The organism is Devosia sp. 67-54, assembly GCF_001899075.1.
Lineage (GTDB): Bacteria > Pseudomonadota > Alphaproteobacteria > Rhizobiales > Devosiaceae > Devosia_A.
The window spans coordinates 286,515-343,080 of the sequence record NZ_MKVA01000006.1 but is presented as its reverse complement, the minus strand read 5'-3'; the positions used below and the strand labels follow the sequence as shown (position 1 = coordinate 343,080).

General features: G+C 66.7%; 53 protein-coding genes and 1 other RNA gene (2 of these 54 only partly in view). 16 read left to right on the top strand and 38 right to left on the bottom strand.

Features of this window, described 5'->3' with window-relative positions; all coding sequences use genetic code 11:
• From BGO82_RS12930 to BGO82_RS12870, 13 genes are all read right to left on the bottom strand, one after another.
• Positions 1–3,724: the 5' portion of a hypothetical protein gene (locus BGO82_RS12930; protein ID WP_291306011.1), read on the bottom strand. The gene continues 485 nt to the left of window position 1, outside the view; 3,724 of the gene's 4,209 nt are visible here — the first part of the coding sequence; its start codon is at positions 3,722–3,724; its stop codon lies beyond the left edge, outside the window.
• Positions 3,721–6,063 (bottom strand): hypothetical protein, encoded by a 2,343-nt coding sequence (locus BGO82_RS12925; RefSeq protein ID WP_291306010.1) that lies wholly within the window; start codon positions 6,061–6,063, stop codon positions 3,721–3,723. Before BGO82_RS12925 ends, BGO82_RS12930 begins: the two co-directional genes overlap by 4 nt.
• Positions 6,063–6,404, bottom strand: a complete 342-nt coding sequence (locus BGO82_RS12920) for a hypothetical protein (protein ID WP_291306009.1) — start codon at positions 6,402–6,404, stop codon at positions 6,063–6,065. Before BGO82_RS12920 ends, BGO82_RS12925 begins: the two co-directional genes overlap by 1 nt.
• Positions 6,401–7,171: a hypothetical protein gene (locus tag BGO82_RS12915; RefSeq protein WP_291306008.1), complete on the bottom strand. Its 771-nt coding sequence runs from the start codon at positions 7,169–7,171 to the stop codon at positions 6,401–6,403. The genes BGO82_RS12920 and BGO82_RS12915 overlap by 4 nt, the downstream gene beginning before the upstream one ends.
• On the bottom strand, positions 7,171–7,374 hold the full coding sequence (locus tag BGO82_RS12910) for an AlpA family phage regulatory protein (protein WP_291306007.1): 204 nt from the start codon (positions 7,372–7,374) through the stop codon (positions 7,171–7,173). The genes BGO82_RS12915 and BGO82_RS12910 overlap by 1 nt, the downstream gene beginning before the upstream one ends.
• A gap of 96 nt (positions 7,375–7,470) precedes the next feature.
• Positions 7,471–8,673 (bottom strand): site-specific integrase, encoded by a 1,203-nt coding sequence (locus BGO82_RS12905; protein ID WP_291306006.1) that lies wholly within the window; start codon positions 8,671–8,673, stop codon positions 7,471–7,473.
• Between the two features lie 247 nt (positions 8,674–8,920).
• A complete protein-coding gene (locus BGO82_RS12900; RefSeq protein WP_291306005.1) occupies positions 8,921–9,622 on the bottom strand; it encodes a hypothetical protein in 702 nt (233 codons plus the stop codon).
• Entirely contained in the window at positions 9,619–10,611 is a 993-nt protein-coding gene (gene ugpC / locus BGO82_RS12895; protein ID WP_291306004.1) for a sn-glycerol-3-phosphate ABC transporter ATP-binding protein UgpC, read from the bottom strand. The genes BGO82_RS12900 and ugpC overlap by 4 nt, the downstream gene beginning before the upstream one ends.
• Before the next feature lie 2 nt (positions 10,612–10,613).
• Entirely contained in the window at positions 10,614–11,459 is an 846-nt protein-coding gene (locus BGO82_RS12890) for a carbohydrate ABC transporter permease (protein ID WP_291306003.1), read from the bottom strand.
• Positions 11,449–12,321, bottom strand: coding sequence for a sugar ABC transporter permease (locus BGO82_RS12885; protein WP_366246951.1), 873 nt, complete (start codon positions 12,319–12,321; stop codon positions 11,449–11,451). The genes BGO82_RS12890 and BGO82_RS12885 overlap by 11 nt, the downstream gene beginning before the upstream one ends.
• Before the next feature lie 64 nt (positions 12,322–12,385).
• Positions 12,386–13,588, bottom strand: coding sequence for a sugar ABC transporter substrate-binding protein (locus BGO82_RS12880; RefSeq protein WP_291306052.1), 1,203 nt, complete (start codon positions 13,586–13,588; stop codon positions 12,386–12,388).
• Between the two features lie 91 nt (positions 13,589–13,679).
• Positions 13,680–15,290, bottom strand: coding sequence for an FAD-dependent oxidoreductase (locus tag BGO82_RS12875; protein WP_291306001.1), 1,611 nt, complete (start codon positions 15,288–15,290; stop codon positions 13,680–13,682).
• Positions 15,287–16,330, bottom strand: a complete 1,044-nt coding sequence (locus BGO82_RS12870) for a LacI family DNA-binding transcriptional regulator (RefSeq protein WP_291306000.1) — start codon at positions 16,328–16,330, stop codon at positions 15,287–15,289. The genes BGO82_RS12875 and BGO82_RS12870 overlap by 4 nt, the downstream gene beginning before the upstream one ends.
• A 76-nt stretch (positions 16,331–16,406) precedes the next feature.
• On the opposite strand from BGO82_RS12870, the gene BGO82_RS12865 reads away from it, so the two are divergent.
• The 3 genes from BGO82_RS12865 (at position 16,407) to BGO82_RS12855 (ending at position 19,629) form a co-directional block, all read left to right on the top strand.
• Positions 16,407–17,078, top strand: a complete 672-nt coding sequence (locus tag BGO82_RS12865; RefSeq protein WP_291305999.1) for a GDSL-type esterase/lipase family protein — start codon at positions 16,407–16,409, stop codon at positions 17,076–17,078.
• 543 nt (positions 17,079–17,621) lie between these two features.
• Complete coding sequence (locus tag BGO82_RS12860; protein WP_291305998.1) at positions 17,622–18,017, top strand: SH3 domain-containing protein; 396 nt, start codon at positions 17,622–17,624, stop codon at positions 18,015–18,017.
• Between the two features lie 193 nt (positions 18,018–18,210).
• Entirely contained in the window at positions 18,211–19,629 is a 1,419-nt protein-coding gene (locus BGO82_RS12855; RefSeq protein ID WP_291305997.1) for an MATE family efflux transporter, read from the top strand.
• On the opposite strand, the gene miaA is transcribed toward BGO82_RS12855, so the two are convergent.
• Complete coding sequence (gene miaA / locus BGO82_RS12850; protein WP_291305996.1) at positions 19,626–20,495, bottom strand: tRNA (adenosine(37)-N6)-dimethylallyltransferase MiaA; 870 nt, start codon at positions 20,493–20,495, stop codon at positions 19,626–19,628. The genes BGO82_RS12855 and miaA overlap by 4 nt on opposite strands.
• Positions 20,496–20,567: 72 nt before the next feature.
• On the opposite strand from miaA, the gene serB reads away from it, so the two are divergent.
• Complete coding sequence (serB, locus tag BGO82_RS12845; protein WP_291306051.1) at positions 20,568–21,383, top strand: phosphoserine phosphatase SerB; 816 nt, start codon at positions 20,568–20,570, stop codon at positions 21,381–21,383.
• 14 nt (positions 21,384–21,397) lie between these two features.
• Here the strand turns inward: serB and BGO82_RS12840 are convergent, their stop codons facing one another.
• From BGO82_RS12840 to BGO82_RS12795, 10 genes are all read right to left on the bottom strand, one after another.
• Positions 21,398–22,867, bottom strand: a complete 1,470-nt coding sequence (locus tag BGO82_RS12840) for a Do family serine endopeptidase (protein ID WP_291305995.1) — start codon at positions 22,865–22,867, stop codon at positions 21,398–21,400.
• Between the two features lie 156 nt (positions 22,868–23,023).
• Positions 23,024–24,178, bottom strand: coding sequence for a protease modulator HflC (locus BGO82_RS12835; protein WP_366246949.1), 1,155 nt, complete (start codon positions 24,176–24,178; stop codon positions 23,024–23,026).
• Positions 24,179–24,181: 3 nt separating this feature from the next.
• Positions 24,182–25,303 (bottom strand): FtsH protease activity modulator HflK, encoded by a 1,122-nt coding sequence (hflK, locus tag BGO82_RS12830; protein ID WP_291305994.1) that lies wholly within the window; start codon positions 25,301–25,303, stop codon positions 24,182–24,184.
• 59 nt (positions 25,304–25,362) lie between these two features.
• On the bottom strand, positions 25,363–25,887 hold the full coding sequence (locus tag BGO82_RS12825) for a dihydrofolate reductase (RefSeq protein WP_291305993.1): 525 nt from the start codon (positions 25,885–25,887) through the stop codon (positions 25,363–25,365).
• Entirely contained in the window at positions 25,884–26,363 is a 480-nt protein-coding gene (locus BGO82_RS12820) for a GNAT family N-acetyltransferase (RefSeq protein WP_291305992.1), read from the bottom strand. The genes BGO82_RS12825 and BGO82_RS12820 overlap by 4 nt, the downstream gene beginning before the upstream one ends.
• On the bottom strand, positions 26,360–26,680 hold the full coding sequence (locus BGO82_RS12815) for a phosphoribosyl-ATP pyrophosphohydrolase (RefSeq protein ID WP_291305991.1): 321 nt from the start codon (positions 26,678–26,680) through the stop codon (positions 26,360–26,362). The genes BGO82_RS12820 and BGO82_RS12815 overlap by 4 nt, the downstream gene beginning before the upstream one ends.
• A gap of 5 nt (positions 26,681–26,685) precedes the next feature.
• Positions 26,686–27,702, bottom strand: a complete 1,017-nt coding sequence (locus tag BGO82_RS12810) for a DUF4424 domain-containing protein (protein WP_291305990.1) — start codon at positions 27,700–27,702, stop codon at positions 26,686–26,688.
• Entirely contained in the window at positions 27,699–28,526 is an 828-nt protein-coding gene (locus BGO82_RS12805; protein ID WP_291306050.1) for a thymidylate synthase, read from the bottom strand. Before BGO82_RS12805 ends, BGO82_RS12810 begins: the two co-directional genes overlap by 4 nt.
• Before the next feature lie 111 nt (positions 28,527–28,637).
• Positions 28,638–29,036, bottom strand: a complete 399-nt coding sequence (locus tag BGO82_RS12800; protein WP_291305989.1) for a type II toxin-antitoxin system VapC family toxin — start codon at positions 29,034–29,036, stop codon at positions 28,638–28,640.
• Positions 29,037–29,288 (bottom strand): AbrB/MazE/SpoVT family DNA-binding domain-containing protein, encoded by a 252-nt coding sequence (locus BGO82_RS12795; RefSeq protein ID WP_291305988.1) that lies wholly within the window; start codon positions 29,286–29,288, stop codon positions 29,037–29,039. It abuts the gene before it with no gap.
• 39 nt (positions 29,289–29,327) lie between these two features.
• Between BGO82_RS12795 and ssrA the strand changes: the two genes are divergently transcribed.
• From ssrA to BGO82_RS12780, 3 genes are all read left to right on the top strand, one after another.
• Positions 29,328–29,683: a transfer-messenger RNA gene (gene ssrA / locus BGO82_RS12790) on the top strand.
• 84 nt (positions 29,684–29,767) lie between these two features.
• Positions 29,768–30,265, top strand: a complete 498-nt coding sequence (locus BGO82_RS12785) for an SspB family protein (protein ID WP_291305987.1) — start codon at positions 29,768–29,770, stop codon at positions 30,263–30,265.
• Between the two features lie 5 nt (positions 30,266–30,270).
• Entirely contained in the window at positions 30,271–30,486 is a 216-nt protein-coding gene (locus tag BGO82_RS12780) for a ribbon-helix-helix domain-containing protein (protein ID WP_291305986.1), read from the top strand.
• Here the strand turns inward: BGO82_RS12780 and BGO82_RS12775 are convergent.
• Positions 30,469–34,032 (bottom strand): AsmA family protein, encoded by a 3,564-nt coding sequence (locus BGO82_RS12775; protein ID WP_291305985.1) that lies wholly within the window; start codon positions 34,030–34,032, stop codon positions 30,469–30,471. The two genes, BGO82_RS12780 and BGO82_RS12775, sit on opposite strands and share 18 nt — an antisense overlap.
• A gap of 190 nt (positions 34,033–34,222) precedes the next feature.
• Here BGO82_RS12775 and BGO82_RS12770 point away from each other — a divergent pair, with 190 nt between their 5' ends.
• Together BGO82_RS12770 and BGO82_RS12765 are read left to right on the top strand one after the other, a co-directional pair.
• Complete coding sequence (locus BGO82_RS12770; RefSeq protein ID WP_291305984.1) at positions 34,223–36,541, top strand: UvrD-helicase domain-containing protein; 2,319 nt, start codon at positions 34,223–34,225, stop codon at positions 36,539–36,541.
• A 6-nt stretch (positions 36,542–36,547) separates the two neighbouring features.
• Positions 36,548–36,976 (top strand): hypothetical protein, encoded by a 429-nt coding sequence (locus BGO82_RS12765; protein WP_291305983.1) that lies wholly within the window; start codon positions 36,548–36,550, stop codon positions 36,974–36,976.
• A 15-nt stretch (positions 36,977–36,991) separates the two neighbouring features.
• Here BGO82_RS12765 and BGO82_RS12760 read toward each other — a convergent pair whose 3' ends face one another.
• The 4 genes from BGO82_RS12760 to BGO82_RS12745 all read right to left on the bottom strand — a co-directional run bounded on the left by BGO82_RS12760 (position 36,992) and on the right by BGO82_RS12745 (position 40,280).
• On the bottom strand, positions 36,992–37,933 hold the full coding sequence (locus BGO82_RS12760) for a DMT family transporter (protein WP_291305982.1): 942 nt from the start codon (positions 37,931–37,933) through the stop codon (positions 36,992–36,994).
• A gap of 69 nt (positions 37,934–38,002) precedes the next feature.
• Positions 38,003–38,158, bottom strand: a complete 156-nt coding sequence (locus tag BGO82_RS12755) for a hypothetical protein (protein WP_291305981.1) — start codon at positions 38,156–38,158, stop codon at positions 38,003–38,005.
• Entirely contained in the window at positions 38,155–39,348 is a 1,194-nt protein-coding gene (locus tag BGO82_RS12750) for a mannosyltransferase family protein (protein WP_291305980.1), read from the bottom strand. Before BGO82_RS12750 ends, BGO82_RS12755 begins: the two co-directional genes overlap by 4 nt.
• Positions 39,345–40,280 (bottom strand): glycosyltransferase family 2 protein, encoded by a 936-nt coding sequence (locus BGO82_RS12745; RefSeq protein ID WP_291305979.1) that lies wholly within the window; start codon positions 40,278–40,280, stop codon positions 39,345–39,347. Before BGO82_RS12745 ends, BGO82_RS12750 begins: the two co-directional genes overlap by 4 nt.
• A gap of 295 nt (positions 40,281–40,575) precedes the next feature.
• On the opposite strand from BGO82_RS12745, the gene BGO82_RS12740 reads away from it, so the two are divergent.
• The gene (locus tag BGO82_RS12740) at positions 40,576–41,244 is read left to right on the top strand and encodes a L,D-transpeptidase (RefSeq protein WP_291305978.1); all 669 of its coding nucleotides are present in this window, start codon (positions 40,576–40,578) and stop codon (positions 41,242–41,244) included.
• 1 nt (position 41,245) lies between these two features.
• Here BGO82_RS12740 and BGO82_RS12735 read toward each other — a convergent pair whose 3' ends face one another.
• A complete protein-coding gene (locus BGO82_RS12735; RefSeq protein ID WP_291305977.1) occupies positions 41,246–41,575 on the bottom strand; it encodes a hypothetical protein in 330 nt (109 codons plus the stop codon).
• 132 nt (positions 41,576–41,707) lie between these two features.
• On the opposite strand from BGO82_RS12735, the gene BGO82_RS12730 reads away from it, so the two are divergent.
• Together BGO82_RS12730 and BGO82_RS12725 are read left to right on the top strand one after the other, a co-directional pair.
• Positions 41,708–41,971 (top strand): hypothetical protein, encoded by a 264-nt coding sequence (locus BGO82_RS12730; protein ID WP_291305976.1) that lies wholly within the window; start codon positions 41,708–41,710, stop codon positions 41,969–41,971.
• On the top strand, positions 41,955–42,197 hold the full coding sequence (locus BGO82_RS12725) for a hypothetical protein (RefSeq protein ID WP_291305975.1): 243 nt from the start codon (positions 41,955–41,957) through the stop codon (positions 42,195–42,197). The genes BGO82_RS12730 and BGO82_RS12725 overlap by 17 nt, the downstream gene beginning before the upstream one ends.
• Positions 42,198–42,261: 64 nt before the next feature.
• On the opposite strand, the gene BGO82_RS12720 is transcribed toward BGO82_RS12725, so the two are convergent.
• From BGO82_RS12720 to BGO82_RS12710, 3 genes are all read right to left on the bottom strand, one after another.
• Positions 42,262–42,930 carry an OmpA family protein gene (locus BGO82_RS12720; RefSeq protein WP_291305974.1) on the bottom strand — a complete coding sequence of 223 codons (669 nt, stop codon included), beginning with the start codon at positions 42,928–42,930 and terminating at the stop codon, positions 42,262–42,264.
• A gap of 88 nt (positions 42,931–43,018) precedes the next feature.
• Positions 43,019–43,789, bottom strand: a complete 771-nt coding sequence (locus tag BGO82_RS12715) for an SDR family oxidoreductase (RefSeq protein ID WP_291305973.1) — start codon at positions 43,787–43,789, stop codon at positions 43,019–43,021.
• A gap of 177 nt (positions 43,790–43,966) precedes the next feature.
• Positions 43,967–45,292 carry a hypothetical protein gene (locus BGO82_RS12710; RefSeq protein ID WP_291305972.1) on the bottom strand — a complete coding sequence of 442 codons (1,326 nt, stop codon included), beginning with the start codon at positions 45,290–45,292 and terminating at the stop codon, positions 43,967–43,969.
• Between the two features lie 420 nt (positions 45,293–45,712).
• On the opposite strand from BGO82_RS12710, the gene hemA reads away from it, so the two are divergent.
• Positions 45,713–46,993: a 5-aminolevulinate synthase gene (gene hemA / locus BGO82_RS12705; protein ID WP_291305971.1), complete on the top strand. Its 1,281-nt coding sequence runs from the start codon at positions 45,713–45,715 to the stop codon at positions 46,991–46,993.
• On the opposite strand, the gene BGO82_RS12700 is transcribed toward hemA, so the two are convergent.
• The 4 genes from BGO82_RS12700 to BGO82_RS12685 form a co-directional block, all read right to left on the bottom strand.
• Positions 46,990–47,769: a glyoxalase superfamily protein gene (locus tag BGO82_RS12700; protein ID WP_291305970.1), complete on the bottom strand. Its 780-nt coding sequence runs from the start codon at positions 47,767–47,769 to the stop codon at positions 46,990–46,992. The two genes, hemA and BGO82_RS12700, sit on opposite strands and share 4 nt — an antisense overlap.
• Positions 47,770–47,843: 74 nt before the next feature.
• Positions 47,844–48,479 (bottom strand): LuxR C-terminal-related transcriptional regulator, encoded by a 636-nt coding sequence (locus tag BGO82_RS12695; protein ID WP_291305969.1) that lies wholly within the window; start codon positions 48,477–48,479, stop codon positions 47,844–47,846.
• Positions 48,480–48,823: 344 nt separating this feature from the next.
• Complete coding sequence (locus BGO82_RS12690) at positions 48,824–49,147, bottom strand: histone H1-like repetitive region-containing protein (RefSeq protein WP_291305968.1); 324 nt, start codon at positions 49,145–49,147, stop codon at positions 48,824–48,826.
• Positions 49,148–49,265: 118 nt separating this feature from the next.
• The gene (locus tag BGO82_RS12685) at positions 49,266–49,535 is read right to left on the bottom strand and encodes an MscL family protein (RefSeq protein WP_291305967.1); all 270 of its coding nucleotides are present in this window, start codon (positions 49,533–49,535) and stop codon (positions 49,266–49,268) included.
• A gap of 213 nt (positions 49,536–49,748) precedes the next feature.
• Here BGO82_RS12685 and BGO82_RS12680 point away from each other — a divergent pair, with 213 nt between their 5' ends.
• Positions 49,749–51,365 carry a PAS-domain containing protein gene (locus BGO82_RS12680; protein ID WP_291305966.1) on the top strand — a complete coding sequence of 539 codons (1,617 nt, stop codon included), beginning with the start codon at positions 49,749–49,751 and terminating at the stop codon, positions 51,363–51,365.
• A gap of 85 nt (positions 51,366–51,450) precedes the next feature.
• On the opposite strand, the gene BGO82_RS12675 is transcribed toward BGO82_RS12680, so the two are convergent.
• Positions 51,451–52,095 (bottom strand): response regulator transcription factor, encoded by a 645-nt coding sequence (locus tag BGO82_RS12675; protein ID WP_291305965.1) that lies wholly within the window; start codon positions 52,093–52,095, stop codon positions 51,451–51,453.
• 237 nt (positions 52,096–52,332) lie between these two features.
• Here BGO82_RS12675 and BGO82_RS12670 point away from each other — a divergent pair, with 237 nt between their 5' ends.
• Both BGO82_RS12670 and BGO82_RS12665 read left to right on the top strand, forming a co-directional pair.
• Positions 52,333–55,896, top strand: coding sequence for an SEL1-like repeat protein (locus tag BGO82_RS12670; RefSeq protein ID WP_291305964.1), 3,564 nt, complete (start codon positions 52,333–52,335; stop codon positions 55,894–55,896).
• A 144-nt stretch (positions 55,897–56,040) separates the two neighbouring features.
• Positions 56,041–56,566: the 5' portion of a sulfite exporter TauE/SafE family protein gene (locus BGO82_RS12665; protein WP_291305963.1), read on the top strand. 407 nt of this gene lie beyond the right edge of the window; only the first 526 of its 933 coding nucleotides appear in the window; it begins with the start codon at positions 56,041–56,043; its stop codon lies beyond the right edge, outside the window.

The window sequence follows — 56,566 nt, the reverse complement described above, 5'->3', positions numbered from 1 at the left end:
GCCGTTCCTGCAATCCGCGCATCAGCGCCCGCTGATGGCTAGCAAGAGTAAAGGACTTGAACTGCCCCAGCAGCCGACCGGTTGGCGTGTTGAAAAACAGCGGAACGTCGCCGACGCCCTTGGTGATAATGGTGGTGTCGACATCTTTGTTTATCGCTGCGCGATACACTCGCCGCGCCCACTCATCCGACCAGTCGTCGGAATTGGCGACGCGAATATCTCCGTCCTCGGTGGTGCCATGCGCTTCGAATTGCTTAGCGATGCGCTCGGCCATCTGCCCGTCGATCCCGAGATAGGCAAGATAGGCTCGCTCACGGTGATCGAGCTTCGAGAAGTGCGCCGTGCCGCGCAGCACGCGGTTCTGGGTGATCACCGAGGCGAAGGACTTTTGGAAATCGTTCCAATAGGCCATGCCGGTCAGGTGCGAAAAGCCGTTCGCGGTGTTCTGCATGAACCGCTCGAAGGGCGACGACACTGAATATGGATCGGTAATTTCCGCCCAGGTCGCCATGCGAGTGTTGAGGATGCGTTCGGCCACCGCGCCGGCCGTTTTGGCTTCGGCGACGCTCATCTGAAATCCCTTGAGGTTGCGCATTAGCGGAATCAGGCCGTCCCGCATGGTGCCGGTGAGCGTGTGCACCATCAGTGTCCTTCCGACATCGCCCAGCGATGAAAGCGTGACGCCGCCCATGGTCCGCAGGAAGTTGATCGTGCCGGCCACACGCGCGTAGCGAGCGAATTTCGTGCTATTTTCTCGCGCCAGGTAGTTTCCCCGCACCATATCGCGGAGGGCGCGCAAGTCCTGGATATCGTTCTTCTCGCGCGCAACCAGCCGCCGCACCGCTGCAAGCCTCTGGCGCTGAGTCAACTGCATCGCCAAGACTTCGCCGGTATGCGGATCGATGCCGTCTTCGATCGCCCGTCGCAGATCCCCGTATTGGCGCTTCACCGCGTCGATCTGGTCGCGCAGATCGGCCCGCCCGAAGGCCTTGGTGAGCTCAATGTCTGACGCCATCACGCGGGCGTAGCGCCGGCCGATCGCCTCGACATCATGCTCAAGGAAATCCTCGATTTCCGAATCGGGGATATGGAACGTGCGCTCTCTGAGCGGCCCGCGTGTGGCCGCAACAATGTCGCGCGGCACATCGCCATCGACATTTCGACCGGTGACGGAATTGAAGATGTTGTCCACGACCTCGCTGATGTAGTCGGCTCGATCCGCCTCATTCAAAAACTCCGGCAATTCCTGCCGCAGCTTCGGCACCTTGGGCTGAAGCTTTTCAACCCGCGCAACCAGCCGCTGCACCTGATCGCCGACACGCGTCAGGTCCTCGGTCTTCGCCCAGAGATCAGCCAGCATGGCGTCGTTGGCTCGACCGCTGTCGCGGATCGCGGTGAGCGCTTCGACACGGCGGCCGAGGTCGCGTTCACGCATCCGGGCCTTGAACAGGTCGCGCCGCACCTTGGCATAGTCCACCATGATCGACACGGCCGGCGAGGCGTTGGCGAATTGCTGCGCCCGGATGATTTCCTCGTTTAGGCGCTGGACTTCCTCCCCCGCGGTGCGGGCTTCTTCAGCGGAGATCAACCGCTCACTGGACAGCGCTTCGGTCGCCTCATCGAACGCCTGAAGCTCGCGCGTCAACCGCTCGCCACGCGCGACCAGATCATCAGCATGCGCTTCCGCCCCCACAATTTTGCGCACTACCCCCCGCGCCGCGCCGACCGTGGTGTCGGATGCGAGCCCAAGCCGGTGAAGCCATTCCTCGGCCCAAGACGAGAGCGCATCGGCATTCGCCTCTGCGGTGCGCTGCTCATGCGTGCGCAGCGGATTGCCGGCGAGCTCCTCGCGGATGGCGTCCATCACCGCCCGCTCATCGGCATAGCCGTCAGCACCTGCCGGCAGATTCTCAAAAATCGCTGGCTCCTCGTCCCATGCGAGGTTGTCGAGCCGGCCGAGGCCGCCATTGCTGCGGAACAGCCCCGGATGCGTCGTCGGCGTAACGCCCATCGCGCGAAGCTCGCCGTCGAGCGTGGAGCCAACACGCACGCCGCCCTTCCGCTTGACCATCGCGAGGATCGGCGAGCGTTCGTGAAACGGAGCCTTAGCCGCGGCCGATCGCCGTGCCGCCCGCGCCTCGCGCAGTGTGGTGAGCATGTGGCTGTTCTGATCGGCGTTGCGCAGCAGGCGCGCCAGTTCGGCCGGGGGGCGCTCCTGGTTCGCCATGAACCGCTGCTGTTCGACATCCTGAAGCTCGGTGAGCTTGCGGCGACGAACTGCCGCCCGATCGGCCAGCCGCGCATCGAGCCGCGACAGCCGCTCATGCGAGGCCGCCAGCCGCTCGGCCGCGGCGTCGGCGGTGACGATCCGGTTGCCCATGTCGATTTCATCGCGGCGCATTTCCAGCGAGCGGATGGACCGGTCGATATAGCGGCGCACAATGCCTTTGAACTGGGCCTCGCGGGCCTCGATCCTGGGGCGGTTATAGACGCGCGTGAAGTAGCTGAGCGCCGTCTCGGGCTGCACATCTGCCGGCAGAAGTCTAGCCTCGATCGCCTTCTGTTTCAGCGGATCAAAAACCGCAGACCGCCACGCCGTCGCGGCTTTCGTAACATGGGGATCGGCCGATGTATCGCCCCGCCGCATCGCCTTGCCGACCGCAGCGTTGAAGTCGCCGCGCGACATTTGCCCGCCAGCTTTCCGATAGTCCCCATAAGCGGCATTCGCGGCCTCCATCGCCTTCGACACCGCGCCGCGGGTGTATTCCTTGACCAGCGTTTCAACGCCGGGATCGGAGGCGACGCCTTCGAGGTTTTTCTTCATGTAGACGGGATTTTCAAACAGGCGCGTCGCCACGTCGCGCATGATCGCCGAGGGCGAATGCAAGGCGCGCAACACCGGATTGAGATTGCGCACCGCGCCACCGGCGATCTGCGCGGCCCGGCCAGCGATCGAATTTTCATCGAGGCTGGCAACAGGCCTCGCAGCAGCACCGGCCGACGAAGGGCCCGGCCGGGTGAACATGGCCGCCTCGTTGGCGGCGAGCGCGCCCGAGTCGACCGCGTGCACAGATTCGTCAGCCATCTGGGCGGCGAGGCGCGCGAAGTCGGCGCGCGAGAACATAGCCGACAGCCCGCCACCCAGAACGCCGCCAAGCAGCGCGGCACTGCCGATGCCGATGGCGCTGTCCTGCGGGGTGCGGAGTTCCTGCGAGCCGGCCAGCGCGCTTTCGCCCAGCGCCGCCGACATCGCGCCATACGACGCCCCGCTGAGCGCCGAGCGTAACACCGCCTCGCCGCCCTTGGCGCTGCGATAGATTTCGCCGGCCGGCAGGAGGTTTTCCGGCGAGAACAGGCCAGCCCCGAGCGTTGCGAGCATGCCCCAGCCGCCCGCTGCCGCGATGGTGTTGCGATCGGACTGCTCCATGTCGATCTGGGCCTTCAGGGCGGCCGTCTCGCCGGCATTGGTCGAGCCGGTGAAGCGATCCCAATGGGCCTCATAGGGCGTGTCCTTGATGTCCGCCCACGGGTTGTAAGTCGGATCGGGCGTGCCATCTGCGCGATGACGTGCGAGGATCGAACCGACAATATTTTCCTGCCGGAACGCCGCGCCTATCAAGTCGAGCGCACCAGGCGCAGCAGGCTCGGCAGACGGCGACATGTCGATGATGGCCTGCGCGTTCGGGTCGAACAGCGAAGGCGCGGGCCGCGGAACCAGACTCATTGAGCACCCCCGAAACCGTTCTTGGCCTGATAGTCGGCGAGCCGCTGTTGCAGATCAGGCGACATCGGGTACGGGGCGGCCGGCGCGCCCAACAATTGCGAGCGGCGACGCTGCACATCGGCGAGGGCAGCGGCGCGAACATCGTCGCCCTTCAGAGGCGCGGATAGGATGCGGTTCCAGATCAGCAACGGGATTGCCGTGACGCTGTTGGCCGGCAGGCCGTTTCCGTGTTCGGCCGAATCGTGCGCCCGGTGGCCTTCGAACAGAATTTGGTGTTCCTCGGCGCTCAGCGCCGAAAGCTGCCGCAGTTCATCGCCGCTAACCGCGAACATTGACGGCACCATGTCCCAAACTCCGCTGGGAAGTTGATACATCAAATTGTACCGAGGCGGCTGGCCGGCGCGCACGTCCTGCGCCGTTTCCGGTGTCGCGACCAGCATGACGTTTGTGGCGTTGGGCACGATCGAGCGAGCGTCCTTCATCGCCAGGTCGCGGATGTATGACTGCGAGCCGTCGATCGCCGGGTAAAAATTCTCCGGCGGAAATTTCGTGATCACCGGCTGGCCGGACACCGACGAGATGCCATATGCGCGATGCATTTCCTGCAACGCCATCGTCTTGGCGATATTGGCATCGCCATGCGCTGGACCAGTGAACGCGCGCTCGGCCGCCCCGAGATAGTCCGCGGTCAAAGCCGCCTCCTGACCGGGGTTGAGGCCGGCGACCGGACCGCCCGGCAACCAGTTGTCGCCGAACGCCGCGAGCACGTCGCTGACCGCAAAGCTCTTGGCGGCTTTCGTCCAGCCATCCTTGAGCACCTGGGCTTCGGCCTTCTTCGCGGGGTTGCGCTGATCGACAACGAACGTCGCGGCCTCCTCGACGCTCTTGCCCTGCCCGTCGACAAGCTCCGAAAATGTCGCGGCGGCATCGAGCAATTCCTTGCCGTGATCCATTGCCGCAAGTGCGTTCGGCGCAGTGTCGGCGAGCGCCGCCGACTGCTGGAGCGCAGCCGCCACCTTGCCTTTGTCGTTGGAATTGAGGCCGAGCCGGACACTGGCAACAACGGCCTTCGGCACCATGCCGGTTTCGGCGACGAACTGCGCCGTCGCGCTCGCCTGCTGTTCTGCCGGCACGGACTGTATCAGCAGCCCATAGGACTTTTCCGAAAGCGCCTGGTCGGCACCGTCATATGGGTTCAGCGTCGGAGCCGTGCCGACGCCGAGCTTGCCGAGGAAGTCGCGCGCGCCGGCAGTCGCCCCCTGCTCGCTACGGAACTTGCCGATCAGCGTAGCCTTGTCGCCATCGTCCAGCATCGGGTCGCGGAGAATCGTTTCTTCGCTCGCAACCTTGCCTGTGACGATACCGAGCGTCACTGCGTCCCTATGTTGCGCCCGCTCGACCTTCGCCTCCTCGGCAAGAGCAGTACGCTGCCGCACGAGTTCCTGCGCGACACCATCGCGAAGCTCGCGCCCAATGGCGTCCGGCATCTTGTCCAGCAGCGCCGATGCGGCATCGCTGAACTTGATCGACCCATCGGCAGTGATTGTCGCACCCTGCGCGGCGGCGGCACGCAACGGTGTCGAAATACGGTTCCAGACCTCCATGCTGTCCTGCGCCGTCAGTTCGTCGGGATGCGCGAACAAATAGCTGGCGGCCGCGACCGGATCGGCCTGGGCCTGGTTGAGGAGCACGCTGCCCATCACCGCCGATCGGTAAGTGGCGGCCTTCTGCTTCAGCAGGTCAGCGCCCCATCCTTGCAAGGCGGCCTGTTGGTCGAGTTGCTTCAGCCCGGCCGCGATGCTTTCCTGCACTTTGGTTGGGTTCTGCCAAGCGTCGGCGGCGTCCTCGGCGAAGCTGATCGCACGCGCCGATGCAGCGTTGACGATCCATGCCTTCCTTTCGCTCGCAACATGGACGGCGGCATCCTGAAGGATCGACAGCTTGCGGCTTTCCGTCGCGAGTTTGAATGCGTTCTGCGCACCGGGGCGGCCGGCCAGTTTGCTCGAAATCGCAAGCTGCTGGGTATCAAGATCGCGCTGAAACTGCTTTTGTCCGTCGACTGCCGCCGCACCGCTCAGCGTGAGAAATCCACCATCGCCGTATGTCCGTTCGCGAAGCCAGTTCGAATACTCGACCTCAGCATCCTGGGCCGCCGCGTTGTCCTCCAGGGTGCGAACATGGCCTGCCGCCTGCGAGGCATCCAGCAATCCCTGCCCAACGCTTCCGATGCCGCGCGCAACATCAGCGCCGAACGCCGCTGGCGATGCTTGTGTCGTAAGGCTCTGCTGGAGGATCGGCCGCGGGCTGACCTGTCGCTCGTAGGTTGGAACGGTGGGCATCAGGCACTCATATCCTGCACGGCATGGACGGCGCGTTGTGCAATCTGCACCAATTCATCGGGCTCTACGGTTCCGTGGACGCTGGCGACGCGCGCGACCCGGAGCCGGAATGCCGACGACAAGCGGCCGGTGTGCGAGCCGAACCGTGGTGCTTGTTCCCCGCGATCGTCTACACCGCCGCGCAGATCGTCATCGGCGGCACGCTCCAGGGCTTCGACCTCACCCACCAGATCGAGGAGCGAAGCAATCAGCGCGTCGCATTTGGCGGCGAGGTCGATGTACTGCGCTGCCTTCGACTTTGCGGCAGCGATCCGGGCGGCCGGCAAATTGAAGCTGCTCATTCGTCGTCTCCCATCTTCGCGAAATCCTGCTCCTGCGGCCGGACATAGTTGGAGTGCCGGGACTGGCTCGTCGGCTCCGAGAGCGGTTCGGCCTCATAGGCTTCACGGGCACGCCGGGCCGTCTCATATTCGGCGGCAAGGTCGGCGGCATGTTCCTCTGGCGTCTTCGGCGGAATCGCCGCTGCCCCCATCTGGCGCACTGCCTCGTGCTCGAAATCAGCATCGTCGCGCTCGAACAGTGGTTCCCAGGCACCCGAGACGACATCGCCGAGTGGGGTGAGTTGGGCAAACGGATCGAACATGGACCCGACGCGCCGCACGGCCTCGCGCGCCGCCGCGTCGATGAAGCTGCGATGCTCCAGCGGCTTCCCCGCCTTCACGTGAGCGCGGTTGGCCTCGATCTGAAGCCGCTCAAGATCAGCAATCATGGCGCGCAACGCTTCGATCTGGCCGGCGACTTCTTCAGCCTTCGCGATCAGCGGGCGCACGGCCTCGCGAAGGTTCTCGCGGGCAACGCGCCGCGCCTCGGCTTCGTCCCGCCGCCGCTGCTCATCTTCCAGGCGTTCGGCTTCGACCCGCGCGACCTCCAACATGTCACGATCGGCGGCGGCGGTCGCAATGTCCGCGCGGATCCCGGTCACCTTCGACTTGGCGTCGGGATCGCCGTTGACGGCGGCGAACGCCAGGCCGTCGAGCTCGGCCTTCAGGCCGGTGACACGCTGGTCAATATCGGCGATCTGCCGGTCGATTTCTTGCGTGCCGATCATCAGTTCGCCCCCGTCCGCTTGGATTTCAGGGACTCGATGAGCCCCGCAATCTCGGACTGAGGCCACCTGCTGGAGACGCCGAACTTGACCGGACGAGGCAGGACGCCGTTCTTGACGCGTCGCCAGAGGGTGGCTTCAGAGATGCCTAAGGCGGCCGTAACCTCGCGGGGCCTTAGCAGTACATCGGGTGCAGCATTCGTCATCCAGAGTCCTCTTCATGAGAGTTGATCTGGAGATCGCTACCGGCAAACAGTTTCTACCGTGCACAGGGTCGAGTTTGATAGCGCATGCGCCATCAACTAGGCCGCCGTCTGAACTAGGCGCACCACATCGGCATCAGCCTTGCCGGTCACAAAGTTGGCCCAGCGCTCCATGTAGATTCGCCGCTGTTCGATATATTTCGTCCGGTTGTAAGCGGCCTCGACGGAGCCGGCCACTTTGTGCTGAAGGATCGTCTCAGCAACCGCATGCGGCGCATCCGTCGCCTCGGAAAGCCATGTGCGCATGCTGGCGCGGAAGCCGTGCGGACGGGCGACCATGCCGCGTCGCTCCATCAACCGAATCATCGTGGCGTCGGATATCACCCCCTTCCGGACGTTGGGGAACAGGAAACCATCCAGCGCGCGAGCTCGAGCCTGATCGATAACCTTGAGAGCTTCCGACGAGAGGGCCACTCGAAATTCCTCTGCCTTTCCCTCTCGGCCCTTCATCATGCCGGCCGGCACGGTCCAGACGTTGCCACTAATCTGGCTCTCATGGATGAACCGCAGCGGCCTTGATCGAACGACTGTGAGGATCAGCAGGCGCAACGCGAGGTGCGCTGTCGATCCGTCGCTGAGCGAGGCATAGAATGCCGGGACCTCCGCCCAAGGCATCGCGGGAATGTTCTCGACCTGGTGTACTTGGTCGCCCAGCAGGGTCCGCGCCTTGGCAACGACATCGCGATCCACCTTGAGATCGTGCGCCGCCGCATAGTCGAAGATCATGCCGAGCCGGGTTAGCGCCTTGTGCGCGGTGTCGGCCTTCGATTGCCAAATTGGTCTAAGCGTCTTTTCGATATCAACTTGCGTGAGGCCGGCAATTGGCCTGTCGCCGAGCTTCGGCAGCACATGCTGCTCGATCGGCGTGTACCACCTGCCCGCCTTGCCGCCGCCGCGCAACGATGCCTTGCGAGCGTCGAAAGCCTCGCGGGCGATGTCCCTGAGGAGGGTCATGCCCTTCTTTTTGTCCCGCATCTCCCGCTCGCGCTCGGCGATCGGGTCAAGACCGTCGAGGGCCACCGTACGCCACCGCGCGGCTTCCTTGCGCGCGTCAGCTAGCGAGCGCTTCGCAATCGAACCTAGGCCCATGTAGCGCTGCCGACCGTGGATGGTCAGCCGGAGAACCCAGTTGCCGCGATCCTTCGCGGTCTTGATTAGCCACAGCCCATCGCCATCGGCATATTTGCCGGCAGGCTTTTGGCGCACCTCGACGGCGGAGAGACGCTCTCTTTCCCGGCCCATACCAACCCCCACGTCAATCCACACTTCGGGAAGTGATGGCGCGAGAGCGGGTGCGTGTCAATGACAGAAGAAATCCGCCTAAACCGCTTAAGCGGTTGAGCTATTTCTCTACATTCGCATGCTTATGATGTTGCGTGAGAGTGCTGTTCAATGCCCTCTTGCAGCACCATTTTTCCGTTGATTGGCAAGAGCTTGTGACGCACGCGGCGAGGCATCGCCGCGGGCGTGGTGGTGTTTCTGGCGCGGCTCAGGGGCGGGGTGCCGCGGCGCCGGCAGCGGCGGCGACGATGGGCTCCAGGGCGGCGCGGGCGGCGTGCGGGTCGAGGCCGGTGACGATGATGCCGCACAGGATGGCGCCGATGCCGGCGGCGCGGAGGCGCGGCATGTCGGCGGCGGTGAAACGCTTCTGGCTGGGAGCGATCACCGGCAGGCCGGATTGCTCGACGATCTCGCGGTAGCGGGCGAGGTCGGCTGCGAGCAGCGGCGCGCCGTAGTCGGCGAAGCGGCCGACAGAGGCTTCCAGCATGGCGCCCGGAATGGCGGCGATGCGGCGCAGGTCGGCCTCGTCGCTTTCGCTGTCGAGGGCGAGGATCGGCCGCAGCCGCGACTCGTACATGTAGGGCTGCACGTGCTTGAGATAGATGTTCCAGCCTTCGACGCCGTAATCGGCCAGCGCCTCGAGCTCGGCGAGGCTGGGCTGCGTCTCCTGCCCGCTCATCACCAGCATGGGCTTGCCCAGCCGGGCGAGCTTCTCGATGAACGGCCGTTCCTCGGTGAACGAGCCGAAGCTGTTGCCGCTGGCGCGGTGATAGGCGTTGAGATGGAACTTCAGCCCGAATGCCCCGGCATCGACTGCCGCCTGCGCGAGTTCGATGTCGTGCCGCCCGAGCGAAACCAGCACGGGAAATTCGCCCGCAAGCATGGCGGCATGGATGCGGCCCTCGATCATAGCCGCACCCCGGTGCTGGCCTCGAAGCGGTGCGTTTCGCCGGCGAGCGGCCGCAGAGACAGGGTGTCGCCCGGCGTCGCCGCCACCCGCCGATGGAACATCGCGACGATCTCGATGCCATCCACGTCGCAGGTGATCTGCGTGTCCGATCCGAGCGGCTCGACCAGGCGCACCCGGCCGGCAAGGCCGCCATCGGCGATCTCGAAATGCTCGGGGCGGACCCCGACGGTGATCCCGGCGCCTTGCCCCATTGCCGGGCCGGGGATGAAGTTCATCGCCGGCGAGCCGATGAAGCCAGCGACGAACAGATTGGCCGGGCGGTCGTAGAGCTCGGTCGCGGTGCCGATCTGTTCGATGCGGCCGGCGTTCATCACCACGATCTTGTCGGCCATGGTCATGGCCTCGATCTGGTCGTGGGTGACATAGACCATGGTGGTCCCGAGTCGCTGGTGCAGCCCCTTGATCTCGCCGCGCATCACCACGCGCAGCTTGGCGTCGAGATTGCTGAGCGGCTCGTCGAACAGGAAGACCTGCGGATTGCGGACGATGGCGCGGCCCATGGCAACGCGCTGGCGTTGGCCGCCCGAGAGCTGCCCCGGCCGGCGCTGCAGCAGGGCGCCGAGACCGAGGATGTCGGCCGCCCAATGCACCCGCCCGGCGATCTCCGCCTTGCTGGCGCCGCGATGCTCGAGCGAAAAGCCCATGTTCTTTTCCACCGTCATGTGCGGATAGAGCGCGTAGTTCTGGAACACCATGGCGATGTCCCTGTCCTTCGGCTCGAGCTCGTTGACGACGCGGCCGCCGATCTCGATCTCACCCTCGGTGATCGGCTCGAGCCCGGCGATCATGCGCAGCAGCGTGGACTTGCCGCAGCCGGAGGGGCCGACCAGCACCACGAACTCACCGTCGGCGATCTCGGCCGAAACGCCGTGGATCACGGTATTGGCGCCGTATCTCTTGACGACATTGCGGATGGCGACGGCGGCCATGGCTACCCCTTGAGACCGGTGTGGGCGAGGCCCTCGATGAACTGCCGCTGCGCAAAGATGAAGACCACCAGCACCGGCAGCGCCGTCAGCGTCGCGGCAGCGAGCTGGATGTTCCACATCGGCCCCTGGTAGACGTCGACATATTGCGTCAGCGCCTGCGGCAGCGTGTATTTTTCGGGGCTCGTCAGATAGACGATGGGTTCGAGATAGAGGTTCCAGCTCTGCAGGAACGTGAAGATGGCGACCGCGGCCAGCGCCGGGCGCGCCAGCGGCAGGGCGATGGTCCAGAAAATCTTGAAGCGGCCGAGACCGTCGACGCGCGCCGCCTCCTCGAGCTCGACCGGCAGCGCGATGAAGAACTGCCGCATGACGAAGGTCGAGAACACGCTGGGCATGCCGCCCAGCATGGGCACCAGGATCAGCGGCCAGTGGGTGTTGACCATGCCGGCCTTGAGGGACATCTGGAACAGCGGCACGATGGTGACCTCGGTCGGCATCAGCAGGCCGAGCAGCACCACCAGGAACAGCAGGTTCGAGCCGGGAAAGCGGATGCGCGCGAAGGCGTAGCCGGCGAGCGAGGACACCGCCATCGTGCCCACCGTGACGATCGCGGCGATATAGCACGAGTTCCAGTATTGCTGGGCGAAGGGCTGCAGCCGGAACACGTCGGCATAGCTCGACCAGTCGAAGGTGTGCGGAATGAGCTCGGGCGGGAAGGCGAAGATCTGGCTGATCGGCTTGACCGACGAGGTGACCATCCACCAGGTCGGAAACACGAACGGAATGGCCAGCACGCACAGCAGCCCGTAGAGCGCGAGCTTGAGGCGCGGGGACAGCTCAGTTCTCATAGAACACCAGCTTCCTGCGCATCTGCCATTGCACGAAGGTCAGCACGGCGACGATGACGAACAGCAAAATGGCCAGCGTCGAGCCGTAGCCGAAGCGGTGGAACTGGAACGCCTGCTGGTAGAGATAGTAGACCAGCACGGTGGTCGACATGCCGGGCCCGCCCTGCGTCAGCACGGCGATCTGCGCGAACACCTGCAGCGAGCCGACGATGGTGATGATCATGGTGAGCAGGATGGTCGGCGAGATCAGCGGCACGGTGATGCGGCGGAACTGCTTGAAGCGCGAGGCGCCGTCGACGCGGGCCGCCTCATAGAGCTCGCGCGGCACGCCCTGCAGCGCGGCGAGGAACAGCACCATGTTGAGCCCGACATTCTTGAACACCTGCACGGTGATCACCGCGATCATCGCGGTGGCCGGCGTGCGCAGCCAGTTGGGGCCGGTGATGCCGAACATGGCAAGAATGCCGTTGATGCCGCCATTGGCCTGCAGCAGGAAGCCCCAGACGATAGTCCAGGCGACCAGCGACACCACCACCGGGGAAAAGAACAGCGTGCGGAATACGGCAATGCCGCGCAGCTTCTGGTTGACGAGGATGGCGAGCAGCAGCGCCAACGACAGATTGAACACCACCAGCCCGGCGGAGAACAGGCCGGAAGCCAGCAGCACCTCGGGCAGCGACGGGTCGCTCGCGAGTTTTTCGTAGTTGGCCGGGCCGACGAATTTGAAGGTGCCCGCCAGCACGTTCCACTCGTGCAGCGAATAGTAGACGACCAGCCCCAGCGGGATCAGCACGAAGACGACGATGCCGATGAGCTGCGGCGCGATGAACAGATAGCCGGCAAGGCTCTCGCGGCGCGCCATGGTCCAGAACCTGCGCGGTCTGGATTTCGGCTGTTGCGTCGCGAGAGCCACCGGGAGACTCCTGTTACTGCTGCAGCAGCGGCTGGATGCGGTCGCAGACCGACTTCAGCACCGCCGGCACGTCGGCATCGGGCGTCCACAGCGCATCGAGCGCGGCGCGGGCCGTCTGCTGGATTTCCGGGAAGTTCGCATGACTGAGCTTCACGTGGCCGGTGGCGATACCCTTGACCACGACAGCCTCGATCTGCGCCGGCGACAGCAGCGGGTTGGCCTTGGCCAGCGTATCGACATTGAGCAGCGAGGTGCGGGCCGGCGGGAAGAACTGCGCCAGCTTCTTGCTGTTCTCCGGGTTGGTGAAGAACGCCAGGAAATCGGCGGCCTCCTGCGGGTGCTTGCTCTGGGCGAAGACGCCGATGCCGGCCTGGCCGACGACGGCATATTCACCGGCGGGACCCGCGGGCAGCGGCACCAGATCCCACGAGAACGGCTTGTCCTTGGGCAGCAGCGAAGCGCGCGAAATCTGCGTGATGGTCATCGCCGCATCGCCGGTGAAGAAGTCGGCCGAGATGCCGGGGCCGGGGATGGCCTTGGTCTTGAAGATGGCGTCGTGGATGAAGGTCATCGCATCGACCATCGGCTTGTCGGTCATGGTACAGGTCTTGCCGTCGGCGCTCCAGGGCGAGGCGCCCCAGCCGTTCCAGATCGAGGCCAGATTGTCCCACACCTTGTAGTCGAAATCGCGCACGATGAGGCCCTGCTTGCCGGTGGCGGCAACCGCGGCGTCGACCTTGATGGCGTTGTCCCAGGTCCACTGCCCGGCCGCGATCAGCTCGGCGGGGGTCTTCTGCCCGGCGGCCTTGATCAAATCGTTGTTGACGAACATGGCGAAGGGCGAGGTCGAGAACGGATAGGCGTAGATCTCGCCATCCTGTGTCCACAGCGACAGCGCGCTCTGTGACACGTCGTCGAGATCGTAGCCGGCCGTGCCCGAGAACGTCGCCTTCAGCGGCAGAAGCGCGCCGGAGCTGACGAAGTCGGGGGCCGTGGTCTCGAGGATCCAGGCCATGTCCGGGGCATTGCCGCCGGCGATCTGGGTGGTGAGCGTGGTGGTGTAGCCGTCGAACGCCAGCGAGTCGAACTTCACGCTCACATTGGGATGGGTCTTCTTGTAGTCGTCGGCGATCGAGTTGAAGAGCTTGAGATGCGCGTCATTGGCGCTCCAGATCGCCATGCGCAGGTCGACGGCGTCCTGAGCCAGCGCCGGCATGGTCAGGGGGAGCACGATGCCTGCGGCGAGTGCGGCAAGCTTCAGATCGAATAGTCTGGTCATTTCCTTCCTCCTTTTGTGTGTCGTCGTTCTAGTAGCCACGGATGTCCGGCCAGCGCGTTTCGACGCCCTGCCCCGTCAGCATTGCCTGGAAGTCGTGCAGCAGCGCGTCGTCGGCCTGCACCTGGTGCGGCGTGAGGCCGGTGGCGAGGCAATGCGCCGCCAAGAGGCCCGCCACCTCCCCGATGTTCCACTCGACCGGATGCAGCCGGTAGCAGCCATTGGTGATGTGGGTGGTGCCGAGATTCTTGCTGGCCGGCAGCAGATTGGTCATGCGTTGCGGCACGAGGGCGCCGAGCGGAATCTCGAACGGACAGGAGGCGACGTCGATGTAGTTGTCGCCGCCGGTCGAGGGATGCAGATCCAGCCGGTACATGCCGACCCCGACGCTGTCGCGATAGTTGACCGCTCCGGCCTCGCCGCGCGTCGCATAGGAGAGATCCTGCTCGACGATGGTGGTCACGGCGCGGATGCGCCGGCTCTCACGAATGTAGGGCGCCATCGCCAGGCCGTGGCTGGTGCCGGTCACGTCGCCGCGCAGCCTGAGCCCGGGGAAGCCCTGGCCGCCATCGGCGCGCGGCGCCTCGGTCTGCAGCCAGTAGAACACCGAGAGCGACAGTTCGGCGGCGGCGGCGAGACGGTCGCGATAGGCCGCCTCGGGCACGTCGATGATGGGCGCCTCGAAATAGTCGAGCATGGCCCAATTGGCGAGGCAGATGTCGGAAGCATACGCGCCGGGCACGAAGTTGCGCCGCGCCGCGATGCGGCGGAAGGTCCACAGATTGCCGTCGCCCGGATTGCGACGCTGGTCGGCGTCGACCAGCGTCGGGTCGTCGTCGGGATTGGGCGTGAACGAGCGGGTGACGATCTCGAGCGTGCGCGGATGCGGCGAGCGGAAGCCGATCAGCGGTCCGCCCCAGAAGTTCGGGACGACGGACCGCCATTGCTCGTAGGTCCGCGGCTTGTCGATGACATGGCTGCCATCGACATGGTCCATGGCAAAGCAGATCGACACTGCCTGCTGGTTGTCGGGCTGGGCTGTCGCCGGCGCCGACGGCTCGCCGGTCTCGGCCTGCGATTCGAAGCCGCGGACATATTCGGTGCCGGTCAGCGGCAGCAGGTCGCCGAGCTCGGTGGCGTCGATGATGTAGGCGGCGCTGACGACGATGCGGTCGCCGCTATCGCGATGCTGCAGCGTCACGGCGCGAACCCGGTCGCCGTCGGTCTCGGCCGTCACCGGGCGATAGGGCTGCAGCAGCGTCAGCCGGCCGCTGCCGCGATAGGGCGCGAGCATCGCCTCCATCACCGCGAGGCCGACGCGCGGCTCGTGGCAGAGGCGCGAGACGTAACCGGCGCCGGGGTTGAGATCGGTCCAGGCGCGGCTCTTTTCGGTGAGCGGGTAGTGGTCGCGGTAGTATTGGCGGATACCGTTGCGCAGCGCCCGATAACTGCGGGTGACGCCGAACTGTTCGACCCAGGAGTGCTCGTCGGGCGGCACCGCCTGGCTGGTCATCTGGCCGCCGATCCAATCGTATTCCTCGGTCATCACCACGCTGCGGCCGCCGCGCAGCGCGCCGAGCGCCGCCGCCACCCCGCCGAGGCCACCGCCGATGATCGCGATATCTGCCGAGAACTCTTTCACTTCATGCCTTTGGAGTTGGGAACGGGGCCAAGGGTTTCTCCCTCGATCGGGTCGCAGCGCAGCACCACCTGCGTGCCTGGCGAGCCGGCTTCGATGCGCTCGGCCAGCATCTGCGTTGCGACGCCCGCCATCTGTTCGCGCGGGATCGAGAAGGTGGTGAAGCGGGTGCCGCTCAATTGTGGCCGCAGATGGCTGCCCAGCACGACGATCGACAGGTCGCCGGGCACCGAGAGGTTCTGCGAGCGCGCCGCCGCCTCGACGACGATGGCGTCGGCGAGTTCGGTGAAGAACGCCACGGTCGCCTTGGCCTTACGGATGGCCGACAGCATGGCGCGGGCATCGCCGCCGACCTCGGTGAGCTGGTAGACGAGGCGCGCGTCGCCGAGAGCCGAAACGAAGCCCTTCCAGCGATCGACCGAGGATTCGGCGCCGGTTTCGGGACCGATATAGGCCAGCCGCGCATGGCCCTTGTCGCGGGCGCGGTGCACCAGATCGGCGGTGGCACTGACATAGTCGGCGCCGACATAGGGGGCGAGCTTGCCGCCGACCGGGTCGCGGCGGCCGACGGCCACGAACGGATAGTCCGAGCTCATCAGCTTGCGCAGCTCGGCGCGGTCGAATTCGCGGCCGAGCAGCACGCAGCCATCGGCGAGCCGCAGCCGGTTGTTCTCGTGAAAGATCTTGCGCTGGCCGCGCGGCCCCGAGGCGCCGGTCAACAGCAGCAGGTCATAGCCTAACGCCTGCGCGCGCTCCTCGATGCCGAGCAGGAACGGCACGAAGAAGTCCGCCTGCGCGCTCGGAAAGGCCGGCTCGTAGGTGAAGACGCCGAGAATGCGGTTGAGTCCCTTGGCCATGCGGCGGGCGATGGGATCGGCGACATAGCCGGTGTCGCGGATGGCCTTGTGCACGCGCTCGCGCGTCTCCGCGGGGATGCGGCCGGCAGCGGCCTTGGCGTCGTTGAGGACGAGCGAGACGGTCGCCTGGCTGACCCCGGCGAGGCGTGCGATGTCGCGCTGCGTCAGCCGCCCCTTGCCTGCCAAGCCTCATCCTCCCTTGCTGCTAATGCGTATTAGCTGCTAATGCGTATTAGCATCTGAGACACGAGAGTCAAGCGCGATGGCCGATTTTGCGGAAACCGTCAGGAGTCGAGGCGCCCGGTCGCTGGCGGCGTTCGGCGATTCGATCACCGAAGGGGTGGGCGCGAGCTCGCCGGCGCGGGGCTGGGCGGCCCTGCTGGCGCGCGGGCTGGGCGTCCGGCTGGTCAACAAAGGCCGCAGCGGCACGGTGCTGCAAGCGACGCCGGTGCGCGACGGACGCGGCGGCAGCGGCGTGTCGCGCTTCCGGGTGGACCTGCTCGGCGACGACCGCGCCGACGGCATCGCCATCCTCTACGGCTACAACGATGCGCGCTACACCGCCGACCCGGCGCGGTTCAACGTCGCCGCCTTCGCGCGCGATTATCGTATCGTGCTCGATGGCCTCCTCGCCGCCGGCGTCGAGCGCCACGACCTCTGCCTCGGCTCGCCGCCCTATCCGCCGGACGCGGGCCTGCAGCTCGGCAGCGCCGGGTTCACCGGACAGAGCCGCGCCGGCTTCGAGGCCTATGTCGATGCCGTCCGCGGTCTCGCGGGCGAGTATGGCCTATTCTACGCGCCGGTGTACGAAGCCATGGCGGCCTGCCGCGAGGGCAGCCTCGCGTCACCGGACGTCGTCCATCCCAACGATGCCGGGCACGCGCTCATCGCCGCCACGTTCGCCTCGGCGCGAAGGACCGTCGCGGCGCCATAGCGCAACCGGGCCGTCGCGCCTGCTCAGCGGCCGATGTCTGCGTGCCAGACGTAGCCCTCGGTCGGCCGGCTGACGTGGCAAAATTGCCATCGCACGAAATGATGGTCACCGTGCCGCCCGCATCGACATAGTCGGCGATATTGTCGTCGCTCTCATCGCCGTTGGGCTGGTGGTAGATGGTGGTGCCGTTCGGCGCCACCGCCGTATCGTCCGCGCCGCCGCCACCCGGCCGGGACGTGCCGTCGGGCTTTTGGCCTTGCCAACCTTCTTGATCGGCTTTTGCGCCGGAGACAGAGGCGCTGTGGCTGTCACCAGGCAATGCAGGCCGAGCGCATCGACCATGCTGCCGGAGTTCGGAGCAGCCGTAGTCCACCCTTTGGCGTACCGGCCGTCGATAAAGGCCGCCTATCAGCGCGCAGATGCCGACTTTGCCGCAGCCGGGCTCGGGAACTTCGTTCCTGTCCAAGGCGTTAACTTCACGACATCCGGGATCAATTCGACCGGCCGCGTCTTTACCAACCAAGGGGCGAGAAAGGGAAACTCATGACGATCAAGACCAATTTGATCAAGGCCGGGGCGCTCGGCGCCGCCGTGACCATCCTCACCGCCGGCGCCGCGTTTGCCGCCGTGGCCACGACGTCCGTCAACGTCCGCTCGGGCCCCAGCACCAGCTATCGCGTCGTCGACACGCTCGCGCCGGGCGAATACGTCAACATCACCGGCCGGTCGAACGGCTGGTGCGCGGTGACCAAGCCGGGCCCGAATGGCTGGGTCAACTGCGCCTATCTGAGCGAGGGCCGCTATCGCCCGCGTCCAGTGCCGGTGCCGGACGTGACCTTCCACTTCGGCTTCGGCTACCCGCCGCCGATGCACCATCACCGGCCCCCGCCGCCGCGGCCCTGGCCGCCGATGCCGGGCCCCCACCACTGGTGGTGGTAAACAAATGCCCAGGGCGGTCTTCGGACCGCCCTTTCTGTTTGCGACGGTGCTCGACAGCGACGCCCGACCTGCCACTGCACGTCGCGGCCGTCGGCGACATCTCCGCCAGGGCGGTGCATCCTTCGCCCCGGTGGCCGATCTCTAGGCAAGCCGCGCCGCATCGGCTACACCGCCGGCGCGAGTGGAACCCGAAATGAGCATACCATCGGCAGCGCCGACTCCCGGCGCCGCACCATCCTTGCCTGTCGCCCTGAGCTGGGGCGCCGAGTTCGGCGCCCTGTTCAAGCTCGGCTGGCCGCTGATGGTGGCGCAGCTCGCCCAGATCTCGCTCGGCGCCACCGATGTGGTGATGCTGGGCTGGCTCGGGCCGAAATTCCTCGCCGCGGCGGCGCTCGCCAACGCGCTGTTCATCGCCATGCAGATCTTCGGCATGGGCATCGTCGAGGCGGTGGCGCCGATGGTGGCGCAGGCGCTGGGGGCGCGCGACCTGCGCTCGGTGCGTCGCACGCTGCGCCAGGGCATCTGGGCCGCGACGCTGGTGGCGCTGCTGCTCGCCCCGATGATCTGGAACATCGCTCCGATCTATTCGGCACTCGGGCAGGAGCCGGAACTGGTGGCGATGGCCGACCGCTTCATCCACTTCGTCATCTGGGCGATCTTTCCGGCGTTCCAGATCGTGGTGTTCCGCTCCTTCCTCAGCGCCCATGGCGCGACACGCGTCATTCTGCTGATCACGGTCGCCGGGTTCTTCGTCAACGTCTTCCTCGACTGGCTGCTGATCTTCGGCAATTGGGGCTTTCCGCGGCTGGAGCTCGCCGGCGCCGGCATCGCCACCAGTTGCACCAGCTTTGCCATGCTGGTGCTGACCGTGGCCTACACCGTGTGGCACCGGCGCTTCCGCCGCTACCACGTGTTCCACAATTTCTTCAGGCCCGACTGGCCGCGCTTCCGCGAGCTGTTCCGCATCGGCCTGCCCATCGGCGTCATGCGCCTCGCCGAGGTGCTGCTGTTCACCTCGGCGGCGCTGCTGCAGGGCTGGCTGGGCCAGGACGAGGTGGCGGCGCATGCCATCGCGCTGCAACTGGCCTCGATCAGCTTCATGGTGCCGCTCGGCATCAGCCAGGCGGCGACGGTGCGGGTCGGCCTTGCCTATGGCGAGCACGACCGCGAGGGCATCCGCCGCGCCGGCTGGATGGCCCTGCTGGTCACGCTGCTGTTCATGGCGGCGACGGCGATCGCCTTCCTCGTCGCGCCCAGGGTCTTCGTCGGCCTGTTCCTCGATCCGGCCAATCCGGTCAACACCCACGCTATCAGCCTTGCCACCAGCTATCTGATCGTTGCCGGCTTCTTCCAATTGTTCGACGGCACGCAGGTGACGATGAGCGCAGCGCTGCGCGGCCTGTCCGACACCAAGATGCCGCTGCTGATCGCGCTGATCGGCTATTGGCTCGTCGGCTTTCCGGTGAGCTATCTGTTCGGCTTTCCGCTCGGCCTGCGCGGCGTCGGCATCTGGATGGGGCTGGCGGCCGGCCTCGCCGCGGTGGGGCTGGTGCTGACGGTGCGCTTTGCGCTCCGCGACCGGCTCGGACTGACGTCGAGAACGCCGGTCTAGCGCTCGCGCCAGCTCCAGTCGGCCATGCGCGCCCGGAACCAGGTGCGCTGCCGCTTGGCATATTGCCGCGTGGCGATCACGGCGCGCTCCACCATGGTGTCGCGATCGATGCGGCCGGCCAGCCAGTCGCCGATCTCGCGCACGCCGATGGCCTTCATCACCGGCAGCGTCGGATCGAGGCCGAGCGCCAGCAGGTCGCGCACCTCGTCGGCCGCGCCCTCCGCCAGCATCGCCTCGAAGCGCACCGCGATGCGCCGGCGCAGCACCTCGCGGTCCGGGTTGAGCACGATCCGCTCGAGCCGCCAGCCCTCGAGCAGGCCGCGCTGCGGCGCATCCTGGAACGTCGCCAGCGAGCGGCCGGTGGCGCGCAGCACCGCCAGCGCCCGGATCACCCGCTGCGGGTCCGGCGCCTTGAGCCGCGCCGCCACCAGCGGATCGCGCGCGGCGATCAGCCGCTCGCGCGCCACCCGATCGAGGCCGCGCACCTCGCCCTCGGCCCAGGCCAGCGCCTCCGGCGGCACCTCGGGGACATCGGCGAAGCCCTCGGTCAGCGCCGCGAAATAGAGACCGGTACCGCCCGTGAAGATCAGCGGCGCATCGCCGGCTTCGGCGATCACTTCGGCCGCGGCGCGAGCCCAGCCGCCGGTCGAGAACCGCACCTCCGGCGGCACCACGCCATAGAGCCGGTGCGGCGCAACGGCGGTGTCGGCGTCGCCCGGCCGGGCCGTGAGAAGGCGCAATCCGGCATAGACCTGTAGCGCGTCGGCGTTGACGACGATGCCGCCCGTTTCGCGCGCCTTGGCGAGCGCCAGCGCCGACTTGCCGCTGGCAGTCGGACCCGCTATCAGAACCGCGCTTTTGTTCACCCGAGCCCTTGCCCCGTGTCCGTTCTCTGCCTCATCGCCAATCCCGCCGAGCCGGCAATCGACACCGCGCTGATGCATGCGGTACACCGGGCCGTCGGCGGCGAGATCAACGTGCTCAACCAGCGCATCGCGGTCGAGTTCGTCAACCCCGCGCTGGCGACGGCCGCCGAGGCGGCGCGCGAGCTGGTGGCCGGCAAGCCGATCGACGTGGCGCAGGTGGCGCTGGCGCACCGCCGCAAGCGGCTGCTGATCGCCGACATGGATTCCACCATGATCGAGCAGGAATGCATCGACGAGCTCGCGGCGGCGGTGGGCATCAAGGCGGAAGTCGCCGCCATCACTGCCCGCGCCATGAACGGCGAGCTCGATTTCGCCCAGGCGCTGCGGACGCGCGTCAAGCTGCTCAAGGGCCTCCCGCGCAGCCGCATCGAGGAGATCCGGCGCGAGCAGATCACGCTGGCGCCGGGCGGGCGCGCCCTAGTGCAGACGATGAAGACGCACGGCGCCTTCACCTCGCTGGTTTCAGGCGGCTTCACCTTCTTTGCCGACTATATCAGCAAGCGCATCGGCTTCGACGAGGCGATGGCGAACATCCTCGAATTCGACGGCGACGTGCTCACCGGCACGGTGGCCGATCCGATCCTGGGCAAAGAGGCCAAGCTCAGCCGGCTGCTGACGCTCGCCGCCTTCCACGACATCCCGCTGGCAGCGACGCTGGCGGTCGGCGACGGCGCCAACGACCTCGAGATGATCAAGGCCGCCGGCCTCGGCGTGGCGCTGCATGCCAAGCCGGTGGTGGCGGCGCAGGCGGCGGTGCGGATCGACCATGGCGACCTCACCGCCCTGCTCTATTTGCAAGGCTATGACGAGGACGAGATCGTGCGCTGAGGCGCTGCTGCCCGCTACCCCGCGAGCTTGACCGCGATGAAGCGGTGCGAGCCGGTGGGGTCGGTCACCTTGAACAGTACCGCGGGCCGGCCCGCCTCCTTGGCGGCGTTCACCTTCTCGGTCACGTCGGCGACGGTGTCGACCTTCTGCTGGTTGACCTCGGAGATCACGAAGCCGGCGATCAGCCCCTGCTTTTCGGCGTCCGAGCCCTTCACCACCTCGGTGATGACGAGGCCCCTGGCATCGGCCGACAGCGCATAGGTCTTGCGGGCGCTGGCATCCACCGGCCCCAGGTCGAGCCCCAGCATCTCCTTGAGGCCGGGCGGCGGGCCCACCGGCTCGTCGACATCGGGACCGGGCGTCGTGCTCTTGGGCTGCTCGGCGGCGGCGATCACCTGCTCGCCGGCCTCCAGCCGGCCGAGCTTAATCTTGAGCGTCATTTCCTTGCCGCCGCGCAAGAGCGTCACCGAGGCGTCGGAGCCCACGGCGGTTTCGGCCACGAAGCGCGACAGGTCGCGCATCTTCTTGATGGCCTTGCCGTTGAACTGCAGGATCAAATCGCCCTCGTCGATCATGCCGTCGGACGGTCCCGTCTTGGTGACGCTCACCACCAGCGCGCCGTTGGCATTGGGCCGGCCGAGGCTGTCGGCGATGTCCGGAGTTACCTCCTGGATGTTGACCCCGAGCCAGCCGCGGCGGGTCTCGCCATATTCGGCCAGTTGCTCCACCACCGGGCGCGCCAGGTTCACCGGCACCGCAAAGCCGATGCCCAGCGACGAGCCCCCGCGCGCGATGATGGCGGTGTTGATACCCACCACCTTGCCGTCCATGTCGAACAGTGGGCCGCCGGAATTGCCCTGGTTGATGGCCGCATCGGTCTGGATGAAATCGTCGTACGGGCCTTCCTGGATGTCGCGGTTGCGCGCCGAGACGATGCCGAGGCTCACCGAACCGCCCAGCCCGAACGGGTTGCCGATGGCCATCACCCAATCGCCCACCAGCGCCGTGTCGCTGTCGCCGAAGCTGACGAAGGGCAGCGGGTGGCCGGCGTCGACCTTGATCACCGCGAGGTCGGCCTTGTCGTCGGTGCCCACCACCTTGGCCGGCAGGCGCGTGCCATCGGTCAGCATCACGGTGATCTCGTCGGCGCCGTCGATGACGTGGTTGTTGGTGACGATGGTGCCGTCGGCCTTGATGATGAAGCCCGAGCCGAGACTGCGCGCCTCCTGCTCAGCCTCCGGACCTTCGCCCTGGTTGGGGTTGAGGTCGTCGAACAGATCGTTGAGCGGCGAGCCCTCGGGCGCCTTGGGGAAGGGCTGGCCGCTGCCGCCGATATGCTTGCTGGTGCCGATATTGACCACCGCCGGCGACAGTTCGGCGGCGAGCTTGGCCACCGATTCCGGCCCCCTGGCGAATGCCTCCAGCGGCGTCGCCAGGCTCAGCGCGGCCAGCACCAGCAGCGCCTTGGCAAGCACGAATCGCATCTTCCCCGTTCCCCCGGCCCCGTTGGCCGCACTTGTAAGCCACTCGCCCCATCGTACAAGCCGCGCAGCCGCACGAAAAGTTGGGGCCGGCGATCGCTCGCCGGCCGCAAAACTAGCTCCCGCTCGATGGCAACAGAAAGGCCGCCGGCAAACGTTCTACTGGGCCGCGCTCGAGGGCAGCTCGGACGAGATGCTCGGCGCGACGATCGTGCCGTCGGGATTGACCGCTGTGGGTGCAGCTTCGCTGCTGGGCACCGGCGACGGCTCGCTGGAGCTGGCCGCGCTCGGGGTAGCGGGCGCAGCCGGCGCCGGCACCACCGAATTGTCGACCGGGGCGCCGACATTGTCGGGGGGCAGCTGGTCGGATGGTTCGGGCTCGGTGACCTCCGAGGAGGGCAGCGGCGCGATGCCGTTGGGCGCCGCCGGCTGCGGCACCGTGCCGTTGAGCGTGTCGGCCTTGAAGTACTGGAAGAATTCGCTGTTGGGCGACAGCACCATGGTGGTGCCGGAGCTGCCGAGCGCCGTCCGGTACGATTGCAGCGACCGATAGAATTCAAAGAATTCCGGATCGGCACCATAGGCCGAGGCGAAAACCGCCGAGCGCTGGGCATCGCCCTCGCCGCGCAGGATCTCGCTGTCCTTGTTGGCGGCAGCCACGATCTCCACCGCCTGGCGGTCGGCGATGGCCTTGAGCGATTGTGCCGCCTGCTGGCCGCCGGCGCGGATGGCCGCGGCCTGCGCCAGACGTTCCGCCGACATGCGGTCGAAGGTCTGCTTGGAGACGTCGGCCGTGAGGTCGGTCCTGAGGATGCGCACGTCAGTGACGTCGATGCCCAGGTCGCTCATGCCCGGCCGGATCAGGTCGCGCGCCTCGCGCATCATCGCCGGCCGCTCGGCCGACAGCGCCGCGTCGAAATTGCGCTGGCCGTAGACCTGCCGCAGCGCCGCGTCGAAGCGGGTGGCGATGCGCTGCTCGGCGAGGTCGAGGTCGCCCTGCACACGCTCGCGGAACTTCACCGGATCGTTGATGCGGTAGGTCAGGAACGCATCCACGACATAGGTGGCGCCGTCGCTCACCTGCAACTGCATGTTGGCGATATCGTAACGCAGCAGCCGGTCCTCGATGAGCTGCACGGTGTCGATCAGGTTGGTCGGCAGCTTGAAATAGAGCCCGGGCTCGGTGCGCACGGCGGTGATCTGGCCGAAGCGCAGCACGATGGCCTGCTGGCGCACATTCACCACGTAGATGGACGAGGCCAGCAGGTAGATGATGACGACCAGCGCGACGCCGGCGGCGATGAGTCTGTTCATGGCTCAGTTCCCCGTGGCGGTGCTGGACGACGCGGACGACGACGTATCGGCCGGCGGCGAGGCCGGTCGCAGCGCCGGCAGCGGCAGATAGGGCAGCACGCCCCCCGCGGCTCCCGAGGCGCTCGGCTCGACCACCACCTTGCTGGCACCGGCCAGCACCTGCTCCATGGTCTCGAGATAGAGTCGGCGGCGCGTCACCTCCGGCGCCTTGGCGTACTGGTTGTAGATGGACACGAAGCGCGCAGCCTCGCCTTCCGCCTCCTGCACCACGCGGCTCTTATAGGCCGCCGCGTCCTCGCGCACCTTGGCCGCCTGGCCGCGGGCATTGCCGAGCAGGGTGTTGGCGTAGTTGCGGGCGTCTTCCTGGAACTTCTGCTGGTCCTGCTGCGCGCGCTGCACCTCGGCGAACGCATCGCTGACTTCCGGCGGCGGGGCGACGTTCTCGATGTTCACCTGGTCGATGTGTACGCCCAGCTTGTAGCTGTCGAGAATGGTCTGGATGATCTGCTGCACCTCGGTCTGGATGCCGGCACGGTCGGAGCGGAAGATTTCGGTCGCCGGGCTGCGGCCCACCACCTCGCGCATGGCGCTTTCGGCCGTGGCGCGCACCATGTCGTCGGGATCCTTGACGTCGTAGAGGTAGGCCTTGGGATCGTCGATCGTCCACAGCACCGAGAATTTGGCGTCGACGATGTTCTGGTCCGAGGTCAGCATCACCCCGTCATTGTTGCTGGTGCCGTTGCGCGAGGCCACCGAGCCGATCTCGGTCTTATTCTGCGTGATCTTGATGCGCTCAACGCTCTGGATCGGCCACCACATGAAGTGCAGGCCCGGGCCGCTCAGCTCGTCGCTGGGCTTGCCGAACGTCGTCTCGACGCCGCGTTCCTGCACGTCGATGGTGTAGATCGAGTTGAACAGCCAGAAGACGACGATGACCGCGAGGCCGCCGACGATGGCCCAGCGGCCGCCGGGAAAGCCGCCCTGCAGCCGGTCACGGCCGCGATTGAGGATATCTTCGAGACTCGGAGTGCCGCCGCGCCGCGGCCCGCCCCCCTGTGGTGCCTGCCCCCACGGCCCGCCGCTGTTGTTGTTGCGGCCGCCGCCCGTATTGTTGTCCCAGGGCATCTGACACCTTTCGAACGTCCTGATATTGCAGCCCTATATAGGGGGGCAATATTGAGCGATCAACGGCGGGCGTTGGACGAACGGCGATAGACCTTGATACGGAATGCCGCACTGTCGCCCGGATGGGCGGGAACGTCGATCACCCCCGACTCCTTCCACACTTCGAGGTCGACGGGCGGAAAATAGGCGTCGCCCTCGGGCATTGCGCCCACATGCGTGATATAGAGGCGGTCGGCCAGGGGCAGCGCCTGGGCATAGATTTCTGCCCCGCCGCCGATCATCACCTCGTTGGCGCGGTCGGCCATGGCGATGTCCTGGGCGTGCGCCAGCGCCGCCTCGAAGCTCGAAATCACCAGCACGCCGTCGGGCTGGTAGCCCTCCTGGCGGGTCACCACGATGTTGGTGCGCCGGGGCAGCGGCCGGCCGATGCTCTCGAAGGTCCGGCGCCCCATGATCAGCGGCTTGCCCACCGTCATGCGCTTGAAATGGGCGAAATCCGACGGCAAATGCCACGGAATGGTGTTGCCATGGCCGATCACGCCGTTGGCGGCGACGGCCGCGATGATCGCGACGGCGACAGTCATGTTGCCCCGAGCCGGTTGAGTGCCTCTCCGCTCACTCTACAGCGCCGCCACTCATCCATGAAGACCGCGCCGCGCGATCGGTAAAACTCGATCGATGGCTCGTTCCAGTCGAGCACCGCCCATTCGAGGCGGCCCAGCCGCTCGCGCACGCAACGCGCCGCCAGATCGGCCAGCAGCGCCTTGCCGATGCCGTGGCCGCGCATGCCGGGCCGCACGAACAGATCCTCGAGCCAGATGCCGTGCCGGCCGAGAAAGGTCGAAAAGGTGTAGAACCAGAGGGCAAAACCGGCCGGCTCTCCCTGCCATTCGGCGATCTGGCAGAACACTTTCGGGGCCGGCCCGAACAGTTCGCGCTGGATATCGGCCAATGTCGCCTCGGCCTCGTGGCGCAGCTTCTCGTAATCGGCGAGGTCCTCGATGAAGCCGAGGATCAGCGGCGCGTCGGCCGGAACCGCGTCGCGGACGGTGACGCTCATGGCGGCGACTCCAAGTGGCGAAACCATTTGCGGGCCAGCGCCGTCTCGAGATCGATGCCATTGTGCCGGCAGTAGAGCACCACCATCGCGAACAAATCGGCGGCTTCGTCGTCTCGCGCCGCCAGCGCGGCGGCCTTGCCGCCGTCCCGCAGGCGGCCGCGGCCGGTCAGGCGCAGGTGCTCGGCCACGAGCTCGCCCGCCTCCTCCTGCAATTTCAGAACATACCAGTCGTCGTCGCGGACGATGCCGGTGCGCTGCGCATAGACGTCGGAAACCTGCGCGAGCCGATCGGACAGTTCGGAAAGCGTCTCCCCCATCGCCGTCAGTTCGCCGTATCGCGGCGCAGCAGCAGCAGGATGTCGAGATCGTGCTCCGGCGGCACCCAGTCGTCTGCCGTCATCTCGAAGGTGGTGGGGCCGGTCTTCCTGACCTTGCCGTCCCAGCAGAAGGAGACGAGGTTCCTGGGGTCGCCCTTGTCGATGGTGAGGTGGAATTTGCCGATCGGGCCGCTCCAATTGGCGCCGGTGGACCAGACGTAGGAAATCCAGTTCTCGACATAGGGGATGGAGTAGAAATCGGTCTTGTTGGTCATCGACGCTTTCAGCGTTTTGATCAGGCTGTCGTCGATGCAGTATTTTTCCTTGTAGATTTTCGGCCGATCCTCGTCCGTCGCGTCGTAGGGCGGGGTGAGGAACGTCGTCGCCACCGTGCCGCCGACGCTGGGGGTGTAGGCGTGGCGGACCTCGACAGTCTTGCCGGCGGGGAAGTTCGCCTCCCAGGTGTAGGTGGATTTGAGCGTCCAGACCGGGGTGTAGTCGGTTTTCCAGCCGCTGCCGTCGTCGTACTGCATCGGAATGACGAGACCCAGATGCACCAGCTGGTCGTGATCGGCGTCGGACAGCGCGTTGAGCGCCGTTTGCGTCGCTTCGCCGAACGGCGCCAACGGCACGCCGAGCGAGGTCAGCAGCTCCGTCTGGTCGACGCCGAAGGCGAAGGCGTATTGATGCAGCGTCGATTTCACCGGCCTGCCGTCGAAGCTGGTGGTAAAGCCGAAGAGGTTCTGCTCGTCCTCGTCGGGGATCGCCACCATGAAGTCGCCGTCGCCGGTGATGTCGGGCAGCGGGAACGCCACCAGCACGTTGTCGTCGGCATCGCCCTTGTTGGTGAAGCGATAGACGACGCTGACCCGGTCGGGCGAGATCGACAGGTCCTCGGAGTCCATCGACACGTTCTCGTTGGTGACGAACAGCAGCCCGCCGGTGCCGAGCTGCGAGGTGGTGTCGTTGGCGATGGCGGGGGCCGCAGCCAGTGGCAGCGCGGCGATCAGGAACAGCCTCATACGGCGACCTCGGCCTTGATGTGCGGATGCGGATCGTACCCGGTGAACATAAAGTCCTCGAACGCGAAGTCGAAGATCGACGTCTTGTCCGGGTTGAGCGTCAGTCGCGGCAGCGGCCGCGGCGTCCGGCTCAGTTGTTCATGCGCCTGCTGAACGTGGTTTGAATACAGATGCGCGTCGCCGAAAGTGTGGACGAAATCGCCCACCGCAAGCCCGGTCACTTGCGCCATCATGTGGGTGAACAGCGCGTAGGAGGCGATGTTGAACGGCACGCCGAGGAAGATATCGCCGCTGCGCTGGTAGAGCTGGCAGCTCAGCCGGCCATCGGCCACGTAGAACTGGAACAGGCAGTGGCAGGGCGGCAGCGCCATCTCGTCCACCTCCGCCGGATTCCAGGCGGTTACGATGTGGCGCCGCGACTCAGGTTTGGTCCGGATCGACTCCACCAGCTTGGCGATCTGGTCGATGGAGCCGCCCTTGCCGTCGGGCCAGCTCCGCCACTGGCTGCCATAGACTGGCCCGAGGTCGCCGTTCGCGTCGGCCCATTCGTCCCAGATCTTGACGCCGTGCTGCTGCAGCCAGCGCACATTGGTGTCGCCGCGCAGGAACCACAGGAGCTCATAGACGATCGATTTGACGTGCAGCTTCTTGGTGGTGAGCAGCGGAAAGCCGCGGCTCAGGTCGAACCGCATCTGGTGACCGAAGATCGAGCGGGTGCCGGTGCCGGTGCGGTCCGGACGGTCGGTGCCGGTTTCGAGCACGGTACGCAGCAGATCGAGATATTGCTGCTCCGGATGCCGCGCGTCGACATGGTTGGTTTGCAACGCCAAGACTGACATGTTCCGGCTCTCCGTTCGGCAACCCTTTTAGCAGACGCCCTTCATGCCGCTCAAACCGCGATTCTCACAGAGGAGACGATGACGGCGGGCGACAGCTCAGGGCGTGATCAGCGCGACCGTCGGAAAGTAGGCGCGGAACCGCCTTGTATCCCGGGTGAGCACCGGGACGTGGAGCAACTCCGCATGTGCACCGATAAAGAAGTCGGAGAGCACATTCGCACGCCTGCCACCTTGGTGACGATAGTTCGCAAAAGCCTGGCCGGCGCGGAAGCAAACTTGCTCGGAGAGCGGCAGCATCACCAGTTGCAGGCTGTCAACGACCAGGCGTACCTCATCGAATCTGTCGAACCCAACCGACAGTTCCGCAAAGATGATCTCGTTGATACCGACATCGCCGGCCGCCAAGGCGGAGGCGAGTTGCGCCTCGGACCAGCCCGCCCAGTCCGGATCACGAGTGGTTATGTCGATCAGGACGTTGGCGTCGACCAGCAACACCTATTCGTCGCCGCGCATGATCTGCATGAACTCATCCGTGGTAAGCCCCGGTCGGGCCATGCCCCGGACGCTCGCTATGCGCCGGCGGATTTCCTCGATGGAGGGCCGCTGTGCGCCGGCCGCCTTCATGAGCAGGATTTCGCCCTCCGGCCCGCGTTCGAAGACAACTTCGCTCCCCGGCCGCAGGTCGAGTTCGTTCAAGACCTCCTCGGGCAGCGCGATTTCTCCGGCAAGGTTCACCCGCGCATTCATCTTCGCTCTCCTCGAACCCTAGAATATGCCATCGCTGCCGGATTTGCATCCCTGCCCGGCCATGCCTATATTCAGCCTGCCGGCAACGGCTATGGCGATAAATTGCCATCGTAATAAACCCATTGGACCCGGGGGCAGTACCCGGCGCCTCCACCATCTCCTCCCCGCCGCGAGGGGAGCCAGTGGGGGCGAAACAGGATCGACAAGGGCGTAAAGGGTGTGTTTTCGCTCGGCATGGTTCCGCCGTCATCGGGCCATCTCAATAGTTGCCAACGACAACTATGCTAAGGTTGCTCTCGCCGCGTAATGCGGTGCTAGCACCTGAATCAAAGCCCTCCAGGCTTTAGCGGTTTGGAGGCGGGGTTCGCAGGCACCTGGCAACAGAAGCCTGCACTTCACCGCAAAAACCTCCCGTTTGTCCTTGATATTCACCCCCTTGGCGGCTGATATGGCGCCGAGCGCGGGAATCCCAAGGCGACATGGCTCAAGACCACATCCGATACGACATCCTCACCCAGGAGGCGCTGCGCGGCGTGATCCGCAAGGTGCTGGCCGAAGTGGCCAAGACCGGGCTGCCCGGCGAGCATCATTTCTTCATCTCGTTCCTGACCAAAGCGCCGGGGGTGCGTCTCAGCCAGCGGCTGCTCGAGCAGTACCCCAACGACATGACCATCGTGCTGCAGAATCAGTTTTGGGATCTCAAGGTCGGCGAAACCGGCTTCGAGGTCGGTCTCAGCTTCGACGACAAGCCGGAAACGCTGGTCATCCCGTTCTCCGCCATCAAGGGCTTCTTCGATCCGTCGGTGCAGTTCGGGCTCGAGCTCAAGAACACCGGCCCGCTCCCCGGCGAGGAGTTGCCGGCAGAGGAGCATGAGGCGGCAAGGCCTGAAATGTCGCATGGGGCGGCGCCCGCTCCCGTCGCGGCCGAATCCGCAGGCGAAAAAGTCGTCAGCCTCGACGCCTTCCGCAAGAAGTAGCGCCCATGCGCAAGCGGTCGCTGACGATCGCCGGCCACCACACCAGCATCGCGCTCGAACCCGAATTCTGGGACGGGCTCGAGGCCATGGCGGCGCGCCGCGGCCTGCGGCTTGTGCATCTGATCGAAGAGATCGACCGCACCCGCGATGGCCCCAATTTGTCGTCGGCGCTGCGCGTGGCCGTGCTGCGCGACGCGCAGGGGTCAGAGCCCCAGATCTAGCGGCTCCGCCGACGACGCGGCGGCGCGCTTTGCCGCCTCCGCTGCCTTGCGCGCCGCTTCGATGGCGGCGGCTTCCTCGGCCAGCTTCATCGCTTCCCCGCCGCCGGCGACGCTCACACCCGGACGCAGCGCGTCGAGGCGAGCCCGCAGTTCGGCCGCCGCCTTCGCCCGCGCATCGGCCTCGGCCTTGAGCTGCTCGAGCCGGGCCAGTTCGATCTCGTTCGCCTTGATCTTCATGCCGTCGACCAGCGCCGCCACGTCGTAGTTCGTGGCGGGCGCCCATAGCGGCCCCTTCAGCACCGCATCGACCTCGGCCGTCGTCGGATCGATGGCGCTGGTGGCGTCGGTCTTGCCGGTCGGCGACATGGTGTAGTGGGCATCGAGTACGAGGTCCTTGAGCGACATCGTGGCACTGCCGAAGATGCGGGCGCCGTCGCCGGCGATGGCAAGGTTGGGACTGCGCAGCGTGCCGTTGGCGATGGTGAAACTGCCGGTGAGGGTTGGCGCCGAGAACGGCCCGGCCTCGAGCTTTTCGGTCACGGTCCTGCTCAGCGCCTCGGGGGCGAGATCGACGACGCCGGTGAGCGCGCCGGCAGCCCGGAACACGCCCGGATCGAAATGCGCCACCGAAAAGCCGCTGACGGTATAGCTGCCGGTGCCGGTCATCGCCGCGATCGCCTGGTCCAGCGTTGCGCCGCTGCCGTCGAACTGCGCGCTCGCCTCCAGCGTGCCGTCGAGACCGCCGGCCACCGCCGCAGGCGCCACGGTGTCGATGCCGACGCCGGCGAGGCTCAGCCGCCCGCTCACCTGCTTGTCGGGCAGCGCGGCATTGGAACAGCATACGGTGATGTCGGCGCCCAGCGTGCCGCCGCCGAGGTCGCCCGACAGATTGCGCAGATGCACGCTCTGCGCGTCCCAGTCATAGCCGAATTTCACATCGCTTAGGAGCGGCGAGACGCCATTGTCGAGCGCCGCTACCGTTACCTCGATGCGCCCCGTCGTGGTGCGCGGCGCGGCGCCAATGTCGATCGGTCCGCCGGGCCACAGACTGCCGGCGACCGGCACGGTGCTGGCGGCTCCGGCGAGGGCAGGCAGCAGCGCGTGGACGTCGAATGCATCGAGCGCCAGCGAGCCGGTGATCGCGGTCTGCGCGCCGTTGCGCGCCAGCGCCAGATTGCCGCTCACGCCGGACGCCGCAATGCGCGACAGGCTCGCCCGCTCGGTCCCCGAAAAATCGAGGTCGGCGGTACCGGCGAGCGGGGGCAGGTACACCCCGCCGGCGCCCAGCAGCTCCGCCACCAGCTGCGGATCGCCGAGCTTGACGTCGAGCCCGCCGGTGCCGCTAATCCTGGTGAAGTCGCCGGGAATGACGTTGCCGTCAAAGCTTATATGGTCGTCGCCGCCCGCCAGACGCACATGCGTCTCATAGCTGTTGGCCGGCACGCCCTCGATCGATGCATCGAGCTGGAGCGGCGTTCCATCTCCGAAGATCGAGCGGGCGCCGAGTCCGAGCTGGCGCGTCATCAGCAGCGAGCTTTGCGAGCTCATCGTCAGCCTGGCCGCGATGGGCGCGACCAGCGCGTTGGCGATGCCCGCCCCGAGCTTGGCCTCGAGCCGCGTGTCGGAGGCCGACAGCCGGCCGGAGACATTGAGCACCTGGCCGCCATCGCCGGCGGGCGCGTCGAGCTGCACGTTGAGGTCGGCCGGCAGCGAATTGTGCAGGAAATCGGCGATCGCCGGCGGCGTATGGATGGCGCCGAGCAGGGTATCGAGCAGCGGTGCGTCGGCTTCGAGCTTGATCATGCCGGTGCCGGAGAGCTCGGGGGCCGCAAGCGTGCCGAAGGCGGTGAGCCGGGCGTCGAACTGCGCGCCGCCGAAATCCTCGGCGCTCAGCTTCTGGAACTCAAGCACCCCGCCCTCCCAGGTGGCGTGGGCGTCGAGATTGGTGCCGTCGAGTCCGAACAGCGCCGCCTTGCCGGCGCTGAGGTCGATTTCGCCCTTGGGAAAAGTGGCGCCGAAGCTGCCGCTGCCAGTCAAATCCGGCAGCAGCGCCGCCAGCGTCGCGCCTTCCTCCGGCCCGAGCGTGGTGAAATGCGCGTCGAGCTTCAGCCGCCGCGGCTGGCCGAAACCGATCTGGGCATCGAAGCCCTGGTTGATACCACCGACGACCAGCGTGCCGGCGCCCAGCGTCAGCGTATCGCCCGACAGGGCGACGTCGGCCTTGAGCGATCCGGCCTGGCCGAGCAGCGGATCGCCGGCGGCCGGCCTCCGCCACAGCGCCGCCAGCCGGTCGAGCTGCGTGCTGTCGAGCGTCACGCCGCCGGTGAAGACCGGCTTGCCGCCGGCAAGGCCGAGGGTGCCGGTCAGCCCCAGCCTCGTGGCGCCCGGCAAGGCCGCCGCGAAATCGGTGATGGTCCAGCCCTTGGTGTCGGTCGAGGCCTCGAGCCGCACGTCACGCAGCGACACCGCGCGCAGATTGAGCTCGGCGATGTCGAGCCCGACCGTGCCCATGACCGGCGGGATCGGCGGCAGCGGTAATTCGCCCAGCAGCCGCACCAGCTCATAGGGCGGATCGGTCAGTTCCTTGGTGGCGTCGCGCGGCGGCAGCGCCACCACGCCGCCCGAAACGATGGCGTTGAACGACACCGCCTTGCCGAGCTTGAGCTCGCCCGCGCCGGTGAGGCGCGTCGCTGCGCGGTTCTCGTCGGGCAGCGCCACGTAGTCCGACAGCAGCACGCGGTCGGGGCCGGCGTCGACCTTGCCGGTCAGCACGAAATCGCCGCGCCCGGCGTCCACCGCGTCGCCCTCCTTGACCCGCGGCGGTGGCGCCCGGTAGGTCAGATCGCCGGCGTATTTGGGAACCGCGCCGAGGGTGAGCGTGCCGCTGCTGTCGAGCGTGAAGCTCTGGTTGTCGGCCTTGATGAACAGCGCCAGCGTGGTGCTGCCCTTGTCGTCGAAGCGGGTGGTACTCACCCGCACGGCATAGGCGGCGTGATCGACGCTGACATTGCCCTGGAAGCTGAACGGGCCCTTGAGGGCGTCGAGCTTGAGCTGCCCGTTTATGCCGTCGGCGGCATAGATGGCGCCGGAGCGCATGTCAGTCAGGTGCACCGACCCGGATTCCACATTGGCGTTGGCGATCGACACGTTCGACTGCCCCTGCCCGGCAATGGCAATGCCCGAGCTGATGCTGCCATCCGCCGCGACGGCCAGATTGACCGTCGGATGGTTGAGCGTCAGGCTCGTCACCTTGTACTGGTCGCGCAGGAAATCGAGCAGCGAGAACTCGGCGTCCACCTGCCCCACCTGCAGCACCGGGGCCGAGGCGGGGCCGACCCGCACCCTGGTGAATTCGAGCTTGGGCGCCGGCAGCAGCGTCAGATGGATGTCGCCTTCGATCGCCACCTCGGTGCCGAAGGCCTCGGCGGCCATGGTCTGCAGCCGGTCGCGATAGTCGCCCCATTGGATGAAGCGCGGCACGACGAAGGCCGCGCCGATGGCGAGGATGACCAGCACCCCGATGGCGATGAACAGGCGATTGAGCACGTGCCCGGCGAACCCCCAAGACAGGCGCCAAGTGTAGGCAAGCCAGTTCGGCGCGTCACCCGTGCAATGGCTTGCCTCCACGGCAGAATTTGGGCCCTCGCCCGGCCTTTTGCGGGCCCCTCGCATGGTGTTTCGGCCATCCAGCGCCTATATAGGCACGACCAGAACAAAAAGAGATTCGTCAAGCCGCATGGCTGTTCCGAAACCCGTTTCCGGCGCGATCACCAGCCAGTTCGGCCGGCGCGACGCCGGCTACCTCCAGGGCCTCAACGAAGAGCAGCGCGAGGCGGTGCTGAGCACCGAGGGACCGTTGCTGGTCCTTGCCGGGGCAGGCACGGGAAAGACGCGCGTCCTCACCACTCGGATCGCGCACATTCTCAACACTGGCAAGGCCGCTGGTAAGGAAATCCTCGCTGTCACCTTCACGAACAAGGCGGCCCGAGAGATGAGAGACCGGGTTGAAGGGTTCGTGCCAAGACTCGCTGGTCTCCCGTGGATGGGCACCTTCCACTCGATTGGTGCTCGCATACTTCGGCAGCACGCAAAGCTGGTCGATCTCGACCCCAAATTCACCATCCTCGATGTGGACGATCAGGTGCGGCTGATCAAACAGCTGCTGGAAGCCGAGAATATCGACGAGAAACGCTGGCCGGCGCGGGCATTCGCGGGGATGCTCGACAATTGGAAGAACCGTGGACTTCTGTCAGGTGATCTCACGCAAGCGGACGCCAGCGGCTTCGCCAATGGCAGGGGGCAGAAACTCTATGCCGACTACCAGGCGCGGCTGAAGATTCTGAACGCGGTGGATTTCGGCGACCTGCTGCTCGAAAACATCCGGCTGTTCCGCGAGCACCCGGACGTGCTCGGCGAGTACCACAAGCGCTTTCGCTACATCCTCGTCGACGAGTACCAGGACAGCAATGTCGCGCAATATCTGTGGCTCAGGCTCCTGGCGCAGGGACGGCCCGCATCGGAGGCCAATGTCTGCGTCGTGGGCGACGACGACCAGTCGATCTATGGCTGGCGCGGGGCGGAGGTCGACAACATCCTGCGCTTCGAGAAGGATTTCCCCGGCGCCAAGGTGATCCGGCTCGAGCGCAATTACCGCTCGACCAGCAATATCCTGAGCGCCGCGAGCCACCTCATCGCGCACAACGAATCCCGGCTCGGCAAGACGCTGCAGACCGACGTGGGCGAGCGCGGCGACCCGGTGGGCGTCACCTCGGTGTGGGACAGCGAAGAGGAAGCCCGCCAGATCGGCGAGGAAATCGAGCAGCTGCAGCACCACGGCGAGAAGCTCAACGACATCGCCATCCTGGTGCGCGCCTCGTACCAGATGCGCGAGTTCGAAGAGCGCTTCATCACGCTGGGGCTCAACTACCGCGTCATCGGCGGCCCGCGCTTTTACGAGCGCAAGGAAATCCGCGACGCGCTGGCCTATCTGCGCCTCGTCGCCAACCCGACGGACGACCTTGCCTTCGAGCGCATCATCAACACCCCGAAGCGCGGCATCGGCGAGAGCACGATCAAGCTGCTGTTCGACACGGCGCGCGCCACCCGCCAGCCGCTGTTCAACGCCACGCGCACGCTGCTCGAAACCGAGGAGCTGAAGCCCAAGCAGCGCACGACGCTGCGCGATCTCGTCGCGCAGTTCGACGACTGGTCGGAGCGGGCGCGCAGCATTCCGCACGCCGAGCTGGCGCAGCAGATCCTCGACGAAAGCGGCTACACCGCGATGTGGCAGGCCGACAAGGCGCCCGACAGCCCCGGCCGGCTCGAAAACCTCAAGGAGCTGGTCAACTCCATGGAGGAGTTCGAAACGCTGGGCGGCTTTCTCGAACATATCAGCCTGGTCATGGATCGCGATTCCGCCGAATCCGACGACGCCGTGTCGATCATGACGCTGCACTCGGCCAAGGGGCTGGAGTTCGAGACGGTGTTCCTGCCCGGCTGGGAGGAAGGGCTGTTTCCATCGCAGCGCACCATGGACGAGCTCGGCCGCGCCGGCCTCGAGGAGGAACGCCGCCTCGCCTATGTCGGCATTACCCGCGCACGCAAGCGGGCGCGCATCTCGGTGGCGCAGAACCGGCGCATCCACGGGCTCTGGCAGTCGGCCATCCCGTCGCGCTTCCTCGACGAGCTGCCGGCCGAGGCCGTCGAGGTCAAGGATACCGGCTCGGGCTATGGCGGCTACACCTATGGCGGCCGCTCGAGCTCACGCTTTTCGATGGCCGACCCGTTCGACAGCGTGTACGAAACGCCGGGCTGGCAGCGCGCCCGGGCGCAGGCGAAGGACCGCCGCGGCGGCGGCCCGCTGACCATCGACGGCGACCTCGTGGCGCGCTCGACCGACGACGGACGCGGCTCGAAATACAGCGTGGGTGAAAGGGTGTTCCACCTGAAATTCGGTTACGGCCGCATCGACAGCATCGAGGGCAACAAGCTGTCGATCGAGTTCGAGAAGGCGGGCAGGAAGAAGGTGCTCGACAGCTTCGTAAACAGGGGGTGACGGGGCATGAAAGCCTGGATGGTGATCCTGGGTCTGCTGGCGATCCTGGCCGTGGTGGTGGTCTGGTTCGCGGGCAACGCGTTTTCCTCGCTCAAGGGCGAGAGCGATCGGGTGGTCGCGGCGGCCGATACGTTTTCGCGCGGCCTGGTGACGTCGGGCTGGACGATCGATGCCTTCTCGGGGCTGGCCACCAAGGACTATCTCGAGACGATCAGCAAGGACGGCGATGCGGCCTTCGCCAAATACGCCACGCTGGGCAAGCCGCAGGCGAGCGAACCCTGCACGCTGTTCAAGCTCAACATTGTCAACGGCGTGGGAACGGCCAACGCCCATTGCCCGATGACCTTCGCCAACGGCAAGGCGACGCTGCTGGTCGACCTGTTCGGCGCCAATGGCGGCACCTGGCAGGTCAACGGGCTCGCCATCCAGCTCTGACAACCGCGGCGGCGGTCAGCCCTGCGGGGTGACCACTTCCTTTTCGGGGCGGAGGCGGCCGAGCTGCTGTTCGCGATAGATGATGAACAGTCCCGAGCCGACCACGATGACGGCGCCCACCAGCATGAAGACGGTCGGCACGTCGCCGAAAAAGAAGAAGCCGATGACGATCGAAAAGACCAGCGAGGAATATTCGAACGGCGCCACCACGCTCATGTCGGCGTGGCGGTAGCTCTCGGTCAGCATGATCTGGGCGATGCCGCCGGCGATTCCGGCGCCGACGAGGTAGAGCGCCACCAGCGGGCTCGGCATCACCCAGCCGAAGGGCACCGTCACCAGCGAGATCACCGCCGACGACAGCAGGAAATAGAGCACGATGGTCGCCGAACGCTCGGTCTGGATCAGCGTGCGGACGAGAAGCTGCGCGACGGCGCCCAGGCAGCAGGCGGCGAGCGCGGCGCCGACGCCGATGGCCGCGTCGGTGTGGACGCCGGACGAGAACAGCGTCAGTTGCGGCCAGGCGATCACCACCACGCCGCACAATCCCACCACCACCGCGCTCCAGCGGTAGAGCCGCACCGTCTCGTGCAGCACCAGCGCCGAGAGGATGACGATGACCAGGGGCGTCGCGTAGTTGATGGTGACGGCTTCGGGCAGCGGCAGCTTGGTGAGCGCCAGGAAGCCGAAGCCCATCGAGACGGTGCCGACGAGGCCGCGCCAGATCTGGCTCGCGACGTTGTTGCTTTTCAGCCCGGCGCGCAGCTCGCCGCGCCAGGCGAGGAACGCCACCACCGGAAAGACGCCGAAAAAGGACCGGAAGAACACCAGCTCGCCGGCCGGCACGCCCTGGCTCGCCTTGAGCAGGCTCGACATCACCAGGAATATGAGGACCGAGCCCACCTTGAAGGCAATGCCGACGAGCGGCGCATTGCGATGGGCCGCAAACGACTGGACCATGCCCTGCGATATGACATGCAGATGCCGCCGGCTCAACCGGCAAAGGCGCGGGATACGCCAGGCCAGTCGCTAGCCGGCCGTCGAGGGGCCCGGGACGGCCGCTTCGGGGTGGGTCAGCACCACGTCGCGGCTGTTGCGCGTGAAATAGACGAAGGACGCGAGCATGCCGGCGAGCAGGATGGCCTCGACGCCCAGGACGACGATGGTGCGGAGCCGGCGCGTCATGTGACGAAAATCGATCCGATGGCCCACAGCACCATCAGGAGCGTGCCGCACAGGCCGAAAACGGCCAGCACCAGCCGGCGGACGATCACGTGCGGGGCGAGCACCAGCGCCAGGCCGTAGAAAATGGGGAACAGCACGAGCGAATAGCGCAGCAGCGAATTGGCGAGATTGCCGGTCCAGAACAGGATGAAGCAGGCGAGGCAATAGCCGAAGAGCGGCCAGCTCCGCCGGCGCAACAGGGTAAGCGAGGCCGCGAACATCATGAGGCTCAGCGTCATGAAGTACTTGAAGCGGAAATCGGTGCCCCGATACTGGTTGACGATATTGTTCCACGGCCAGTCGAATGCCCATTGCCAGCCATGGACCATGGTGGATTTCTGCGCGAAGGCATCGCCGGTGGTGAGCATGCAGAACCACCAGAAGGCGAACAGGCCGAGCGGGGCGAGGACGATGGGCATATAGGCCTCCGGCTCGCGCCAGAAGCGCAAGGCGCCGAGCAGCCCGCGGTCGCGCAGGATGGCAAGGCCGAAATAGACGACGATGAAGATGCCGTTGGAGCGCGAGGCGCTGCCGAGCGCTGCGGCGACACCGGCGAGCGCGTAGCGGCGGCGTTCGAACAGCAGCACCGACAGCGCGGTGAGCAGCACGAACAGCGATTCGGTATAGACGGCCGAAAACACGAAGCTCTGCGGCACGACGCAGAGCAGCGCCACGGCGAGGCCGGCAACCGCCCTGCTGCCCGACCAATGTTCGGCGAGAACGTAGATCACCGCCAGCGCGCCCAGGAAGCTGGCGTTGGAGATGACGAGACCGGCGGCCGCGGCGGACAGGCCGGTGACGCTGCCGAGCGCCCACATGGCGAGGGGGTAGAGCGGATAAAAGGCGTAGCTGATGGTGCCGGCGCCCTGGAACGGCGGCACGATGGTGCTGTAGCCGTGCTCGGCGATGCTCACATACCAGAGCGCGTCCCAGCGGACATAGAGATCGGTGAGGGTCGCGGCGTAGCTGGCGACGCCCAGATTTGGGGCGGGCTGCGGCGGCATGACCATGAGGGTCACGAGCCCGACGAGGGTGAGCCACAGGCGCGAGCCGATGAAGCAGCCGAGGATCAGCCGCCAGTCGGGCGTGGCAAGCCTGGGCAGCACCGACGCAGGCGGCGGCGCCACCGCCAGCCCGGCGCCGTCACTCACGCGGACCGGTCCTCGCGCACCACCTCTTCGATGATGAAGAGCGGCCGCTGCTTGCTGTCGATGTAGAGGCGGCCGACATATTCGCCGATCACCGCCAGGGTGAAGAGCTGCACCGCCGAGGTGGTGAGGATGATGAGGGCCGTGCTGGTCCAGCCGGGAGCGGGGTGGAAGAAGAAGGAAATCCCGACATAGAGCAGCAGGACAAGGACGGCGACGAACATCAGCGCGCTCAGGAGCCCGGCGAGGCGCAGCGGCACCAGCGAGAAGCTCAGCAGCGCGTCGCTGGCGAAACGCAGCATGCGGCGCAGCGAGAATTTGGTTTCGCCGCTGTGCCGGGCGTCGCGGTCGTACTCGAACGGCAACTGCTTGAAGCCGGCCCAGGAGACCATGCCGCGGATGAAGCGGTCGCGCTCGGGCATCGAGGTCAGGATCTGCGCCATGCGATGCGTCATCAGGCGGAAATCGCCGGTGTCGAGCGGAATGCGGGTCTCGGTCATGGCGTCGAGGAGGCGATAGAAGCCGGCCGCCGTCAAGCGCTTGAACGCGGTCTCGCCCTTGCGCGAGCGGCGGCGGCCGTAGACGACTTCGGCCTTTTCGGCGACGAGCAGGTCGCGCATCGGGCCCAGCAGCTCCGGCGGGTCCTGCAGGTCGGAATCGAGCACGAAGACCAGCGCGCCGGTGGCGGCGGCGAGGCCGGCGGTGAGCGCCGCCTGGTGCCCGTAATTGCGCGAGAGCTTGATGGCGACGATGTGCGGGTCGGCGGCGGCAAGGGCGCGGATGCGGTCCCAGGTGGCGTCGGTCGAGCCGTCGTCGACGAGGACGATTTCGTGATCGGCGAAACCGGCGTCGCGGACGGCCGCCGAGACGCGGCTGCAGAATTCGGCGACGCCTGCCTCTTCGTTGAAGCAGGGAGACACGACCGACAGCGCCAAGGCCGGCGGGGCCGCCGCCCCTCCTGCAGTTGCAACCGCCCTCTCCGCCTGCATTCGAGCCCCCGCCCCAGCGAGCCTGCGCGCGCCTTGCGACGCGCGGGCACACCGGCGAAGCTGACCGACAGGTGTTAAGGATTGGTTCGGGCCGCCGGCGGCTCGCGCCGCCAGCCGCCGATCACATAACCCGAACGTGATGCGATGTTTTGCCGGCGTTAACGCTGTCAGGGTTAGGGAACCCATAAGCCCATCGGCGAGTTTCCGCGTCGGGCAATCCAGTATCGACAGAGTTCACTCTATGACAGCAGCCGTCCTCGCTCCTTCCCGCCGCAGCTTTCTCGCCGGCGGCGCAAGCCTTGCCGCCCTGGCGCTGGCGGGCTGCGCCACGCAGCGGATGAAGTCGGTGGAGACGCCGCAATTCTCGCAATATTACCTCAGCATGTACGGGCCGCTGCCGAACGAGAAGTTCCCGGTGCCGGCGATCGATCTGACCAAGCTCGACCCCAACATGTTCCGCACCGAAGTGCCGGACCCGACCGGCGAGCGGCCGGGCACCATCGTGGTCAACACCTCGGAGCGGCATCTCTATCTGGTGCAGGAAGGCGGCCAGGCGATTCGCTATGGCGTCGGCATCGGGCGCGAGGGCTTCGCCTGGCAAGGCAAGGCCAAGGTGGGACGCAAGGCGGAATGGCCGGTGTGGACGCCGCCCAAGGAGATGCAGGTCCGGCAGCCGGAAACGGCGCAATACGCCAACGGCATGCCGCCGGGCCTCACCAATCCGCTGGGGGCGCGGGCCATGTACATCTACCAGGACGGGCGCGACACGCTGTACCGCCTGCACGGCACGCTGGAGGTGTGGAGCATCGGCCAGGCGGTGTCGTCGGGCTGCGTGCGCCTGCTGTTCCACGACATCATCGACCTCTACGGCCGCTGCCCGGTGGGCACGCCGATCGTGGTCAACAGCTAGCTCAATCCATGATCGAAGCGTCGTGCAGGGTGACGACGAGGTAGTCGCTCGTCTCGTGCTTGCCCTTGCCGCCGGACTTGCCCTTGCCGCCAGACTTGGCCTTGCCGTCGGCGGCGTGCGCGCGGGTGGGCGTGACGGTGGTCGGGCAGGTCCGGTTGCCGTTCCTGTCGGTGGTGCAGCGGTCGAAATCGATGCAGCGCATGGTGTGGTTGAACGGATCGAGCGTGCAGCCGCGGCCGATGCCGCCGGCGCCGCCCTTGCTGTCGGCGAGCGCGGGCGTGGCGGCGGCGAGGCCGGCGACGAGGACGAGGCTGAGGGAAAGCTTGAGCATCTGCGGTCTCCGTGTGGGGATGGATAGAGGGGAGCCTCGCTCCGGCCGGCTGAACGGCGGCTGACGCGGGCTGTCAGGGAACCTCCGCCTGCCGCTGGCCGTTTCGGTTCGACCACGCTTCCGGAGGTGCATATGGCTCTCGATCATGCCGAACGCGACGCGGCGAAGACCTCGCCGATGCAGATCGCGCACAACCCGCTGTTGACGGCGCGGGAAAAGATCGAAATGCTCAACGAACTCAAGGCGGAAGTGACCGGCCGCGAGGCCAATCCCGACCACCTCGGCTACAGCCCGGACGAGATCGACGCAGCGATCGCCGAGATCCGCCAGGAGGTGCAGGACGGCACCCGCCCCGCAACCTCGATCGCGGGAGATGTTTATGGCGACGACAGGTAAACCGCATCCCGTCGCCGACGAGGAACTGAAGCTCGAGACCGAAGCGGCGCAGAGCACCGGCCTCGTGACGCCCACGAGCTGGTGGCGGGTCGGGCTGATCGCGCTGCTGATCGTGGTGGCGCTGCTGCTGGTGGGACAGTGGCTCGGCGGCAACCGGCAGACCGAGGTGATCCCCGGAACACCGATCACGGCGCCGCAGAACAATGTGCCGGTGCCGGCTTCCTAGAACGATATTGCAGAAACACAAAGGCCCGGCAGTGACGCCGGGCCTTTTGCGCGAGCCGGAACGATCAGCCCTGGGTGAGGGGCGAAATCTGGATCTCGACGCGGCGGTTCTGGGCACGGCCGCTTTCGGTGGCGTTGGAGGCGATGGGATCGCTCTCGCCCTTGCCCTCGATGTAGAAGCGGCGCTGGTCGACGCCCTGATTGGCGAGGATGGTGGCGACCGCCACGGCGCGGCGCTGCGACAGATCCTGATTGTGCGCGTCCGAGCCGGTGTTGTCGGTGTGGCCGGTGACGTCGACGACGGTCTTGTTGAACTTCTTGAGCACCAGACCGACCGAGACCAGCGTGCTGTTGAAGGCCGTGTTGACCGTCGCCGAATCGGTCTGGAAGGTGATGTTGGACGGCATGTTGAGGATGATCTGGTTGCCGACGCGGGTGACCGAAACGCCGGTCGACTGCAATTGCGCGCGCAGCTCGGCCTCCTGCTGGTCCATGTAGTGGCCGACGGCGGCGCCGGTGAGGCCGCCCAGGCCGGCGCCGATCAGCGCAGCGATGCGCGGGTCATTGCCGGTGGCAGCGCCGGCGAAGGCCCCCACCACCGCGCCGGTGCCGGCGCCGATCATGGCGCCGCCCGCGGTCTTCGACAGCTGGGTGTCGCCCGTATAGGCGTTCATGGTGGTACAGGCGCTGAGCGACAGTGCCGCGAGCCCCGCAACAACGATCGAAGATTTCATCGATGTTCCCTCGGAAAAAGTCCGCTTCTCCTGCCCAGAGAATGCGGCAGCATGGTGATTGGAACAAGGGTCCGCGCCGCGATTTCCGTCAATGCGCCCAGCCGCCATCGACGATGAAATCCTGTGCAGAAATCATCTGGCTGTCGTCCGCAGCGAGAAACAGGGCCATGCGCGCGACGTCGGCCGGATAGACGCGGCCCCTGAGCGCCTGGCCGGCGTCGATCATCGTGTTTTCGGCATCGCCGACGATGGTGGTGAGCTGCTTTTCGGTCATGATCCAGCCCGGAACCAGGGTGTTGACGCGGATGCCGTGCTGACCCCAGTCGCGCGCCAGCGAGCGCGACATGCCGTGCATGGCGGCCTTGGCGGCGGTATAGGCCGGCAAATTGCCGAGCATGATCATCCAGCTCAGCGAGCCGAAATTGATGATCGAGCCCTTGCCGGCCCTGATCATGCCCGGCACCACGGCCTGCGCCGCAAAGAACGAATGCTTGAGGTTGACGCCGATCGACCAGTCCCACTGCTCCGGGGTGACGCTCTGCCACTCCATGCGGCGGTCGTTGGCGGCGTTGTTGACCAGCGCCAGCGCCGGGCCGTGAGCGGCCTCGAAATCGCGGATCGCCGCCTGGTAGGCGTCGGTGTCGGTGATATCGGTCGCGGCGAATTTCACCGTGCGGCCGGCGGCGCCGAGCTCGGCGGCAAGCGCGGCGCCGCGCTCGGCCATGAGGTCGACGAAGCCGACCTTGCTGCCCTGCGCGGCGAACTCGCGGACGATGGCCTCGCCGATGCCGGAGGCCCCGCCGGAGACGACGACGGGCATGCCTGCAAGGCTCGGGTAGGTGGCAAAGCTGGACGGCATGTGATCCTCCGGTTGGCTGCAGTCGGGCCTTTCCCCGCGCGCGGGGAAGGAGGCGGCGAAGCCGACGGAAGGGGGCGGCCCCACCCGCGGTGTTTGTGGCCGCCCCCTCCACCATGCTTCGCATGGTCCCCCTCCCCCGTAAACGGGAGAGGTTCGCCGACTGTGCGCTTTATGCTGTCAGGCCTCGTCGGCCTCGATGACCTTGCGGCTCGAGGGCGCGACCTGCATGGCCTCGACCCTGTCGAGCAGCGAACCGATGCGGTCGACCATCGGGATCAGCCGCTCCTCGATGGCGAAGTTCAGCGTGACGTAGTCGCGGCCGGGGCAGAAGGTGCAGATGTTCATGCTGTTGTGCCAGGCGCCGCAATAGATCGGCTCGACCATGCCATTGGTCATGGGACCGTAGGTGCGGTGCGGCGGCACCAGCGTCAGGGTGATCTTGATGCCGGCCGAGAAGCGCCAGAAGCGGCGGCCCGGCAGCCACGAGGCCAGCCGGTTGAGCGACCGCAGGGTGCGGAACATCGTGTTCATCATCACCTGGAATTTGGTGATGTCCTTCTTTTCGATGTGGCCGATGGTGTCGTCGATGTTGCGCACATACTGGACGAAATCCTCGGACCATTTGAAGCTCGCCTGCAGGGCGCGGACGCGGAAGAAGTCGTCGTCGGCTTCATGCCGGTTGGTGTCGAGCATGGTGTAGGCGGCGCCGATCACCTTGTCGTTCATGTGCTTCTGCTTGCCGTCGCCATTGAGCGCATGGGTGACGAGGGCGAAGTAGAGCGACCGCTGACGGACGCCGAGCTTGTTGGCGACGGCGCGCAGGCGGTGGCGCGAGATGGCGAGGGTCTTGAAGCCGAACGGCTTGTCCTTGGGGGCGAGCAGCAGGCCGAGCACCACATAGGTCAGCGTCATCGACCAGGCGTTCAGCGTGCCCACGATGCGCGCCCACCAGCCGATCTTGTTGCTCTTGTCGGACATGACGCCATGCGCCGCCGATTGCGAGCGGGTGAGCAGCGCCGAGTCCGAGCCTTCGAGCAGCGCATGCGAGGAGCGCACCTGGATGATCGAGGCGCGGCCCTCGGCGTCGGGGCCGCCCTTGCGCACGGCGATCTGAACGCGGAACAGCGGCAGGTCGTCGCGCTCGAAGATGTCGGCCGACTTGCCCAGCCATTTGTCGGGATAGCCCTCGAAGCTGTCGACATAGTCGATCGAGGTGATCGCATCGAGCAATTGCTTGGGGAACGGCTGGCCCGGACGCGCGCCGAAGAAGCCATGCGTCAGCTGCGGCGCCAGCGCCACCATCTCGGCGACGAGGTTGTCGAGCGTGTCCCGATCGAAGGACTGCGTCGAAAAGGCGGTGTAAAAGACAGTATCGCGGCCCTCGTAGAGGAACCACTGGAAGTCAGTGAACAGCGCCTGCGGGTCTTTCTTGACCGCAGCGAGCGCGAGGTCGAGTATCTCGGCCTGATCACTGGCAAAACTCGACGACGAAAAGCTCTTCACGGGGTTCCCCCTTGCCTCGTGCAACCTGGAAGCGGTGTTATTTCGTGCCCGCTGGTTGCGGTCAACGGGGCCGGAACGATGATGTTAACGGCGTGACCGAAACTCATCAGTGATGGCGAGGGGGTTTAGCGGGCCGTTGCTGAACCGAAACTGAGCGCGCGGAGCGGCGCCACCGGCGCGCGGGGCGCTCTTTATATATAGGCCGCAGCGCCGGGAACGGCGGGCAGCGGGCCCTGGACAAGCCGGGCCGGGGGGCTTTGCAGGCAGGCCGCCGATCTTTAGGATCGTTCCAGACTGCATTTGAGGAGCGGTGACGCTTCAAGCACTTAGGACCGCCGGCACGCGGCGAATTGACCAATGTCAAGCGGCGCCCGGGCCCAATAGGGTCCAGTGCGCCGGTCACGGGGCTACGAGCACATCATGGACTATCGCGGGATTTTCGAGGACGCCGTCGACACGCTGCGGCAGGAAAAGCGCTATCGCGTGTTCGCCGACATCGAGCGGGTGGCGGGGCGATTTCCGGCGGCGATCTATCGCGACCAGGCCGACAACGCACGCGAGATCACCATCTGGTGCTCGAACGACTATCTGGGCATGGGCCAGCACCCCAAGGTGATCGCGGCCATGCAGGAGGCGGCCGAAAAGCTCGGCGTCGGCGCCGGCGGAACGCGCAACATCTCGGGCACCAACCGGCCGCTGGTCGAGCTCGAGCGCTCGCTCGCGGATTTGCACCGCAAGGAAGCGGCGCTGGTGTTCACCTCCGGATTCGTCAGCAACGAAGCGGCGATTTCGACCATCGGCCGGCTGATGCCGGACTGCCTGATCCTTTCCGACCAGCTCAACCATGCCTCGATGATCCAGGGCGTGCGCCAGAGCGGCATGGAAAAGAAGATCTTCCGCCACAACGATATCGCGCATCTGCGCGAGCTGCTGGCGGCGGCCGGACGCAGCCGGCCCAAGCTGATCTGCTTCGAGTCGGTGTACTCGATGGATGGCGACGTGGCCGCGATCAAGGAGATCTGCGACCTCGCCGACGAGTTCGGCGCGCTCACCTATATCGACGAGGTGCATGCGGTGGGCATGTACGGCCCGCGCGGCGGCGGCATCGCCGATCGCGAAGGGCTGATGGAACGCATCGACATCATCGAGGGCACACTGGCCAAAGGCTTCGGCACGATGGGCGGCTACATCGCCGCCAACAAGGCGATCGTCGACGCGGTGCGTTCCTATGCGCCGGAGTTCATCTTCACCACCGCTCTGCCCCCGGCGCTGTGCGCGGCGGCCAGAACGTCGATCGAGCATCTCAAGACGAGCGACGCCGAGCGGCGGGCGCAGCAGCGGCAGGCACAGCGCACCAAGGACGTGCTCACCGCCGCCGGCCTGCCGGTGATGCCGACGGCGACGCACATCGTGCCGCTGATCGTGGGCGACGCGCGGCTGTGCAAGGCGGCGAGCGACCTGCTGCTCGACCGGCACAACATCTACATCCAGCCGATCAACTACCCCACCGTGCCCAAGGGCACGGAGCGGCTGCGGATAACGCCGACGCCGCTCCATACCGATGCGATGATCGACGCGCTGGCCAGGGCGCTGGTGAGCGTGTGGGCCGAGCTCGAGCTGCCGCACGAGCAGCCCGAGGAGAAGATCACCGCCGACAAGCTGACCAGCGGCGACCTGACGCTGCCGACGATCGGCGGCTAGGCAGGGACACCTTCGCCGAAGCCGGTGGGGCGGCGTGGATAGTCGGTGCGCTCGGCATCCGGTCCGGCATGTTCGAGGTGGATATCGCGCACGCGCAGAGTGCCCGCTCCAACCAGCAGAACGCCGTAGTGGATGGTCGCGGCCGCACCGGGGACGTCGAGCACGATGCTTCGTGACGTCCAGTCAAAAGTGCCAGTCAGGGGACCGGCGCCGGCACGGTCGATGAGGTTGTCGAAGCGGAGCCACTTGCCCCGCTCTTCCGGGTCGACGCGCATCCAGATCGCCGCTGTATGGCAGGCTTCGCCCTTGAGCTCGGCCGAGAGACGAATTTTGCCGCCCCGATAATCGTCGGCGAGGATCGTTTCGGCGAGCGATCCGAACACCCCGCCGATGCGGTCGGCATCCACCAGCGACTCGATCCTGAGAAGCTTGGGATCGTCCGGATCGCAGCCCATGCGATGCAGGGTGGGATTGGTGCTGCCGGTGCGGTGCCAACCGCGTGGCAAGGGCGGTAGATCCGCCTGTGCCCTTTCAATATGCGCTGCGAGGATGTTCCAGTCGTCGAAGCCGAACTGGCGGGCGACGAGCTCGAGGCTGTCGGAGTGGGTGATGTCGATCTGCCGCTCGGCGAGCGCGGTGCGCAGCGCCTTGGCCATCGTCTTGGAGTCAAGGAAAGTATGCATGGTCTGATCCTCATCCGGGCAAGTGCTCGAGGTCAGTGCTCGCATTGCTGACGGCCTGCCCGATGGGTCAAACCGCGACGAGACGACGTGCATTCACCATCCCCGAAGGGCGCGAGCGGCGGGCTGCACATGGCCGACGCCAAGCACACACCCGGTGCCGGCTGCTGTCAACTCGTCAGCACGATGCGCATGAGGTCGGCGGTGTTGCGGGCGCCGAGCTTTTCCATGACGCGGGCGCGGTGCACCTCGATGGTGCGCGGCGAGATGCCGAGCTCGCGGCCGGCCTCCTTGTTGGACTGGCCGTTGGTGATGAGCTGCAGCACCTCGCGCTCGCGCGGGGTCAGCTGGGCGAAGCCGCGCACTTCGACCAAACGGCCGCCGGCCTGCACGGCTCCGACATGGATGTCGCGGCGCAGCGCCTCGCGCACGATGCGCACCAGGTGCTCGGTGTCGATCGGCCGGGTGACGACGTCGGAGGCGCCGATCTTCATGGCCTGCACCGCGGCGTCCACCATCGGCGCGTTCTCGATCATGAACACGGGCGTACCCATGCGCATGGCCTTCACCCGGCGCAGCAAATCGAGCCCCTGGTCGGCGCCGAGATCGAAATTGGCGATAACGACGTCGGGACGGCGGCGCTCGAGCGCGGCGAGGAAGCCGCCGAGGTTGATCGAGAACATGGTCTGGAAGCCCTCGAGCCGGAACAGCAGGCTGAGCTGTTCGCAGGTCGCCAGGTCGGGGTCGCAGATGTGGACGAGCCGGTCGCGGTTGAGCAGGGAGCGGTAGAAAATCTCGTCGGGCATGAACGTCCTCAAGCAAAGGCGTGGTCTAAACACGACCGGCGCACATTCGGAGAAGACGCCCCGAGACCGACCCCGCGGCAATTGCGGGCGATGCTGCAGGTCCATCCTGTGCCGCCGGCTACGGATGAATCATGCCCGGAGTTTGCGCTAAGCAATCACGCGCGCCGAGCGGATGGCTCCGTAGGACTGAGTACTTATATAGTGGGTATATATTCCTACCACAGGCGGGCCGTCAAGGCATGACGAGACAACAATCCTGCACTTCGGCAACGAAAGAGGGCCAGCACCCATGGATGCTGGCCCTCTTGCACTGTCCAGATCGGCCCAGGGGGCCGAAGTAGAACTTACTTCTTGGCGGCCTTCTTGGCCGGCGCCTTCTTGGCAGCGGCTTTCTTCGCCGGAGCCTTCTTGGCGGGAGCCTTCGGGGCGGCGGCCTTCTTGGCGACGGCTTTCTTCGCCGGGGCCTTCTTGGCGGCAGCCTTCTTCGCCGGAGCCTTCTTGGCGGCGGCCTTCTTGGCCGGGGCCTTCTTCGCAGCGGCCTTCTTCACCGGAGCCTTCGCAGCAGTGGCGGGCTTCGCAGCGGTTTTCCTGGCGGCCGGTTTGGCAGTCTTCGACGGGGCTTTGGCAGCGGCCATCGGCATCGACTTGGTGTCACGGGTATCGGTCAAGAGAAGTTCTTCCTTTGTTGGCTGTTAGTTGAGCGGGCGAGCCGCGGCTTGATCATTCCAAATCGCATTGATGCCTTTGACGACGAGGAACAACCCAAAGGCGACAATGCGAACTCTACTACGGCATTGATGAACAAACCGATATTAAGCGCTGCCGTTCAGCCGCCCCGAAGAGGCGGAAAGCGGAACTGCAACGCTGTTCGGTTTGCCCACGACAAACAGGTTCGGAGGCGTCGTGCTGTCCATGCGAGAGATCGGCTACGAGCAGCAGGAGGTCATCGACGAGGGAGGTGACGATGGCACTCGATGCCGCCGCGACGCCGCCGTCCCTGGCGAGGTCGGCGGCATTGCCCTTGCTAGCGAAGTCTCGGAACTCGAACAGCGACACTGGACCCTCTGCGGTCTGTCCACTCACTGGCGTCGCCGACCCTCCCGGCGGCACCCTGCAAATCAAGAGATTCGCATTGCGCGGAGAATCACGCAAAGCGCGGCGGAAAGCAATGGTCCGACTTAGTGTCAACTTGCCCGGCGGGCGGCGGGGAACGATAGTCCTTCCATCGCCGCTCTAGAATGTCGACCGGCGGACGACTGGAACACGATCATGCACCCCGAGCAAGCCACCGACGCCAGCCTCAGCCAGGCGGTCGACTTCATCCCCGAAGGACTGGCCGTGTTCGATGCCGATCTGCACCTGGTGGTGTCCAACCGGCGCTACCGGGAACTGCTCGATCTGCCTGCCCGGCTGGTGGCAGCTGGAACCGCGCTCTATGATATCGCGCTCTACATCGCCAAGCGCGGCGATCTGGGCGCGGGAGACCCGGCGCGGCTCGCGGCGGAGCGGGTGGAAACGCTCACAAGCACACCCCGCTCGATCTCGCAACGCCTTGGAAAACAAGGGCAAACGCTGGAGTTTCACTCGGCGAGACTGCCCGATGGCGGGCTGGTCGTCAGCTTCTCCGACGTGAGCAAAAGGATGGATGCGGAGGTGGCGCTGGAGCGTGCCAACGCGACCCTGGAGGGCCGGGTGGCGGAGCGCACGGCGACCCTGCTGAGGGTCAATTCCGAGCTCGACAGCGCACGCAAGAAAGCCGATGCCGCCAACCGCGACAAGACCCGGTTCCTGGCTGCCGCCAGCCACGACCTGCTGCAGCCGCTGAACGCGGCGCGACTCTACACCGCGACCCTGATCGAGCGGGCGCGGGAGAAGGAGATGGGGGCGCTGGCCCACTCGATCGAGGCCTCGCTAAATGCTGTGGAAGAAATCATGTCGGCCCTGCTCGACATGTCGCGGATCGACTCCGGAGCGCTCCGGCCGGTGGCGGCGCCGTTCCAGATTCGCGATCTGATCCGCAAGGCGGGGGTGGAGTTCGCCCCCCTCGCCGAGGAAAAGTCGGTGCATCTGCGGCTGGTCGATTCCACCGCGGTGGTCAATGCCGACCGCGCGCTGGTCGGCCGGATCGTGCAGAACCTCGTCTCCAACGCCATCAAGTACACCCGCCCCGGCGGCCGGGTGCTGGTCGGGTGCCGGCGGCGCGGCAGCCGGGTGCGGCTCGACGTGGTCGACACCGGCATCGGCTTTTCGCGCGAGCAGCACCAATTGCTGTTCGCGGAATTTTCGCGGCTGGAACAAGGCGCCCGGATGGCGCAGGGGCTCGGCCTCGGGCTGTCGATCGTCGAACGCCTGGTGGCGGCGATGGGGCTGACGCTCGAATTGAGCAGCGTCGAGGGCAAGGGCTCGCGCTTTTCGCTCTATCTGCCGCGCGGCAAGATCGAGCGTCCGGAGGCGAGCGAGGGCGAACGCGCCGGCGACGCGGCGAGCCTCACCGGACTGAGGATCCTGTGCGTCGACAACGAGCGGGCGGTGCTCGATGCGATGGAGGGACTGCTGCGCGGCTGGGGCTGCGACGTGCGTTCGGCGCGCTCGCTGCGCGACATCGACCGCGACCAGATCCTGGTCGGCTGGCTGCCCGACCTGGTGCTGATGGACTACCATCTCGACCAGACCTCCGGGCTCGATGCGGTGGAATGGCTGAGGCACAATGTGGGGGGGCATCTGCCGGCGGCGCTGGTCACCGCCGACCGCACCGCGGCGGTGCGGACACTGGCCGAGGAACGCGGCATCGCCGTCGTCACCAAGCCGGTGAAACCGGCAGCGCTCAGGGCCGCGATCAGCGGCCTTGCGACGCAAAGACCGCTGAAATCGCCGCGAAAAGGCTAGGAAGATTGTCTTTGCGGGGTGTTGCGGAGGGCGCTCGCTTGCCGCTGCAGGCAGAATTTCCGGCTACGCTCAGGCCGATCGGCCGCTAGAGCAGCGCCTCGAACTGGCCCTGTTCGATGCGGGACGCGGCGATCACCGCCTGGGTGCGGCTGTCGACGTCGAGCTTCTGCAGGATGGAGGAGACGTGCGCCTTCACCGTCGCCTCCGAGATCGACAGCTCGTAGGCGATCTGCTTGTTCATCAAGCCATCGCTCAGCATCATCAGCACCCGGATCTGCTGCGGCGTCAGGGTGGCGAGGCGGCGGATGAAGTCGGTCTGCTCGTCGTCGCCGCCCAGATTGACCCCGTCGGGCACGAAGACCTCGCCGCGGAGCACGGTGTCGATGGCCGCCCGGATGTCGGCCGGGCCCACCGATTTGGGCAGGTAGCCGGCGGCACCGAGCTCGAAGGTGCGGCGGATCACCTTCACATCCTCGACCGCCGAGATGATCATCACCGGCACTTCGGGATATTGCGCCCGCAGCAGCAGCAGGCCGGAAAAGCCGTGCGCGCCGGGCATGTTGAGGTCGAGCAGCACCAGGTCGCAATCGCGATCGGCCTCGAGCGCGGCGCCCAGCGCCGCCAGGTCGCCGGCCTCCTCGACGCGCGCCGCGCCGCTGGCGCCGGTGAGCGTCTGGCTCAGGGCGGCGCGGAACAGCGGGTGGTCGTCGACGATAATGATGCGGCTCATGGTTCCCTCTCCTTAGCGCGCGCCGACGCCGCCGACCAATGCCACTTAGGACGAAGGACGCCGGGCCGGGCAGTCGGCCCCGATCCACGGACGCGCGGCGGCCCGAGCATTTTGCTTGCCGTTGCAAAATGCATCACCGCTTAACGCGTTCTTTACCATGTTCTTTAACAGTGCCGGCTGAGCCCGACCGCGTATTTGCCGGGGCGGGCGTCCTTTCCAGGTGCTTGGGATATCTCCATGGCCCGCGCGTATCAGCAATCCCAGCCGGTCGGCGACGATCGCGACCACAGCCCCGCCGAATGGCAATCGCTTCGACAAGAGCTGATGGTGCTGCTCGATCAGGTGGACGACCAGGTGGCACGGTCGCGCGGCGGCGAGCGGCCGCGCGAGGCGGCGTTCGCCGATGCGCCCAACGAGGCCCGGCATCGCGACGCGCTGCGCTCGGTGCAGCGCGCCATCACCCGCTTCGAGGAGCCGGCGCCAGCGCCGATGCCGGCCAATCCGCGCGACAGCCTGCAGGCGGCGATCAACCAGATTCGCGCCAGCCAGGGCGCCGGCCGCGCCCGCGTGGCGCCGCAGCCGGCCGCCAACCAAGCGCCGGCCACGCCTGCCCCCGCCCCCCGCGCCGCCGATCCGGCGCCGCTGTTCGACAAGCTGGCGCAATCGGTCAACGGGCTCAGCGGCCGGCTCGAAAAGCTCGAGGGCGAGATCAAGGCGCAGATCAAGACCGGCGCCAATGTGAAGGACGTCGCCGACCAAGTGGCGCAACTCGCGCATGTGGTGGAATTGCTGGCCGGCGCAGTGGGCGAGACCGGCCAGGTGAAGCGGCTCGAAGGACAGATCGCCTCGCTCGGCCGCATCATGTCGCAGGGCCGCGAGATGGACATCCAGACGCTGACGCGGCGGCTCGACGACGTGGCCGCGACGGTCGGCAAGCTGGCGGAACTGCAGGTGCATTATGCCGACCGGGTGCAGAACCCGGTCGAGAGCCAGGCCTTCCAGGACGGCATGCGCTCGATCGAAGAGAGCGTGCGCGCCGTCTATGACCGCATCGACTCGCTCGAGCGGCAGCGCTCGCTGTCGCCCGCCGATCTCGACCACCTCAGCGCGCAGATGGCGCGGTTCACCGACGCGCTCGCCGATGGACAGCAGCAGCCGACGCATCTGGTGGAGCTGGTCGACGCGCTCAACACCCGCATCGGCGACCTCGAGAGCGGCGACCGCCTGCTGCACGGCTTGCGCAAGGATCTGTCGGCGCTGCGCGATACGGTGATCGTGGCCATCGCGCCGCGCTTCGAGGCCATCGAAGAGCGCATCGAGACGCTGTCGACGCGCGAGGACATGGCCGAGATCGGCCGGCAGATCGGCGCGCTGGGCGACCGCATCGGCGAGCGGCCGATCGATCCGGGCCTCGGCCAGCTCGAGGCGCAGGTGCGGCTGCTGGTGGCGCGCATGGACCAGACCGGCGAGCAGCTTTCGGGCCTCGCCAAGCTGTATTCGTCCGAGCCGGCGCAGGTGATGATGCCGGATTTCGACGCGGTGGCCGACCTCGTCGCCACGCGCACCGCCGAGGCGGTGCAGCGGCAGACGCCGGCCAGCGTCGCACCGGCGGTGGACCCGGCGATCAACGACACCATCGCGCGGCTCGAAGAGCGCATCGGCGCCATGCTGGGCTCGATGCAGCGCGACCCCGAAGTGGACGCCGTCGACGGCATGCAGGCCGGCATCAACGAGGTCAACGAGCGGCTGAAGCGGCTCGAGGCGTCGCTGCTCGACCGGTCGACCCCGCGCTCCGAAAGCCCGGTGCAGCAATCCGATCTCGCGGCGATCATCGCCGATGCGGAAGCGGAGATGCCCGCTCCGGCGGCGATGCCGCGCGGCCGCGTCGATGCCATGCCGCGCAGCCCGGCGGAGGATGCGCCGCTGGTGGCGCCGGCGTTCCCCGAGCCCAGCGGGCCGGTGGCGCAGGCGCTCGAGGCCAAGAACGGACCGCGCAAGCGCCATCCGGGCCTCGACGAGGATATGTCGATGGCGGCGCGCTACGACCGGCCGGCGGCGCCGATGCCGCCGATCGGCTTCGATCCGGAAAAGGTCGAGCTGCCGGCGGCGCCGCAGCCCAGCCTCGACTTCGGCGACAGCGGCGCACCCAAGGCCGTCGTGGCGCCCGAGCCGGCGCCGGCGACCCCGGCGCGGACCAACACCTTCATCGAAGCGGCGCGGCGCGCGGCGCAGCGGCAGATGGCGAGCAAGCCGGAGCCGCAGCCGTCCAATTCGCTGATCGGGCGGGCGCTGGCGCGCTTCCAGCCGGGACCGGCGGCCGAGGTGAAGCCGGAGGCGCCGGCGAAGCCCGAGACGCCGACGAAGGCCGAGGCGAAAGCCATGGCACGCAAGAAGCGCCTGCTGGCCGGCGACAAGCCGGCGCGCACCGAGTTCAAGGCCGAGCCGGCGCCGGTCGCGGCCGTTTCCGCGCCGGCCGCCTCACTCGAGCCGAGCATCGCGGCCGATGCTCCGGCACCCAAGGCCGAGGCGACCGAGAGTTTCCTCAGCCGGCACCGCAAGGCGATCCTGCTGGCCGCTGCGGTGGTGGCGCTCGGCTTCCTCACCGTCAATTTCGTGGCGCAGCGCCTCAACAGCGAAGACGCGGGACAGACGCCTGCTCCGGCTCCGGCCGCCGATGCGGCGCCGGCGACGACCGGCGATATCGGCAATGCACCGATGGCGCCGGTGCTGGGCACCGAGACGATCCCGCCGCGCGTCATTCCGATGGCCGATGCCTCGATCAAGACTGGGTCGATCGGCAGCACCACGGCGCAGGGCTTCACCAAGGACGCGACGCCGGCGATGCCGAGCGCCTTCGCCGCGGCGACGCAGCTCGCCAATGCCGACCCGGCGACGACCGTGCCGGCCGTGGCGCCGCTGACGCCGGAGACGCCGAGCCCGGTGAAGGTGGAGATGCCGCCGGAAAATGTCGGACCGCTGGATTTGCGCACCGCCGCCGCCAATGGCGACGCCCGGGCGCAGTTCGAGGTGGCCGCGATCTACACCGAAGGCCGCGCCGTGCCGCAGGACTACAAGGCGGCGGCGACCTGGTACGAGCGCGCCGCGGCGCAGGGCTTCGCGCCGGCGCAATACCGGCTGGGCAGCCTGTACGAGAGCGGCGACGGGGTCAGCAAGGACCTCAACACCGCCAAGCTCTGGTACGAGCGCGCCGCGGAAGCGGGCAACCGCATGTCGATGCACAATCTCGCCGCGCTCTACGCCGGCGGGCAGCTCGGCAAGCAGCAATTCGATTCCGCCGCCAAATGGTTCGAGGAAGCGGCCAAACGCGGCCTCACCGACAGCCAGTTCAACCTCGGCATGCTCTATGCCCGGGGCCTCGGCGTGCCGCAGAACATGGCGGATTCCTACAAATGGTTCTCCATCGCGGCGCTGAGCGGGGACAAGGATGCGATCAAGGCACGCGACGACATCGCCCGCTCGCTCGATGCCGCAACCGTCGCCAAGGTCACGGCCGAGGTGAACGCCTTCAAGCCCGAGAGCATCGATCTCGCGGCCAATTTCGCGCCCATCGGCAGCTGGAGCAAGAATTTCGACCCCGGCGAGACGATCACCACGCACGACATCGTCGCCAGCGTGCAGAAGGCGCTGGGCAAGCTCGGCTACGACGTCGGCACGCCGGACGGCATCGCCGGCAAGAAGACGCAGGATGCAATCAAGGCGTTCGAGGGCGCGACGGGCATGTCGCAGGTGGGCCAGATCAACCCGCGGCTGCTCGCCGTGCTCGGCAGCCAGCCGGTGTGACTTGCCCCCGGTCGCATTGTCGTCGAAAGTGGCGGCGATGGTGAACGTCTGAACCATCAGGGGGCGCGGAAAACCGCTGCCCCCTTCCAGACTTTGATCCCCTCGTTCGCGGGCTGAAAACGGCTCGCGGTCGGAAGGCCCGCCTTGCAGATCTATCTGCCGATCGCCGAACTCTCGATGAACCTCTTCTTCCTGATCGGAATCGGAGGGGCGGTCGGCTTCCTATCGGGCCTGTTCGGGGTGGGCGGCGGCTTCCTGCTGACGCCGCTGCTGATCTTTGCCGGCGTGCCTTCGCCGGTGGCGATCGCCTCGGTCACCGGGCAGGTGGCGGCCTCATCGACCTCGGGCGCGCTCAGCTATTACCGGCGCAACGCCATCGATCTGCACCTGGCGCTCTACCTGATCCTTGCCAGCACCATCGGCTCGATGATCGGTGTGGGCATCTTCACGCTGCTGCGCGCCGCCGGGCAGCTCGACCTGTTCATCTCGTTCGCCTACCTGCTGCTGCTGGGCTTTCTCGGTTCGCTGATGCTGACCGAGGCGGTGCGCTCGATCCTCAAGCGGCGGAGCGGCGCGACGGTGCCCGACAAGCTGCCGAGCCAGCATAGCTGGATGCACCGGCTGCCGATGCGCATCCGCTTCAAGAAATCGCGGCTCTATATCTCGGTGC

Excerpts from the sequence above, each read along its gene's own strand:
- BGO82_RS12925 (WP_291306010.1), bottom strand. The coding sequence starts at position 6,063 with ATGCCCACCGTTCCAACCTACGAGCGACAGGTCAGCCCGCGGCCGATC.
- BGO82_RS12920 (WP_291306009.1), bottom strand. The coding sequence starts at position 6,404 with ATGAGCAGCTTCAATTTGCCGGCCGCCCGGATCGCTGCCGCAAAGTCG.
- BGO82_RS12915 (WP_291306008.1), bottom strand. The coding sequence starts at position 7,171 with ATGATCGGCACGCAAGAAATCGACCGGCAGATCGCCGATATTGACCAG.
- BGO82_RS12910 (WP_291306007.1), bottom strand. The coding sequence starts at position 7,374 with ATGACGAATGCTGCACCCGATGTACTGCTAAGGCCCCGCGAGGTTACG.
- BGO82_RS12905 (WP_291306006.1), bottom strand. The coding sequence starts at position 8,673 with ATGGGCCGGGAAAGAGAGCGTCTCTCCGCCGTCGAGGTGCGCCAAAAG.
- BGO82_RS12900 (WP_291306005.1), bottom strand. The coding sequence starts at position 9,622 with ATGATCGAGGGCCGCATCCATGCCGCCATGCTTGCGGGCGAATTTCCC.
- ugpC (WP_291306004.1), bottom strand. The coding sequence starts at position 10,611 with ATGGCCGCCGTCGCCATCCGCAATGTCGTCAAGAGATACGGCGCCAAT.
- BGO82_RS12890 (WP_291306003.1), bottom strand. The coding sequence starts at position 11,459 with ATGAGAACTGAGCTGTCCCCGCGCCTCAAGCTCGCGCTCTACGGGCTG.
- BGO82_RS12885 (WP_366246951.1), bottom strand. The coding sequence starts at position 12,321 with ATGGCGCGCCGCGAGAGCCTTGCCGGCTATCTGTTCATCGCGCCGCAG.
- BGO82_RS12880 (WP_291306052.1), bottom strand. The coding sequence starts at position 13,588 with ATGCCGGCGCTGGCTCAGGACGCCGTCGACCTGCGCATGGCGATCTGG.
- BGO82_RS12865 (WP_291305999.1), top strand. The coding sequence starts at position 16,407 with ATGGCCGATTTTGCGGAAACCGTCAGGAGTCGAGGCGCCCGGTCGCTG.
- BGO82_RS12860 (WP_291305998.1), top strand. The coding sequence starts at position 17,622 with ATGACGATCAAGACCAATTTGATCAAGGCCGGGGCGCTCGGCGCCGCC.
- BGO82_RS12855 (WP_291305997.1), top strand. The coding sequence starts at position 18,211 with ATGAGCATACCATCGGCAGCGCCGACTCCCGGCGCCGCACCATCCTTG.
- serB (WP_291306051.1), top strand. The coding sequence starts at position 20,568 with ATGCATGCGGTACACCGGGCCGTCGGCGGCGAGATCAACGTGCTCAAC.
- BGO82_RS12840 (WP_291305995.1), bottom strand. The coding sequence starts at position 22,867 with ATGCGATTCGTGCTTGCCAAGGCGCTGCTGGTGCTGGCCGCGCTGAGC.
- BGO82_RS12835 (WP_366246949.1), bottom strand. The coding sequence starts at position 24,178 with ATGAACAGACTCATCGCCGCCGGCGTCGCGCTGGTCGTCATCATCTAC.
- hflK (WP_291305994.1), bottom strand. The coding sequence starts at position 25,303 with ATGCCCTGGGACAACAATACGGGCGGCGGCCGCAACAACAACAGCGGC.
- BGO82_RS12825 (WP_291305993.1), bottom strand. The coding sequence starts at position 25,887 with ATGACTGTCGCCGTCGCGATCATCGCGGCCGTCGCCGCCAACGGCGTG.
- BGO82_RS12820 (WP_291305992.1), bottom strand. The coding sequence starts at position 26,363 with ATGAGCGTCACCGTCCGCGACGCGGTTCCGGCCGACGCGCCGCTGATC.
- BGO82_RS12815 (WP_291305991.1), bottom strand. The coding sequence starts at position 26,680 with ATGGGGGAGACGCTTTCCGAACTGTCCGATCGGCTCGCGCAGGTTTCC.
- BGO82_RS12810 (WP_291305990.1), bottom strand. The coding sequence starts at position 27,702 with ATGAGGCTGTTCCTGATCGCCGCGCTGCCACTGGCTGCGGCCCCCGCC.
- BGO82_RS12795 (WP_291305988.1), bottom strand. The coding sequence starts at position 29,288 with ATGAATGCGCGGGTGAACCTTGCCGGAGAAATCGCGCTGCCCGAGGAG.
- BGO82_RS12785 (WP_291305987.1), top strand. The coding sequence starts at position 29,768 with ATGGCTCAAGACCACATCCGATACGACATCCTCACCCAGGAGGCGCTG.
- BGO82_RS12780 (WP_291305986.1), top strand. The coding sequence starts at position 30,271 with ATGCGCAAGCGGTCGCTGACGATCGCCGGCCACCACACCAGCATCGCG.
- BGO82_RS12770 (WP_291305984.1), top strand. The coding sequence starts at position 34,223 with ATGGCTGTTCCGAAACCCGTTTCCGGCGCGATCACCAGCCAGTTCGGC.
- BGO82_RS12765 (WP_291305983.1), top strand. The coding sequence starts at position 36,548 with ATGAAAGCCTGGATGGTGATCCTGGGTCTGCTGGCGATCCTGGCCGTG.
- BGO82_RS12760 (WP_291305982.1), bottom strand. The coding sequence starts at position 37,933 with ATGGTCCAGTCGTTTGCGGCCCATCGCAATGCGCCGCTCGTCGGCATT.
- BGO82_RS12755 (WP_291305981.1), bottom strand. The coding sequence starts at position 38,158 with ATGACGCGCCGGCTCCGCACCATCGTCGTCCTGGGCGTCGAGGCCATC.
- BGO82_RS12740 (WP_291305978.1), top strand. The coding sequence starts at position 40,576 with ATGACAGCAGCCGTCCTCGCTCCTTCCCGCCGCAGCTTTCTCGCCGGC.
- BGO82_RS12735 (WP_291305977.1), bottom strand. The coding sequence starts at position 41,575 with ATGCTCAAGCTTTCCCTCAGCCTCGTCCTCGTCGCCGGCCTCGCCGCC.
- BGO82_RS12730 (WP_291305976.1), top strand. The coding sequence starts at position 41,708 with ATGGCTCTCGATCATGCCGAACGCGACGCGGCGAAGACCTCGCCGATG.
- BGO82_RS12725 (WP_291305975.1), top strand. The coding sequence starts at position 41,955 with ATGGCGACGACAGGTAAACCGCATCCCGTCGCCGACGAGGAACTGAAG.
- BGO82_RS12720 (WP_291305974.1), bottom strand. The coding sequence starts at position 42,930 with ATGAAATCTTCGATCGTTGTTGCGGGGCTCGCGGCACTGTCGCTCAGC.
- BGO82_RS12715 (WP_291305973.1), bottom strand. The coding sequence starts at position 43,789 with ATGCCGTCCAGCTTTGCCACCTACCCGAGCCTTGCAGGCATGCCCGTC.
- hemA (WP_291305971.1), top strand. The coding sequence starts at position 45,713 with ATGGACTATCGCGGGATTTTCGAGGACGCCGTCGACACGCTGCGGCAG.
- BGO82_RS12700 (WP_291305970.1), bottom strand. The coding sequence starts at position 47,769 with ATGCACGTCGTCTCGTCGCGGTTTGACCCATCGGGCAGGCCGTCAGCA.
- BGO82_RS12695 (WP_291305969.1), bottom strand. The coding sequence starts at position 48,479 with ATGCCCGACGAGATTTTCTACCGCTCCCTGCTCAACCGCGACCGGCTC.
- BGO82_RS12680 (WP_291305966.1), top strand. The coding sequence starts at position 49,749 with ATGCACCCCGAGCAAGCCACCGACGCCAGCCTCAGCCAGGCGGTCGAC.
- BGO82_RS12675 (WP_291305965.1), bottom strand. The coding sequence starts at position 52,095 with ATGAGCCGCATCATTATCGTCGACGACCACCCGCTGTTCCGCGCCGCC.
- BGO82_RS12670 (WP_291305964.1), top strand. The coding sequence starts at position 52,333 with ATGGCCCGCGCGTATCAGCAATCCCAGCCGGTCGGCGACGATCGCGAC.